This is a genomic window from Polaribacter filamentus (assembly GCF_002943715.1).
In the GTDB taxonomy this organism is placed as follows: domain Bacteria; phylum Bacteroidota; class Bacteroidia; order Flavobacteriales; family Flavobacteriaceae; genus Polaribacter; species Polaribacter filamentus.
Map to the genome: position 1 here is coordinate 230686 of NZ_MQUA01000004.1, position 57671 is coordinate 288356.

39 protein-coding genes and 3 pseudogenes (2 of these 42 only partly in view) are annotated in these 57671 nt (G+C 31.1%); 30 read left to right on the plus strand and 12 right to left on the minus strand.

Annotation, left to right across the window (positions count from 1 at the left end):
• Together BST83_RS01060 and BST83_RS01065 are read right to left on the minus strand one after the other, a co-directional pair.
• Positions 1-3009 carry the 5' portion of a SusC/RagA family TonB-linked outer membrane protein gene (locus tag BST83_RS01060; RefSeq protein ID WP_104808189.1) on the minus strand. 222 nt of this gene lie to the left of the window's left edge, so 3009 of the gene's 3231 nt are visible here — the first part of the coding sequence; it begins with the start codon at positions 3007-3009; the stop codon falls past the left edge of the window.
• A 26-nt stretch (positions 3010-3035) separates the two neighbouring features.
• Entirely contained in the window at positions 3036-4274 is a 1239-nt protein-coding gene (locus tag BST83_RS01065) for an alkaline phosphatase family protein (RefSeq protein WP_104808190.1), read from the minus strand.
• A gap of 386 nt (positions 4275-4660) precedes the next feature.
• Here BST83_RS01065 and BST83_RS01070 point away from each other — a divergent pair, with 386 nt between their 5' ends.
• Positions 4661-5269 carry a TetR family transcriptional regulator gene (locus BST83_RS01070; RefSeq protein ID WP_104808191.1) on the plus strand — a complete coding sequence of 203 codons (609 nt, stop codon included), beginning with the start codon at positions 4661-4663 and terminating at the stop codon, positions 5267-5269.
• Here the strand turns inward: BST83_RS01070 and BST83_RS19530 are convergent.
• A complete protein-coding gene (locus BST83_RS19530; protein ID WP_146092081.1) occupies positions 5230-5499 on the minus strand; it encodes a CBU_0592 family membrane protein in 270 nt (89 codons plus the stop codon). The genes BST83_RS01070 and BST83_RS19530 overlap by 40 nt on opposite strands.
• Positions 5500-6174: 675 nt before the next feature.
• On the opposite strand from BST83_RS19530, the gene BST83_RS01075 reads away from it, so the two are divergent.
• The 11 genes and pseudogenes from BST83_RS01075 (at position 6175) to BST83_RS01125 (ending at position 19757) form a co-directional block, all read left to right on the plus strand.
• Complete coding sequence (locus tag BST83_RS01075; protein ID WP_104808182.1) at positions 6175-7218, plus strand: IS5 family transposase; 1044 nt, start codon at positions 6175-6177, stop codon at positions 7216-7218.
• A 337-nt stretch (positions 7219-7555) separates the two neighbouring features.
• Positions 7556-7810 (plus strand): annotated as a pseudogene (locus BST83_RS01080) (tyrosine-type recombinase/integrase); the annotation flags it as partial.
• A 147-nt stretch (positions 7811-7957) separates the two neighbouring features.
• On the plus strand, positions 7958-8554 hold the full coding sequence (locus BST83_RS01085) for a receptor L domain-containing protein (RefSeq protein ID WP_104808192.1): 597 nt from the start codon (positions 7958-7960) through the stop codon (positions 8552-8554).
• Positions 8551-9789, plus strand: coding sequence for a T9SS type A sorting domain-containing protein (locus BST83_RS01090; RefSeq protein WP_104808193.1), 1239 nt, complete (start codon positions 8551-8553; stop codon positions 9787-9789). Before BST83_RS01085 ends, BST83_RS01090 begins: the two co-directional genes overlap by 4 nt.
• A gap of 397 nt (positions 9790-10186) precedes the next feature.
• A complete protein-coding gene (locus tag BST83_RS01095) occupies positions 10187-10810 on the plus strand; it encodes a sialate O-acetylesterase (protein WP_302849439.1) in 624 nt (207 codons plus the stop codon).
• A 144-nt stretch (positions 10811-10954) separates the two neighbouring features.
• Positions 10955-14053 carry a SusC/RagA family TonB-linked outer membrane protein gene (locus BST83_RS01100; RefSeq protein WP_170062702.1) on the plus strand — a complete coding sequence of 1033 codons (3099 nt, stop codon included), beginning with the start codon at positions 10955-10957 and terminating at the stop codon, positions 14051-14053.
• Positions 14054-14098: 45 nt separating this feature from the next.
• The gene (locus tag BST83_RS01105) at positions 14099-15502 is read left to right on the plus strand and encodes a RagB/SusD family nutrient uptake outer membrane protein (RefSeq protein WP_104808196.1); all 1404 of its coding nucleotides are present in this window, start codon (positions 14099-14101) and stop codon (positions 15500-15502) included.
• A 2-nt stretch (positions 15503-15504) separates the two neighbouring features.
• Positions 15505-16836: a hypothetical protein gene (locus BST83_RS01110; protein ID WP_104808197.1), complete on the plus strand. Its 1332-nt coding sequence runs from the start codon at positions 15505-15507 to the stop codon at positions 16834-16836.
• A 52-nt stretch (positions 16837-16888) separates the two neighbouring features.
• On the plus strand, positions 16889-17779 hold the full coding sequence (locus BST83_RS01115; protein WP_170062703.1) for a glycerophosphodiester phosphodiesterase family protein: 891 nt from the start codon (positions 16889-16891) through the stop codon (positions 17777-17779).
• Positions 17772-18596 carry a PI-PLC domain-containing protein gene (locus BST83_RS01120; protein ID WP_104808199.1) on the plus strand — a complete coding sequence of 275 codons (825 nt, stop codon included), beginning with the start codon at positions 17772-17774 and terminating at the stop codon, positions 18594-18596. Before BST83_RS01115 ends, BST83_RS01120 begins: the two co-directional genes overlap by 8 nt.
• Before the next feature lie 36 nt (positions 18597-18632).
• Positions 18633-19757, plus strand: a complete 1125-nt coding sequence (locus BST83_RS01125) for an alkaline phosphatase (protein WP_104808200.1) — start codon at positions 18633-18635, stop codon at positions 19755-19757.
• 9 nt (positions 19758-19766) lie between these two features.
• Here BST83_RS01125 and BST83_RS01130 read toward each other — a convergent pair.
• Positions 19767-20799, minus strand: a pseudogene (locus tag BST83_RS01130) (GntR family transcriptional regulator).
• 201 nt (positions 20800-21000) lie between these two features.
• Here BST83_RS01130 and BST83_RS01135 point away from each other — a divergent pair.
• The 6 genes from BST83_RS01135 to BST83_RS01160 all read left to right on the plus strand — a co-directional run bounded on the left by BST83_RS01135 (position 21001) and on the right by BST83_RS01160 (position 30587).
• A complete protein-coding gene (locus BST83_RS01135) occupies positions 21001-23106 on the plus strand; it encodes a bifunctional aldolase/short-chain dehydrogenase (RefSeq protein WP_104808201.1) in 2106 nt (701 codons plus the stop codon).
• 85 nt (positions 23107-23191) lie between these two features.
• Positions 23192-24472, plus strand: coding sequence for a sugar isomerase (locus BST83_RS01140; protein ID WP_104808202.1), 1281 nt, complete (start codon positions 23192-23194; stop codon positions 24470-24472).
• Positions 24473-24480: 8 nt separating this feature from the next.
• Entirely contained in the window at positions 24481-25854 is a 1374-nt protein-coding gene (locus BST83_RS01145) for an FGGY-family carbohydrate kinase (protein ID WP_104808203.1), read from the plus strand.
• 6 nt (positions 25855-25860) lie between these two features.
• Complete coding sequence (locus BST83_RS01150) at positions 25861-27006, plus strand: alpha-hydroxy acid oxidase (protein WP_104808204.1); 1146 nt, start codon at positions 25861-25863, stop codon at positions 27004-27006.
• A gap of 22 nt (positions 27007-27028) precedes the next feature.
• Positions 27029-28438 carry a purine-cytosine permease family protein gene (locus BST83_RS01155; protein ID WP_104808205.1) on the plus strand — a complete coding sequence of 470 codons (1410 nt, stop codon included), beginning with the start codon at positions 27029-27031 and terminating at the stop codon, positions 28436-28438.
• Between the two features lie 1225 nt (positions 28439-29663).
• Positions 29664-30587 (plus strand): serine hydrolase domain-containing protein, encoded by a 924-nt coding sequence (locus BST83_RS01160; protein ID WP_240614598.1) that lies wholly within the window; start codon positions 29664-29666, stop codon positions 30585-30587.
• A 103-nt stretch (positions 30588-30690) separates the two neighbouring features.
• On the opposite strand, the gene BST83_RS01165 is transcribed toward BST83_RS01160, so the two are convergent.
• The 3 genes from BST83_RS01165 to BST83_RS01175 form a co-directional block, all read right to left on the minus strand.
• Complete coding sequence (locus BST83_RS01165) at positions 30691-31029, minus strand: hypothetical protein (RefSeq protein ID WP_104808206.1); 339 nt, start codon at positions 31027-31029, stop codon at positions 30691-30693.
• Between the two features lie 135 nt (positions 31030-31164).
• Positions 31165-31596, minus strand: a complete 432-nt coding sequence (locus BST83_RS01170; RefSeq protein ID WP_367889114.1) for a hypothetical protein — start codon at positions 31594-31596, stop codon at positions 31165-31167.
• A gap of 3 nt (positions 31597-31599) precedes the next feature.
• Positions 31600-31965 carry a DUF2237 family protein gene (locus BST83_RS01175; protein WP_104808207.1) on the minus strand — a complete coding sequence of 122 codons (366 nt, stop codon included), beginning with the start codon at positions 31963-31965 and terminating at the stop codon, positions 31600-31602.
• Positions 31966-32153: 188 nt separating this feature from the next.
• On the opposite strand from BST83_RS01175, the gene BST83_RS01180 reads away from it, so the two are divergent.
• From BST83_RS01180 to BST83_RS21260, 3 genes are all read left to right on the plus strand, one after another.
• A complete protein-coding gene (locus BST83_RS01180) occupies positions 32154-32876 on the plus strand; it encodes a hypothetical protein (RefSeq protein WP_104808208.1) in 723 nt (240 codons plus the stop codon).
• 11 nt (positions 32877-32887) lie between these two features.
• Entirely contained in the window at positions 32888-33460 is a 573-nt protein-coding gene (locus BST83_RS01185) for a hypothetical protein (protein ID WP_104808209.1), read from the plus strand.
• A 365-nt stretch (positions 33461-33825) separates the two neighbouring features.
• Positions 33826-34065, plus strand: a complete 240-nt coding sequence (locus tag BST83_RS21260; protein ID WP_367889120.1) for a transposase — start codon at positions 33826-33828, stop codon at positions 34063-34065.
• A 103-nt stretch (positions 34066-34168) separates the two neighbouring features.
• On the opposite strand, the gene BST83_RS01195 is transcribed toward BST83_RS21260, so the two are convergent.
• Positions 34169-34864 carry a helix-turn-helix domain-containing protein gene (locus tag BST83_RS01195; protein ID WP_146092083.1) on the minus strand — a complete coding sequence of 232 codons (696 nt, stop codon included), beginning with the start codon at positions 34862-34864 and terminating at the stop codon, positions 34169-34171.
• A gap of 558 nt (positions 34865-35422) precedes the next feature.
• Here BST83_RS01195 and BST83_RS01200 point away from each other — a divergent pair.
• The 3 genes from BST83_RS01200 to BST83_RS01210 all read left to right on the plus strand — a co-directional run bounded on the left by BST83_RS01200 (position 35423) and on the right by BST83_RS01210 (position 46062).
• Positions 35423-36292: a tail fiber protein gene (locus BST83_RS01200; protein WP_104808212.1), complete on the plus strand. Its 870-nt coding sequence runs from the start codon at positions 35423-35425 to the stop codon at positions 36290-36292.
• A gap of 58 nt (positions 36293-36350) precedes the next feature.
• The gene (locus tag BST83_RS01205; RefSeq protein WP_104808213.1) at positions 36351-44942 is read left to right on the plus strand and encodes a LamG-like jellyroll fold domain-containing protein; all 8592 of its coding nucleotides are present in this window, start codon (positions 36351-36353) and stop codon (positions 44940-44942) included.
• Positions 44943-45009: 67 nt separating this feature from the next.
• Entirely contained in the window at positions 45010-46062 is a 1053-nt protein-coding gene (locus tag BST83_RS01210; protein WP_104808214.1) for an SGBP N-terminal domain-containing protein, read from the plus strand.
• An 826-nt stretch (positions 46063-46888) separates the two neighbouring features.
• On the opposite strand, the gene BST83_RS01215 is transcribed toward BST83_RS01210, so the two are convergent.
• On the minus strand, positions 46889-48475 hold the full coding sequence (locus BST83_RS01215) for a solute:sodium symporter family transporter (RefSeq protein ID WP_104808215.1): 1587 nt from the start codon (positions 48473-48475) through the stop codon (positions 46889-46891).
• Positions 48476-48784: 309 nt separating this feature from the next.
• Here BST83_RS01215 and BST83_RS01220 point away from each other — a divergent pair, with 309 nt between their 5' ends.
• Entirely contained in the window at positions 48785-49765 is a 981-nt protein-coding gene (locus BST83_RS01220; protein WP_104808216.1) for an NADPH:quinone oxidoreductase family protein, read from the plus strand.
• A gap of 58 nt (positions 49766-49823) precedes the next feature.
• Here BST83_RS01220 and BST83_RS01225 read toward each other — a convergent pair whose 3' ends face one another.
• Together BST83_RS01225 and BST83_RS01230 are read right to left on the minus strand one after the other, a co-directional pair.
• Entirely contained in the window at positions 49824-50273 is a 450-nt protein-coding gene (locus tag BST83_RS01225) for an acyl-CoA thioesterase (RefSeq protein ID WP_104808217.1), read from the minus strand.
• 43 nt (positions 50274-50316) lie between these two features.
• Positions 50317-52485 carry a carboxy terminal-processing peptidase gene (locus BST83_RS01230; protein WP_104808218.1) on the minus strand — a complete coding sequence of 723 codons (2169 nt, stop codon included), beginning with the start codon at positions 52483-52485 and terminating at the stop codon, positions 50317-50319.
• A 230-nt stretch (positions 52486-52715) separates the two neighbouring features.
• Between BST83_RS01230 and surE the strand changes: the two genes are divergently transcribed.
• The 5 genes and pseudogenes from surE (at position 52716) to BST83_RS01255 (ending at position 57415) form a co-directional block, all read left to right on the plus strand.
• Entirely contained in the window at positions 52716-53486 is a 771-nt protein-coding gene (gene surE / locus BST83_RS01235; protein ID WP_104808219.1) for a 5'/3'-nucleotidase SurE, read from the plus strand.
• Positions 53474-53761: a hypothetical protein gene (locus BST83_RS01240; RefSeq protein WP_104808220.1), complete on the plus strand. Its 288-nt coding sequence runs from the start codon at positions 53474-53476 to the stop codon at positions 53759-53761. Before surE ends, BST83_RS01240 begins: the two co-directional genes overlap by 13 nt.
• Positions 53762-54873: pseudogene (lpxB, locus tag BST83_RS01245) on the plus strand (lipid-A-disaccharide synthase). It begins immediately after the preceding gene.
• 6 nt (positions 54874-54879) lie between these two features.
• Positions 54880-55359, plus strand: a complete 480-nt coding sequence (locus BST83_RS01250) for a C40 family peptidase (RefSeq protein WP_104808221.1) — start codon at positions 54880-54882, stop codon at positions 55357-55359.
• A gap of 34 nt (positions 55360-55393) precedes the next feature.
• Positions 55394-57415, plus strand: a complete 2022-nt coding sequence (locus tag BST83_RS01255; protein ID WP_104808222.1) for a ComEC/Rec2 family competence protein — start codon at positions 55394-55396, stop codon at positions 57413-57415.
• Positions 57416-57420: 5 nt separating this feature from the next.
• On the opposite strand, the gene BST83_RS01260 is transcribed toward BST83_RS01255, so the two are convergent.
• A protein-coding gene (locus BST83_RS01260; RefSeq protein WP_104808223.1) for a thioredoxin family protein crosses the window boundary here: on the minus strand, positions 57421-57671 show its 3' portion. It continues 295 nt past the right edge of the window; the window shows 251 of its 546 coding nt (coding positions 296-546); the start codon falls outside the window, past its right edge — the gene reads right to left on this strand; its stop codon occupies positions 57421-57423.

The following is a 57671-nucleotide window of genomic DNA, read 5'->3' on the forward strand; positions in this document are numbered from 1 at the left end:
AGGTAAAGTATAACCAAAGGTGATATTCTTTAACCTTAAATAAGCAGCGTTTAATAAGTATTTAGATTGAGGTATTGCTAAACCTTTAGCTTCGTCTATACGCTCTCCTAAATTTCGGTCAGCTAACCAGGCTTGAGCTACAGGGTAATTTGCATTGGTATTTGCATGAGCCAAACCGGCATCTATATAAGCTTGAGAATGTTGTGCCATAAGTTCTGGGGAATCATCTGATGCTCTATAATAGTCGTTTAAGTGTGCATAACCACCAGCATAAGGTTGTTGGTAAAAGCCCCAGTATAAGTAATCTTTTGGGTAATAATCTCTTTTGCCAACACCTTGCAGAAATAGGCCTAGATCAAAATTATTCCAATCTAAATTTAAGTTAAAACCAAAACGAAATCTTGGCATCATATTACCAATTACACTAGCGTCTTTAGGGTCGTCTGCACTAGTACCTAGTTCTATAACACCATTGCCATCTAAATCTTTATATTTTGGCCAACCTTCTACAATTGTTAATGCACCCCAAGGTATTAAAGAGGTTTGATCTAAAGCGTCTATTTCATCTTGAGATTCAAAAAGTCCGTCTGAGGTAAGTCCCCAAATTTCACCAAGTTCCATACCTTCTCTAAATTGCATAAGGCTGTTATTAGGGTTATCAAAACTTGTAATGTAAGAACGGCTATCACTTAAATTAAATCGAGCATTTACCCCCAAAGGTTTTTCAGTTCCATAACTATTTTGATACGCAATGGAAAGTTCCCAACCATTAGTTTTTAAATTTGCTGCATTTTGTAACGGTTCACTAGCACCAATTACGCCAGGTAGCTCTTTACCTAAAGTTAGCATATCTTTCGTGTCTCTTCGATAAATATCAAAAGTGGCTTTAATTTTATTATTTAAAAAACCAAGATCTACACCAAAGTTACGAGTGGTTACTTTCTCCCAAGAATAATTGTCGGAAACGAGTGATGGTGAATTGATCATTAAAGGCAATGCACCGTCTACAATGTAACCACCATTAGTGGCAGACATAAAAGGTATATAATCGAATGGGTTTACATCTTGGTTTCCCAAAGTACCATAAGAGCCTCTCAATTTTAAAAGACTAAGGGTAGGGCTTACCTTATCCATAAAACTTTCTTTGGATATATTCCATGCTGCAGAAACCGATGGAAAGAATCCAAATCGTTTGTCTTTAGGGAATTTAGAAGAACCATCATAACGTCCATTTAATTCTACGATATAGCGATTTTTATATATATAATTGGCTCTGTAAAACAAACCTCTAACAGCCCAACTGTAAATGTTTTGGGAAGCTTCAATATTTCCCGTAGCCAATTGAATAGTTGGTAATGAAGCAGAAATAACACCATCTCTATTTAAATAAGTATATTCATTTCTTAGATCTTCTTGATTATAACCTCCTAAAAGTGTAATATCATGATCATCGTTTAAGGTTTTGGTAAAAGTTCCATAAACGTTTAATACACTATATTTTCTTTCTCCAAATCCTTTCCAAACTTGGTTTATACCTTCTTCTCTAATATCGTCTTCTGCAAATCCAATTTTATACTTGGTATAATTGGCGTCATAATTCTGATTTTCTTGCTCATAAGTATACTCTGTATTAATTTTAAAAATATCTTTTACCAACCAAGCTTGGGCTGTAAAATTAGTTCTAAAAGTACTGGTTACATCTTTTTCTTCTCCACCATTTACTAATTGAGCTGCCATTCTACCTACACCTGTATTTGTCCAGGTACCATCTGGATTTTCATTGTATTCGTAAGTATTAAAATTGTAAATACTAGTAATGTCAAAATAAGATGGGCTTTTGCGAGTACCCATAATAAATGAGGTATTATAACCAAAGCTTAACCAATCGTTTATGTCGGCATTTAATTTTGCTCTCAAACCAGTTCTAGTATAATAATCCTCGGCTAATTGTAATGCTCCATTATCTTTATTGGTAGAAGCTGAAACAAAATAGTTTAGTTTTTCATTTCCTCCGCTAATACTAACATTATGATTGGAAGAAAAGGTAGTATTTGATAAGAAGTATTCAGACCAATCTTTATTACCCATATATTCCCACATTCCAGTTGTGCTATTTGCTCTTACACCTGCAGTTTCGCTAGGATTGTTGCTTCGTTCTTTTGCCCATTGCCATTGGTCGTCTGTAAAAAATTGATTATCCCAAGGGGTGTTGCCAGAAAACGTTTTTTGCAATCGCATGTAAATATAAGGATCGCTAATCTTTTGAGGTAAAACCGTAGGTGTGCCTACAGACATAAAATTATTATAGGTGATTTTAGTCTTACCCTTAGATCCATTTCTCGTGGTTACCAATATAACCCCAAACGCTGCTCTACTTCCATAAATAGCAGAAGAGGCAGCATCTTTAAGTACAGATATATTTTCTATATCTTCTGGTGCAATTTGGTTTAAGTAAGAAACGTCTGATGGGATATTGTCTATAAGAATTAAAGGTTCACCACCATTTATAGAGGTAAAACCACGCACATTTATTTTTGGATTAGATCCAGGAGCTCCATTGGTAAAATCAATATTAAGACCTGGCGAAACTCCTTGCAGACCCTGAGTAATGTTGCTTAAAGGTCTGGTAGACAATTGATCTATAGAAACTGAATTTACAGCTCCTGATAAGTTCATTTTCTTTTGTTTACCAAAACCTACAATAACTATTTCGTCTAAAGATTGTAAATCTTCGTCGAGCATAATATTGATTAAATCTTGATTTCCAACCAAAATAGTTTGGGTAACAAAGCCTAAATAACTAAATTTTAATTCTTGTGTTGCTTTGGCATTAATTTCATATTTACCGTCATAATCGGTAATAACTCCTGTTAATGTACCGAGTATGGTAACAGAAACACCTGGTATGGGTTCATTAGTACTATCAGTAACGCGTCCAGTAATTCGTTGCTGTGCAAATCCGAAGGAGCTAATGATTAAGAATAACAATAATAATTGATGTTTTTTCATAATTAGGTTATAGTTGGTTTAGTAGATTATTTGTTGATCCAATAATTTAAAGTGGTGTTTTCTGTTTCTAGAACCACTTTATAAAAATTTGATTCAATACTTTTAATAACAGTTTGGTAGCTTTCCTTTGTTACCTCTACTTCTCCCAAATAAGTATAGGCATCAGTTCCTTTAGTAGTAGCTAAATTGGTGGGACTGATATAAATTTTGGCTTTCTCTTGGTGGTTTTGTAAGGCTTTCCAAGTAAGAAAAAGGGTATCCTCCTCAATTTTTGCACTAAGATTCATAGCATGTACAGGCTCCATTAGAGAAACACCATCCAATTCTCTTTTTATATTTTTAGGTACGTTTATATCTAAAAAATCTATGATTGTTGGGCAAATATCTACAATAGCAGGAGTTTCATTTTTAAAATAAGAATTAGTGTTATTTTTATTCGTAAGAATCCAAGTACTGCGTTCTCTTGCACTTTGTCCTCCGTGGTCCTTGCCGTCTTTAAGACTTCTACCATGGTCCGTTGTTACAACAAATAGCCAATCTTCATTAGTGTTTTTCTGACGCTGTGTAACTGCATCATAAATTTGTCCAATCAAACCATCCTCAAAAGTAACTGCCGCATTAAAATGAGGACCATCTCCATATTCGTGCCCTATATCATCTGTATATTCAAGGTAAATCCAAGAAATATCTGGCGCTTCTTCTAAAATGGTTTTAGAGGCTTCTTTTGCCACGTGAACATCGATCAATTTCATAAAGTTTCCATACTTATCATGAGGATAATTGATAGTATCGTATTCTAAACCATCATAAGCGTAATCTACTTTTATACGATCTGTTGCTTCAAGACCGTCTCCTACTAATTTAGTTCGATTATCTAACCAAGAAGAAAAAACAGCAATAGTACCTTTTGGGTTGTAATCTTTATACAACCTAAAAATACTCGGATAACTATAATTTGGGTTTTTTATAGAATTGCCATAAACATTATGTTTATTGGCCCAAGTTCCTGTTAGCAAACTATTGTAGCCTACTGCTGAAATTGTAGGTGTTTTTCTATAGTCTTCAGCAGTACCACCAACATAGGCCTCTGTAAGGTTACCTGCCTTACCAATACGATCTATATGTGGTGTAGCAGCGGTTTGTAATTGGTCGTAAGAGATACCATCAACAATAATAAAAACTACCTTTTTAGAGCGGTTTAAATCAGAGTTTTGTCCGCACAAAATAAACGGAAACAGTAAAAAAGTGTAGTACAGTAGTTTCATTATCTATATTTTTGCGGTAAATGTAATGCAGTAAAATATAGATTGACCAACTGTTCAATTAATAAATGTTTAACTAAACTTTAACTGTTTGTTACCAAGTTTTTAGGAGTGTGAATAAACTGTTACTAAGCATAATTTATAAGAGGTAACATCAATAATGAACTAAAAACAAAGGCATTAATTTATAGTTAATAATTAATAAGAGTAGTGGTGTTTTTATGGCAAAATTGAAACCAATAATGATTAAAGAATCAAAAAATAAATTGAACAATTATTAAGTTAAAAAAAAGGCAAGAAAACTTTAAGTATAGGTTAAGTAAATTTTTTAGCTTAAATTCAATAAATAATTCTTTAAGAATAAGTATTTTCGTTGCATAATTGCAAACATGGGAAGAAGTAATTTAACCAATCAAAGACAGAAAGAAATTACAATAGCTTTTTACGAAGTAGCTAAAAAAGTAGGCCTAGAAAATGCATCCATTGCTAAGGTGGCAGATAAAATGGGTATTAGTAAAGGATTAATTATGCATTACTTTGCTACTAAAGAGAGCTTAATATTTGCACTTTATGAGCAGATTTTAGAACGCTATTTAAACTTTGTGGTTGCAGAAAAGTATTTAAATATTGCCAGCAAAAAGGAATTAGTCGTTTACATTAGTTCTTTGTTTTCTAGAGAATGGAATCTCTATATTGATGACGGTGTTTTTTATAGTTTCTATGCCTTAATTTATCAAAATGATCAAGTAAGTGCGCTTTATAGCGAATTTTTAAAAACGTTAAGAAACGGAATTGCAACTATTTTACAGAATTGTAAAGATAAAAACATAATTTATAATTCGGACGTTCTACAAAGTTCAAATATTTTATATGCTATGATCGATGGTGCTTATTTTCAATTAGGAGCACATATAAATAATAAGGAAACTTATAATAAAGAAGCAGAGCTATTTATAAATCACGCTTTAGGTTTGCTAGATTTTGCTGATTTCGATTGATTTATTTTTAATTTAATAGTGGTAAAAAGTGCTATAATTCCCCACGCAGCATTCACCGTCAATGAGGGATAGTCATTTATCCCTAAAGCATTACATACCAAACAAATTGCACCAAAAGCATTTAGCCAATGATAGGTAGTCTTTTTGGCGCATAATACCTCAAGACTCAATAAAAAATAAGCCACAATAAAAATTACAACTCCAAGCCAGCCAACAATTGAGTAAAACATTTTTTTTGCTAAATATAAAGGCTATTTTTTAAATTTACTAATTATTTTAAGAACATAAATAGACGGTTTTCCATTTAAACCCACTGGCGCGGATTTGGAATCCGTGCCCATTCCAATGATGAAATTGCAATCTATTTTATAATCCCTTTTTTAGTGATTCCGTTTGCAGCTTTCCTGTGTCGATACAATATGCTTGACCTGATTGCATCCGCGCAAACGTTGTCTAAAGAACATATCCAAGCGATCGGGTCTTTTGTTTTAAGAGTATTAGGCTACCCAAAATTTAGTTTGTAACAAAAGCAATAAACCACTGTATTTTCTGTTGTTCCGTGCACCTCTGCAAGTTTAGAGTTTTACTATTCTATAGGTATTTGCACTTTACAGCTTGTCTTTTCGCAAACTCAAATACAACTATAAAAAGCAATCTTTGTTATTGTTTTCATAAAACACAAAACTTCCCAAAGCTAAGTTACATAATGCGCGGCTATAGCTACATCCGTTCACTTTCTGTCCTATAACACCGTTAGTCGAAAAGTAAAAGCTTAAAAGGGAGAAAATAATGGCACGCAAATTAAGACCGTTGCAAGGAAGTACCTAATAAAAAGCACAAAAATAACACGTTATTATTTATGTTAAATATATGATTGTAAGTATATTAAGTTGTAAATTTAGTGTATGAAAATACAAAAACAACCAACTTTAGCCGATAGCATTTGTGATTTACGAGCAAGAAAAATTAAAAAGACATTTTTCACCCAAATAAACACCCTTATCGATTGGGATACGATCTCTATCCTAATAAATAATGATTATTTAAAAGGAAAAAGTGCCACTGGCAAGCCTTCTTATGATGGGACATTACTTTTTAAAATGTGTCTTTTACAAAGTTGGTATGGTTTAAGCGATTATGAAGTTGAAGACCGAATAAATGACAGTCTTTCCTTTAGTTATTTTTGTGGGATGACCATTGAACAGGTTGCTCCAGATCATAGTACTTTAAGTAGGTTTAGAACCGCATTAACCAAAACACAAACCTTCGAAAAATTATTTACCTCCATAAACAAACAGCTAGAAGCACATAATATCATTGTAAAAACAGGTTTAATAATAGACGCTAGTGTAATAGATACGCCACTTAGACCAAAAGGAAAAACAAATTTTAAGGTAACCGAAGACCGCTGTGCAGACCAAGTAGAAGTACACAAAGAATATCCAGATAGTGTCGATAAAGAGGGTACTTGGTTAAAGAAAAGAGGAAAGTACCATTTTGGGTTTAAAAAGCATCATGTAACGGATAACGAAGGACTTGTTCTAGGAGTACTAACCACAACTGCCAGCAAAAATGAGATTGCAAATTTGGAGGAAGTTCTAGAAACTGTAAATGTGGTATTACCAAAAGACATCCCTCTAAAGGCAGATAAAGGGTACCAATCAAAGAAAAATGTTGCGATTTTAAAGAAGCGTAATTTAAAGAATCATATCCTTAAAAAGGCGGTAAAAAATAAACCGTTAACAAAATGGGAAACTAGATTCAATAAATTAATAGGAAAAACAAGGTTTAAAGTAGAACGTACTTTTGGAGGAATAAAATTATGGTTTAAAGGTGGAATTGCAAGATACAGAGGGATGAAAAAAATGCATACACAAAATTTGATGGAGGCAATGTGCTACAATTTATATCGAAGTCCAGGGATATTTGCGTCTAATTGTAAAAATTAAGGAAAAATGAAGCCTAAAAAAGGCATTTACTCACTTAAAATAGAAAAAAAATAGCATAATCGATGTTTTAGCTAAAAAAAAGGGAACTCTAAAAAGTAAAATTAATTAAGTTCGCTTTTTGCAACGGTCTTAAATTTAATACCGCAAATTTAATGTACCCTCTTTTTTAAGCTTTGGAATAGATTGAAATTATATAGGTAGTAAAGGGAGTAGCCCAAATTATTTCATTACTGGCTCTTTTTCTTTAGATTGATGAAATAACCCAAAGGCATTGAAAATAAAGATTACATCACCTTTTCACCCAAAAATTTTCAATCAATTTTCAATTAATATTTAAAAAAAAGTAGCAGATGTTTGTTCAATAAAAAAGAAACTAACTTTTCATTTGGCACGGCATACATTTGGAACAACTGTAACTTTAACTAATGGTGTACCTATTGAAACAGTATCTGAATTATTAGGACATTCACGTATTTCAACAACTCAAATTTATGCTAAAGTTATTGAAAGAAAAGTGAGTGAAGATATGGCTCTTTTAAGAAAAATAATAATCGAAGGACAATTAAAAAAGACTAAAGTAGATATTAGTTAGTTTTTTTGATAACATTAAGAGTTTCTTTTAAATACTTTAAATTAATAATTGATCAGCATAGTACAGGATACATTCATAGTGAAATGAGTATAATTTTGAGTAAAACAAATAGGTTGTTTTATTTTATTTAACATTTAACATTCAATTATGAAAAAACTTTACTTATTATTATTAATTTTCATTTATCAATTAAGCTATTCGCAAGATGTGCTTATTGAAAATCAGGCTGATTTAGATGGCCTAACACCACCTACTACTATAACTGGAAATTTAAGTATTATCTCGGATGGTAGTGATGATATTTTTGACCTTTCTAATTTAGGAAGCTTGGTTACTATAACAGGAACACTAATTATTCAAAACAATCCAATCTTATCTAATTTAGATGATTTGAGTTCTCTAACGACCATATCTGGAGGCACAATAACCATACAAAACAATCAAAATCTTTATAGTTTTTGTGGTTTAAGTAGTGTTACTCCTGCTCCTACTGCAGAAACCATTAGTGGTAATAGTTTCAATCCAACCTATGCAGATATTGTTGGAGCTAATTGTAAAGCTGCAGATGTAATATATAATGATACAGCCAATGATAGATTTAATACACAAGCAGAAATAGACGCTTTACCAAATGATATTACACATATTACTGACGAGCTGATTATTGGCTTAGATGCAGCTACCAATGACATAACAGATTTATCTAAATTTTCTAAATTAAGAGATATAGGGGGCGTTTATTGATTCAAAAGAGTCCTTTATTAACAGATTTATCAGGGTTCAGTGCTTTGGAAATTGTAGGTAGTGCTTCTGCTCAAGAATTTGTTGTTCGAGAAAATGATCTACTTACAACATTAAATGGTTTACAAGCATTAAGAACGGTATCAAAGCGAATCGGAGTTTGGAGTAATCCAAAACTAGAGACCTTGGAGGGTTTAAATAATTTGAAATTAATAAAAGATAATGTTACTTCTGAATTAATTCGAATAGGTACATCAGGATCTGCTGGTAATCCATTATTAACAGACTTTTGTGCATTATCAGGAATTATTGATATCATAGGGGCAGCTGTCTTAGATGCAGACCCATTATCATTTATAAATAACGAAACTACATTTAATCCAACTTTCACCGATATTTCTAATGGAACCTGTACATCAGTTTTTACAGGTAATTTAACAGTAACAACTCAAGCTGAGGTTGATGCACTTCCTATTCAATATACCCATATTACGGGAAGACTTGATATCTTAGGTGGTGGTGGAGATATCAGTAATTTATCTAAATTTTCTGATTTAAAAGATCTTGGCCGTCGTTTATTGATACAAGACTGTCCTTTGGTGACTGATATGACAGGTTTCAGTTCATTAGAAGCAATAGGAAGTTTAGATGCAAATGAAGAATTAGTGATACGTAGGATGGATGGGCTTACTACCCTCAATGGCTTACAATCCTTAACATCTGTAGGAAGAAGGGTTGGTGTAAGACAAAACCCTGTTTTAACCACTTTGGAGGGGCTTAATAATTTACAGACAATTGGAGAGAATAAAATTAATATTGGTGATGCTGCTTGTGGTGATGATACTTCTCTAGGAAATGCTACCTTGGTTGATTATTGTGCATTGCAAACTCTTATAACTACTATTGGGTTAAGTACACTGGAAGCAGGAGGTTCTTGTATCTCTGGTAATGCTGCCTACAACCCAACATTTACTAATATTTCTGGAGGTACTTGTACGTTATCTGTTAACACATTTGCAGAAGAAAGTTTTAGTATATATCCAAACCCTGTTTCTACTATTTTAACTATTGAGAGTTTTGAAACATTAGATTCAATTAAAATAATAAACGCTCTAGGAATGGAAGTGCTTAAAACCACAAACACAGCATTAAATATTTCCCATTTACCAACAGGTTTATATTTTGTTAAAATTAGTGCTGGAAATAAATCTGCTGTAAAGAAAATTATTAAAAATTAACACGTAAGTATCGGTGTAATTAGTTAAAACTGTATCTCCTTGAGATACAGTTTTCTTTAAAAAACACAAAGTTAATTCTATCAAGAGCAGCTATTTGTGTCAATATTTATTTTTGTATACTATGAAGAAATTATTAATCTTAGTTTTGGGATTATTTCCAGTATTGATATTTTGTCAATCCAAAAAAGTAGATTCCGTTAGAGTTTTCTACTTAGGTGGTCAATCAAATATGGATGGTCATGGTTTTAAGAAAGACTTGCCAAAATCATTAAAAAAAACATTTAACAATAGTTAAATTTTTCATGGAAATCCTGCCAAAGACGGAATTGAAAACGGAGGTATTGGCAAATGGGGGGAACTAAAACCAGGACATGGAAAAGGTTTTTCATCAGATGGTATACAAAATAAGCTTTCTAATCGATTTGGAGTTGAACTATCTTTTGTAAAAAAAATTCAAGAATTGTATCCTAATCAAAAAATAGCCATTATTAAATACTCCATGGGAGGTACCTCTATAGATAGTTTGGCAGCAAGAGACATAGGTTCTTGGGATACAGATTTTAGTGGTTTAAATCAATATGATAATTTTCTAAAAACTGTGCAATTAGCTTTAGAAACATCAGACATTGATAAAAATGGAATAGAAGATAAATTAATCCCAAGCGGTATTATTTGGATGCAAGGAGAAAGTGATGCTTTATTTGAAAAATCTGCAACAAATTATTTTTATAATTTAAAAAAGTTACTGAACTTAATAAGAAGCGCTTTTAGAAACAAGAATTTACCAATAGTAGTAGGTAAGATATCAGATTCAGGTTCTAATAATAAAACCTTAAAATATGCTAATTTAGTTCAATCTGCACAGGAAAAATTTAGCGCTTATGATCAATATACTTCAATAGTCAGAAAAACGAATAGTTATAAATATATAGACAAATATCATTATACTAGTCCAAGTTACATAGATCTAGGAGTTCAATTTGCGATTGAAATCTATAAGTTAAATCAAGAAATAGAATAAAAAAAGACATTACAGTATAGTACAGGACACAGTTATATTTTATCTGGGGTAATATTGCTAAACAAGTTGAAATTAAATCAAATTTTATTAATTATGAAAATCAATTCTTATAAAATGATAGTAAGAAAAATACTTCTCTTCCTTATGGTACTCTGCTTTACTGGTGTATTTGCCCAACAAAAAATAGTAAAAGGAATTGTAGTCTCTTCTGATGGCTCTCCATTACCAAGTGCTAGTGTAATAGAAAGAGGTACAAGCAATGGAACAGAGACAGATTTTGACGGTAATTTCAGTATAACAGTTACCAATGAGTCTAGCATACTAAAAGTAGCTTATTTAGGATATACTACAAAAGAAATTCCAGTTCAAAATAAAACATATCTAAAAATAACTTTATCAGAAGACGCTAATACTTTAAATGAAATTGTAGTTATTGGTTATGGTTCTATTAATCAGAAAAATGTAACAGGTGCTGTTGGTAAAGTAAATTCAACTTTGCTTAGAGATTTGCCGGATGTTAGTTTTCAAAACAAATTAGCAGGTAAATTAGCTGGAGTTTCTATATCTCAAACTACTGGTGCACCTGGTGGTAATTCATCTATACGAATAAGAGGTACTGGTTCTATTTCTGGTGGTAATGATCCTTTAATAGTCATTGATGGTTTTATTGTTTCTAACGATAATAATTCCTCATCAACTCAAGGTTCTAGGCAAGGAAGTACAAACGTAAGTGAAAATTCTCAAAACCCTTTAAGTAACTTAAACCCAAATGACATAGAAGATGTGCAGGTTTTAAAAGACGCAGCTGCAGCAGCTATTTACGGTTCTAGAGGTGCTAATGGTGTTATTATAATAACGACTAAAAGAGGTAAAGAAGGAAAACCAGTTTTTAGTTTAAATATTTCTTCGGGTATTCAAACGGTTTCAAAAACATACGATATGATGGATGCTTATGAATATGCAGAACAAAACTATATTGCTAGAAGGAATGCTGGGACACTAGCCAATTATCCAAGTGCATTAATACCCTATTTAAATGATGAGCCTGGCCTAACCAATACAGATTGGCAAGCTGCGCTGTTTAGACCTGCTGCGATGGATATTTATGACTTTTCTTTAAAAGGAGGTAGTAAAAAAACAAAATACTATATATCTGCAAATTATACGAATCAAGATGGTATTATTGTTGGTTCTGGATATAAAAGGTATTCATTAAGGGTAAATCTAGATACAGAAATAAATGATAGATTAAAGATTGGGGTAAATATAAATCCTTCTTTAGCAGTTAGTGATTTAGTACCTTCAGAGGGTCCTTATTTTGTTGACGGCGTGGTTAATTTAGCGTTATTATCAATACCAACAGAGCCAATTTATAATCCAGATGGATCCTTTAATTTTAATCAAAATACAGCTTCAGGTTCTGGCCCATTTGTGAACCCAATTGCAATTGCAAACTTATATGATGATGAGTTGAAACAAACTAGAATATTAGTTGGTTCTAACTTGGATTATGATTTTACAAAGAACTTTAAATTTAAAACGCAAATTGGTTTAGATTTTGGTAGTTGGAATAGAGATATTTACAGACCTTCAACTATAGAATATAGAGGTGTTGCTGGCCCTTCTAATCCTACTGCTAGAAATTTTAGTACTCAAAAATACAATTGGTTATGGGAAAATACTTTAACCTATAGTAATACATTTAGTGAGAATCATAATGTTAATGCTCTTTTTGGTTATTCTGTTCAAAAAGATCTAAGAGAGAGAAGTGGTTTAATAGCAACGGATTTTCAAAATGATTTGGTACAAACCATTAACACAAACAATAATACAATTCAATCGGCTTTTTCTGCAAAAGATGAATGGTCTATTATATCGTATTTTTCAAGACTTATGTATGATTATAAGGGTAAATATTTGTTAAGTGCGTCTTTTAGACGTGATGGATCATCTCGTTTTGGTGCAAACTCTAAATGGGGCGATTTTTCATCAGTTTCTTTAGGATGGAGAATAAGCGATGAAGCATTTTTTAAGAATGATCTTGTTAATGATTTTAAACTACGAGCAAGTTACGGAGAAAGAGGAAACAACCAAATTGGTAACTATTCTGGTATCGCTAGACTAGGATCCTCTAATTATGTTTTTGATGATAACATAGTAAATGGTTTAGCCCCTATAAACTCTAGTAATGCAGGTTTGACTTGGGAAAAAAATTCTGAATTTAACTACGGTCTTGATTTGGCTTTTTTAAATAATAAAATTGTTATAAATGCAGATTATTTTATAAGTACAACAAAAGATTTATTATTTAATATTCCCGTTCCTGGTTCTTCTGGCACTCCAGGGGGCAATTCTCTGCAAAATATTGGAAGTATAGAAAACAGAGGATTTGAACTCGGTATAACGAATAATGCAAGAATTGGTGACTTTAAAATAACGACTAATGCAAATATTTCATCAATAAAAAATAAAATCTTATCCTTTGGTTTAAATAATGATCCAATTATTTTAAATGGGAGTAGAGCAGAAACTTCTATAGCTCAAATTGGCCAGCCTATTGGTTCCTTTTATGGTTATAATGTAAAAGGGGTTTTCACAACTCAAGAACAATTAAATAATAGTGCCCAGTGGGTTGGTGGTGGTTCTTTTATTGGTGATTTTATGTTTGAAGATGTAAATAATGATGGGGTAATAAATGCCGATGATAGAAAAATAATAGGGAATTATATACCTGACTATACTTTTGGTATTACAACTAGAATGGAATACAAAAATATTGATTTTAGTTTGGCAATTCAAGGGAAACAAAACTTTGAAGTATTGCATACCTCTCAAAGATATTTAGGGAATATGGAAACTTTTAGTAATTACAGGTCAGATAGTTTTAATAATGCATATATTTCTTCGGATAACCCAGGTAACGGACAAGTGTATAGACCAAATGCTAGCCCAACAGGTGGTAATGCAAATATTTCTTCATATCACGTGGAAGATGGTTCTTATGTTCGGATTCAAAATATAACTCTAGGGTATTCATTTGATAGTAAAATTCTTGGAAGTTTAGGAAATCTTCAATCTTTTAGAGTCTACGCAACTGCTGTGAATCCATTTACATTTACCAACTATCCAGGATATAACCCAGATGTAAATTCAAGACCAAATAATGCTTTAACACAAGGTGAAGATTATGGAACCTATCCACTAGCCAAAAATTTTCTCGTTGGATTAAACTTATCATTCTAAATTTAAATATATTAAGATGAAAAAATAAAAAATACAATAACATTAATGCTTTTATTTATCCTTATTAATGGCTGTTCAGAAGAATTTATTGATTTGGCGCCTTTATCAGAAGTAACAGCAGGAAACTTTTATAAAAATGAAAGTGATATGGAGCAAGCTGTAATAGCAGCTTATGGAGCTCTTCAGTCCAGTAACATGTATAAAGAAAATTTCTTATATTTTATGGAAGGTAGATCTGACAATACCTATTTTGAAGACATAACTCAAACTGAAAAATCTGATTTTGATTTTTTTAGAGAAGCTACTACGAATAGCCTTTTAGACGATACATGGAAAACTTGTTATATTACTATTCAAAGATGCAATATTGTGCTTAATAGAATAGATGCCATAGAAATGAGTGAAGATTTAAAAGGTATTAGAAAAGCAGAAGTTAAATTTATTCGTGCTTTAACTTATTTTAATATGGTAAGAATGTGGGGGGCGATACCGGTAGTTTTAAAAGAAGTTGATGATCCTTTTAGTTCATATGCAGATGTTAGGCAACCAGTTAGTGATGTTTATGCAGCTATTATTAACGATTTAAAAGATGCTTCTACTATTTTACCAAATAAACAAATCCAAATAGGTAGAGTTACAAAAGGAGCAGCATTAACACTTTTAGGTAAAGTATATTTAACGCAACAAGAATGGAATCTAGCAACGACAACTCTTAAACAAGTTGAGTCATTAGGATATCAACTTTTGTCAAACTATGCAGATGTCTTTGATGCAGATAATCAAAATAATAGAGAATCTATTTTCGAGATTCAATTTAAAGCAGACGTGAACGGTGAAGGTAGTGTTTATAGAAGAATGCATATACCTTTGGGTGTGACCTCATTACTTAATAATGTTTCTGCTGGTGCTGGCTTTAATTTGCCATCTCAAGATCTATTGAATGCTTATTCAAACAATGATTTAAGAAAGGACGTTACAGTATTAGAGGTTCCAAATGATGGTAGGTTATATACAAATAAGTATACAGCAATTTCTACCATACCGAATGATGAAGGTAATAATTTTATGGTACTCAGATATGCAGACGTACTTTTAATGCAAGCAGAAGCATTAAATGAAATAGGCTACGTTGCAGATGGTGAAGCCTTTAATTATTTAAATTTAGTTAGCCAAAGAGCGGGTTTATCCAACTATGATTCTAATACTTTGAAAACTCAAGAAGAATTTAGAGAAGCATTGTTATTGGAAAGACGTTTAGAGTTAGCATTAGAAAACCACAGATGGTTTGATCTAATTAGATCAAACAAAGCTGTTGAAGTAATGACGAACTATAATGAAACGAGAGCACCTCTAATTATAAGTAGCCATCACGTTTTGTATCCAATACCTCAAGCTCAAATAAATTTAATAAATAACAGCCAAACTTTTGGTCAAAATCCAGGATATTAATTATGAAAAACTTTATTAAAATTTATAAGTATGCATTATTTTTAAGTATAATACTATTAGGGTGTAATGATGACGAAATTGTATTAGAAAAAAAAGATGCTTTAAAAAACCTAACAGCGATATCAAAAATTGAAGCAGTCACATTACAATGGGATTTACCATTAGATGGTGTAAATAATTACATTATAACGTACACCCCTGGAGATGAAAGTCTATTAGTTAATGATGGTACTATGAACGAAATAACCATAGAAAATCTTGAGTCAGATGTAGAATATACTTTTACAATTTCATGGCTAGATAACCAATTAATGGCCTCAAAAACAGTGTCAGTTTCAGAAACCCCAAAAATTAGACCCCCAGGTACATATTCTGGTGATTTGATTATTGGTAATCAGTCAGATTTAGATATTATTGAACTGGCAAATCAAGCAGCTTTAGAAGTAATTGATGGTAACTTAAAAATCATATCTGATGGCTCTGACAATACTTTTGATTTATCAAAATTAAAAGACTTAAAAAGAGTAATAGGAACTATTGAGATTATGAATAACCCAATCTTATCGAATTTAAGCAATTTATCAGAATTAACAATAATTGAAGGTGGCAAGATTACGATTGAAAATAATAGAAACCTTGTTAACTTTTGTGGGTTATCAAATGTACCATCGTCGATAAATTCGACCATTTCAGGAAATGGTTTTAATCCAACATTTACAGATATAAAATCAGGTAATTGTAAAACAGATGATTTAATTTATATAGATTTCCCAAGATTTAACACGCAAGCAGAAGTAGATGCATTGCCAGATGGTATAACACATTTTCCAGGAGAATTAATAATTGGTCTTGATGCCTCTACAAATGATATAACAGATCTTTCTAAATTTTCAAAATTAAGACGTATAGAAGGTAGGTTAATTATACAAAGATCACCTTTGTTAACAGATTTAACTGGTTTTCATTCTTTGGAGTTTATAGGTGCTACTCCATCAGATGAACTTGTGATAAGACAAATGGATGGTTTAGTAACATTAGATGGTCTTCAGGCTTTAATTCATGTTGGTAGAAGAATAGGTATTAGAGAAAATCCTGTTTTACAAACCTTAGAGGGTATTAATAGTATAAGGAGTATTGGTGAAAATAAAATTAATATTGGTGCGTGTGGTAGTGCAAATAGCGGTAATCCTCAATTAACAGATTATTGTGCCCTTACTGGTATTATCGAAAGATTTACAATACCTGTTTTAGAGCTAGGAGGTTCTTGTATAGATAGTTACTCTTCTTTTAACCCTAGCTTTCAAGATATATTAGATGGTAATTGTAAGAATTAAAAAGAGGATGAATTTAAAGTTAAGAGTTTTTATTTTATTTAATTTTATTTTTTTGAGTTGTAGTTCTGAAGAAGCTCCTCAAATTGATTCAGATCCAGATCCAGATCCTGTTGCTACAGTAAAGCCATCTTTTAATAAGGTTAAAAGTATATTGAGAAATAATCCAACTTCTGAATATGTAATGGTTTTGGCTCATAGAGGAGGGTTTGTAAGTACTCCAGAGAATAGTATTTCGGCAATCCAAAATAGTACTGATATAGAAGTAGATATTGTAGAAATGGATGTACAACTTACAAAGGACAATAAATTAGTTGTGATGCATGATACTTCTATAAATAGAACAACAAATGGTTCTGGTCTAGTAAGTGATTATACTTTGGCAGAATTACAACAGTTTCGATTGTTAAATCCAAATGGTAGTTTGTCAGAAGAAAATGTACCTTCTCTTAAAGAAGCTCTTACTTTTAGTAAGGATAAAATGCATTTATTTTTAGATAAAGGCCATGATTATTTAGACTTAATTTATCAAGATTTAGTAGCCACAAATACGGCTAATCAAACTTTAATAGGAGGTACTTTAACGTGGTTTCAATTTAACAATCAATTTTCGAATTTAATTGGTAAAATAAATTACATTCCTAGAGCAGGTTCTGGGCAAACGTTAGAGTATATAAATAGTTTTGAAAGCAGTATAAATCCAATAGCGTACTTTCCAAGTTGCGATCTTATTTCTTCAAATAACGATGTGTTTGATAAAATTAAAGAGAATAATAAATGGATATTTAGTACAACACTTATTGGTTCTAATTGTTCTGAAGTAGTCCTTGGCAGCGAAGCTATTTGGAATTGGGAAATTACACAAGGAATAGATGGCATATTTACTGATAAATCTCAAGAGTTGGTAACGTTTTTAACCGAAAAAGGACTACATAATAATGAATAAAATATTTAAAATTTTATCTTTTTTCTTTCTGATCTTAATCAGTTGTTCAAAAAATGATACTCACATTATAATTCAAGGCCATGCACATAATGATTATGAACATAAACGTTCTCTATTTGATGCATTAGAAAATGGATTTATTTCTGTAGAAGCTGATGTTCATTTGATAAACAATCAGCTATATGTATCTCACTTTAAGCCTTCTGTTATAGATAGTACAAAAACACTTGAAAATTTATACCTAAAACCCCTTAGTAATATTGTTTCTAAAAATAATGGTAGCGTCTATAAAAATTATGATGGTTTTTTTTACTTGATGATTGATGTGAAAACCGAAGCAGATTCTTCTTATGTAATACTAAAAAATATTTTAAATAAATATGAAGAAATTATTTCTAAAGTTAATAATGAGCAAAAAGAAACAAATAAGCCTATTAAGATAGTTATCACTGGTCATAAAGGGAGACCTTATAATCAAATTCTTGAAGAAAAATCAACTTTAATGTCTATCGATGGCAGGTTTAAAGAATTAGATAAAAATATTTCTTATGAATTAATGCCTTACATAAGTGAAAATTATAAACATTATTTTTCTTACAAAGGAGATGGAGAACCTTCGTCAAAAGATATAAAAACAGTGTCTGAAATGGTAAGTAAAACGCATCAAGAAGGCAAAAAGTTGAGGTTTTGGGCATCACCAGACAAAGAGAAAGTATGGCGTTTTTTACTCGATAATAAAGTAGATTTAGTTAATGTAGATAGTCTTCAAAAATTCAATAAATATATAACCAAAAGAAAAAATGATAATTTAAAGTAATTAAAACTTTCATTTTTTTAATCAATTTATTTACAAATGCATACAAAAGCCAAATTCCTAATTTGTTTAATTTTCTGCATATTATTTTTTAATGGTTGTAAACCAAAAGCTAAAGAAAATGCACAAAAAAAATCTCATGTTAAAAATGTAATACTTTTAATAGGCGATGGCATGGGAGTATCACAAATATCTACAGCTTTTTATTTCAATGATGGCATTTCAAATTTTAAAAGATTTAATAATATTGGTTTTATTAGAACTTCGTCAGCGTCCCATTTAATTACAGATTCTGCTGCCGGTGCTACCGCTTTTTCAACGGGTAAAAAAACATATAATGGTGCTATAGGAATGAACATAGATTCTCTTCCTCAAAAAAATATAGTTGAAGTGCTATCTAAAAAAAATCTAAATACAGGTCTAATCGCAACTTCTTCAATTACACATGCTACACCAGCTTCTTTTTTTGCACACGTAAAATCTAGAGAATTACCAGAAGATATTGCAACTTGGTTACCAATTTCAGATATAGATTATTTTGCCGCTGGTGGTTTGAAATATTTTAATAAAAGAAAAGATAGTATAGATTATTTGAAAAGAATGAGAGACAATGGTTTTATTATTTCACTTGACTCCAAAGACCTCAAAGAAAATTTACAAGATAAGAAAAAATATGGTTTTTTATTAGCTGAAGATGGTATGCCCAAAATGTCTGAGGGTAGAGGTGATTTTTTAATCTCAGCAACAGATCAAGCACTTTCTTTACTATCTAATAAAAATAAAGGTTTTTTTCTAATGATTGAAGGTTCTCAGATTGATTGGGGTGGTCATAATAATGATGCAGATTATATTATTAATGAAGTAAAAGATTTTGATAATACCATTGGCAAAGTTTTAGATTTTGCTGAAAAAGATGGTAATACGCTAGTGGTTATTGTTGCGGACCATGAAACAGGTGGTTTTACCTTAGCATCGTCACAAAAAAAAGACGAAAACAATAAATTAATTAATGATTACAATAATATCAAACCATCTTTTTCTACAAAAGGTCATTCTGCCACTTTAATACCTGTATTTGCGTTTGGTCCAAAATCAGATAACTTTAGAGGTGTCTATGAAAATTCAGAAATTTATGAAAAGATATTAAATTCCTTAAATAATTAGATTTAATAATTACATTGACTTTCTATCAATAAAATTAAAAGGTACTTTAAACTTTCCCTTTTCTTTTTTTACAATCAGTTTAGCAGCCATAACTCCCATTTTTTTAAAATTTGTTGAGATAACAGCTATTTCAAGTAACTCTTTTAAAGGTGTATCATTATATGATATAACCCCAATTTCTTTTCCTAAAGCATATTTTTTTTCCGTATTTGTTTTATCAAATTTATTAAATCTGATTCTTCAATAGTAATAAATAAATCACCTTTTTTAATATTATATCCTTATAAATCTCATTTAAAATTTCAAAGTCTAAATTGTTTTCTACACAAAACTTCCGAAAACCATTTAGAATTCTTTTAGGATAGGGGTATTGTAATTTTTCTGGATACACTAGAAATATTTTTTTATATTTTTTATTTTACTTTGTGCTTCAATTAATGCAAAATAAATATCATTTTCAAAATCTTGATATATTTCATTGTGTTCATCATTAATATTTAATAAATTATCAAGAATAATTAATTTTTTAAATGGTATTTTATTTATAACTTCATTTATCGCTTTAGTTGAACTTGCATGAATTAAATCGTTAGTTTTAAAATGAGGCATAATTACATAATAATCATACCCCCCAAATTTTTTTTAAAATATTTAAAAAAATAGACTCTTCACAATGATAAATATGTAGATCTACATGATAATTTAAACCTAATTTTTTAATGAATGAGTCGTAAATTTTCATTTTATAGGAACTCATTTTATTTACTAAAAAAATAATATTTACCTTAGAAATTAATTCTGTCCTACAAATATAATTACCCTTTCCTCTAATAGAAACAATAACTTTCTTCTTCTTCAGTATATTATATGCCTTTTCAACAGTATCTCTTGATAAATAATATTCTTCACTTAAAGAGTTAATGGAAGGGATTTTATCATTAATATTAAAATTTCCATTTGAAATGTTATCTATAATTGAGTCAACTATTTGTTGGTACTTCGGTATTCGAGAATTTTCATCTACTGTAATAAAATTAAACATAAATTTTTATTAATCTTTAGATTAAAATAAAGTAACTTAAGGGCAAATTATGAAAATTTAACGAAAAAACAAGGATTATTACATTACAAATTCTGAAAATTATAATATAATTTATAATTCCACAGTACAGTGCAGTACAGTACAGGACAGGAATACTTTTGTGTTCATATAAATTAGCTGTATAATACATTAATATACCATATGGACACTAAAATTAAGAAATTTAAATACGTAGATTATTTGTGGGACAAAAAAAGAGCAGATGCTTTAGGAGATGATCAAGTAGCTTTATTTTTATATCGTTCTAATATTTTAGGAGCAGATTTAAGAATTACCAATTATGGTGGTGGAAACACAAGCTGTAAAACCATAGAGAAAGACCCTTTAACAAATGAAGAAGTTGAGGTTATGTGGGTAAAAGGTTCTGGAGGAGATATTGGAACATTAGATAGATCAGGTATTGCAGGTTTATATACAAGTAGATTACGTGATTTAAAGAAAGTGTATAAAGGTTTACATGATGAAGATAGGATGGTTGGTTTGTTCAATCATTGTATTTACGATTTAGATAGTAAAGCACCATCAATAGATACTCCTTTGCATGGTTTATTACCATTTGCTCATATAGATCATTTACATCCAGATGCATTAATTGCAGTTGCTGCTGCAAAAGACAGTGAAAAAGTTACCAAAGAAATTTGGGGAGATACCATGGGTTGGGTTCCTTGGCAAAAACCAGGATTCGACTTAGGATTGCAATTAGAAAAGTGTCTAGAAGATAATCCAGGAATTAGAGGAATCGTTTTAGGTTCTCATGGTTTATTTACTTGGGGAGATACTTCATATGAATGTTATATGAACAGTTTAGAAGTTATTGAAATGGCCTCTAATTATATCGAAGAAAAAATAAAGGAAAAAGATGTAGTTTTTGGAGGACAAAGATTAAAGAGTATACCAAAAGCAGCACGCTTAGACAAAGCAGCACAATTAATGCCTTTATTAAGAGGACTGTGTTCTTCTGAAAATAGAATGATTGGCCATTTTACAGACGATCCTATAGTTATGGAATACATTAATAGTTATGATCTAGAAAGATTGGCTCCAATGGGTACATCTTGTCCAGATCATTTCTTGAGAACAAAGATTCAGCCGTTAGTATTAACTTTAGAGAAGAACGAAGATCTAAATGATGCCGATGCTATCTTAAAAAAAATAGAGCCTGCTTTTGAAGCCTATAGAGCCGAATATGCAGATTACTACAATACTTGTAAAAAAGATAATAGTCCTGCAATGCGTGATGCAAACCCTGTAATAATTATTTATCCAGGAGTCGGTATGTTTAGTTTTGCAAAAAACAAACAAACGACAAGAGTTGCTAGCGAGTTTTATATCAATGCAATTAATGTGATGAGAGGTGCTGAAGCAATAACCTCTTACACTTCCTTACCAAGGCAAGAAGCTTTTGATATAGAATACTGGTTATTAGAAGAGGCTAAATTATTACGTATGCCAAAAGAACAACCGTTATCAAGAAAGGTAGCTTTTATTACCGGTGCTGGCGGTGGTATTGGAAAAGCAATTGCTGATAAATTAGCGGCAGAAGGAGCAAATGTCGTATTGACAGATATTAATGAGCAAAGTTTAATCGCAGCAAATGCAACATACAAAAGAGATGTATCTACCTATGCAATTTGCGATGTTACAGATACAGAATCTATAGCAAATGCTTATAAAAAAGCGTGCACTGAATTTGGTGGTGTAGATATTGTGGTTCACAGTGCTGGTTTAGCAATATCAAAGCCGTTGGAAGACACTACTGATAAAGATTGGAATATCTTACAAGATATTTTGGTAAAAGGTCAATTTGACCTCATAAAACAAGCCGTTGCTATTATGCGCAAACAAGGATTAGGAGGCGATTTTGTTCCAATTGCAAGTAAAAACGGATTGGTAGCCGGGCCAAATAATGTAGCCTATGGAACTGCAAAAGCAGCTCAACAACACATGTCGAGATTATTAGCAGCAGAATTAGGAAAGGACAAAATAAGAGTGAATGTTGTAAATCCAGACGGTGTTATTGTTGGTAGTAAAATTTGGGAAGGAGCTTGGGCCGAAGGCAGAGCAAAGGCGAACGGAATAACAGTAGAAGAATTGCCAGCATTTTATGCAAAAAGAAATTTATTAAATGAAATTATTACACCAGATGATATTGCAAATGGAGTATTTTCGTTAGTAGGAATTTTAAATAAGTCTACAGGAAATATTATAAATGTTGATGGCGGAATGGCAAATGCATTCGTTAGATAACTAAAAAACAGTAAATTATAAATAGAGTAAAAGCTTTTATAAATTTAGTATTTATAAAAGCTTTTTTTGATAAGAAGCAGAAAGTATGAAAATACAAAAAGAACAAATCTTAGATTACAATACTAAAGGTTTGCAGAATCACAATGAAAACTTTGATTTTTTAACTAATAAATTGTCTAAAAACGGTCATAAAGTTGAAGAAATTATATCAAAATTATCAGAGTTTCAAGTAGCAATTCCAAGTTGGGCATTAGGTGCTGGTGGAACTCGTTTTGGACGTTTTTCTTTTTATGGCGAACCTTCAAGGCTAGAACAAAAATTAGAAGATGTTGGCGTTCTACACGCATTAACAAAAACTGCAGGAGCTGTTTCTTTACACATTCCTTGGGATATTCCTCAAGATTATGCAGCCGTAAAACAACAAGCTGATGCTTTAAACATAAAGTTTGATTCAGTAAATTCAAACACGTTTCAAGATCAAAAAAACGCAAAAGAAAGTTACAAATATGGTTCTTTAAGCAATACAAGTCAAGCAGTTCGGGAGCAAGCAATTGCTCATAATTTAGACGTAATTAACATTGGAAATAAATTAGGTTCTAAAAGTTTAACGGTTTGGTTGGCTGATGGATCTTGTTTTCCTGGACAAAATAATTTTCAAACTGCTTTTCAAAATACCCAGGATAGTTTAAAAGACATCTATAAAGGATTACCAGATGATTGGAAAATGTTAATTGAATACAAACCGTATGAGCCAAATTTTTACAGCACAGTTATCCAAGATTGGGGTGCTTCTTTAATGTTGGCAAACGGTTGTGGAGAAAAAGCTTTTACTTTGGTTGATTTAGGACATCATTTACCAAATTCTAATATAGAACAAATTGTTTCTATTCTACAATTAAAAGGGAAACTAGGTGGTTTTCACTTTAATGATAGTAAATATGGAGATGATGATTTAACGGTTGGAAGCATTAAACCGTATGCATTATTCTTAATTTTTAACGAATTGGTATATGGAATGGAAAACAACCCGCAAAACCCAGATTTAGCTTGGATGATAGATGCTAGTCATAATGTAAAAGATCCTTTAGAAGATTTAATTCAATCTTTAGAAGCCATTCAAGAAGCATTTGCAAAAGCATTATTAATTGATCAAGACGAATTAAAAGCAGCGCAATTAGACAATGATGTTGTAAAATGTCAAGAGATTTTGCAAGGTGCTTACAGAACAGATGTGCGTCCTTTAATAGAAAGAGCTCGTTTAAATTCTGGTGGCGTTATTAGTCCAATAAACGCATACAGATCTTTAGATGTTAGAAATCAATTGATAAAAGAAAGAGGTAGAAACACCGTAGCAACAGGTTTATAATATTTAGAATGAAACAAAAAGTTACCGCAGTTTTTGATATCGGAAAAACCAATAAAAAGTTTTTTTTGTTTAATGAAGATTTTAAACAAGTTCATAAAGAATACATAGAATTTGATGAAATTGTAGATGAAGATGGTTTTCCTACAGAAAATTTGCCAGCATTACAAAAATGGTTAAAAGAAGTTTTTAGTCTGATTTTAAAGGCCGAAAAATTTGATATAGAAGCAATTAATTTTTCAACGTATGGAGCTAGTTTTGTTCATATTGATGAAAATGGGGATCCTTTAACACCGTTATACAATTATATTAAACCGATAGATCAGAAATTAATAGACGATTTCTTTGCAAAATATGGTCCAAAAGAAGAATTTTTGAAGCAAACAGGATGCTCAGATTTAAGCATGCTAAATTCAGGAATTCAATTGTATTGGTTAAAATATAGAAAGCCAGAAATCTTTAAAAAAATTAAATACTCTTTACATCTTCCGCAATATTTAAGTTATGTTTTTACAGGCATTCCTTTAAGTGAATATACGAGTATTGGTTGCCATACAGCTTTGTGGAATTATGATAAAAAAGATTATCATGACTGGGTTTATGCAGAGAATTTACATAAAATTTTGCCTCCAATTGTTTCTACGGAAACCAGTATAAACATGAATTATAATGGCAAACGCATTAAAATAGGAGTAGGAATTCATGATAGTTCTGCCGCACTTTTGCCGTATGTAAGAAGTATCAATAAAAATTTTGCATTAGTTTCTACAGGTACTTGGAGCATTGTTTTTAATCCGTTTACTAAAAAACCAATTGCTGAGAATACGGAAGATGTAAACACTATTAATTACATGCGTATTAATGGTAAACCAGTAAAAGCAACCCGTTTATTTTTAGGAAATGAATACAAAATTCAGGTTAAAAAATTAGACGAACATTTTGGGGTTTCAGGCGATTTTCATAGAAATGTGTCTTTTGATTATGATGTATTTTTCGAAATTATGAAAGATTTTCAACCATGTTTTAAATGGGAAAGTATCAAGGTATCTAACATGCCTAAAAAGACAAAAATTACCTATAATAAGTTTGAGCATGCGTATCATCAATTAATGATAGAACTAGTAACATTACAACTAGAAAGCATTAAAAAATGTATTGGTACAGATGCCATAAAAAGATTATATATTGATGGTGGTTTTAGTAATAATGATTTATATATTAAATTATTATCACACTATTTTAGAGGTATGAAATTACGAACTACGGATGCCTCTTTAGGGTCTGCACTTGGCGCTGCAATTTCAATTTCTGATAAAAAATTAAATTCAAAATTCTTAAAAGAAAATTATTCACTTAAAAAACATGTTCCTTTTATAATAAAATAATTAGCTATGACTTTAACATTTGACTCCCGATATCCGTCAATAGACGACTTAAGAACTAGAGCGCAGCAAAAGATCCCAAAATTTGCTTTTGAATATTTAGATGGCGGCTGTAATGAAGATGTAAATTTACTTAGAAATACATCAGAATTAAGAGAAGTACAATTAAAGCCTAATTATTTAAGAAATCATGGAGGCTCGTCAACTAAAACAAAATTATTTGGCATAGAATACGACGCTCCCTTTGGTATTTCCCCAATTGGTCTGCAAGGATTAGTTTGGCCAAATTCGCCAGAAATCTTAGCAAAAGCTGCTTTTAATCATAACATCCCGTTTATTTTAAGCACAGTGACTACCACAAGTATAGAAAGAGCATCAGAATTAACAGAAGGGAAATCTTGGTTTCAATTATATCATCCCACAGAAGATAGATTAAGAGACGATATTATTAGTAGGGCAGAAGCTGCACATTGCCCGGTTTTAGTTATTTTATGTGATGTGCCAAGTTTTGGTTTTAGGCCAAGAGATATTAGAAATGGTTTGGCAATGCCGCCTAAAATGAATTTAAATAATATTTTACAAGCTTTTGGAAGACCACATTGGAGCTTACAAACCTTAAAACACGGCATACCTGGTTTTGCAAATTTAGTACCATACATGCCAAAAGGTCTAGATTTAAATCAATTGGGTAAATTTATGAATGATACTTTTTCTGGACGCTTAAACGAAGAGAAAATTAAGCCAATTCGTGATATGTGGAAAGGCAAGTTGGTGTTAAAAGGAGTAGCTTCTCATTATGATGCAGAACAAGCAATACGTTTAGGTATAGACGGTATTATAGTTTCTAATCATGGTGGAAGACAGTTAGATGCAGGAGAATCATCTATAAAACCATTAAAAACGATTGCAGAAAAATATGGCGATCAAATAGAAGTAATGATGGATAGTGGCATTCGTTCTGGTCCAGACGTGGCAAGAGCTTTAGCATCTGGCGCAAAATTTACTTTTATGGGACGTTCTTTTATGTACGGAGTTTCTGCACTCGGCAATAAAGGAGGAGATCATACAATTTCATTATTAAAAACAGAACTACAACAAGTAATGGAACAAATTTGTTGCGAACGAGTAGAAGATTTTCCAAATCACTTAATATAATCAACCAAACGAACACAAATAGATGAGTCAAGTTAGCATAGAGTCAGATCAAATTGAAGAAATTGCTGGAGGAGAATTTGAAAGAGAGCCAGTGCCAAAATCAAAATTAAAAGGTTGGAAAAGCTTTTTGGGTATGTACGCAGGCGAACACGCTGCAGGTACAGAGTTTATGATTGGTCCGTTGTTTTTAACGGCCGGTGTAAGTGCGTTCGATTTAATTATTGGTTTGTTATTAGGAAATCTTTTAGCGGTTTTAAGCTGGCGTTTTTTAACGGCAGAAATTGCTGTTAAAAATAGGCTGACTTTATATTTTCAACTAGAAAAAATTTGTGGTAAAAAATTAGTGACCGGTTATAATTTAGCAAACGGAATTTTATTTTGCTTTTTAGCAGGTTCTATGATTACCGTATCGGCAACGGCTGTTGGCATTCCTTTTGATATGCCAATGCCAAAATTGTCAGATACGTTACCAAATGGGCTTACTTGGGTAATTATTGTTGTATTAATTGGTGCAGTTATATCAATAATTGCAGCACGTGGTTATGATACTGTTACAAAAGCAGCTAACTGGATGTCTCCAATTATTGTTGTTGCGTTTATAGCTTGTGGTATTCTAGCTCTTAATCAATTAGGTGTAAGTAGTTTTTCTGATTTTTGGAATATTTGGGGAGAAGGTTCAGAACCTTTTCCAGGACAATTAAAATTCACTTTTTGGCATGTTGTAATATGGTCTTGGTTTGCAAATGGTGCGATGCATATTGGTATGTCGGACTTATCTGTATTTAGGTTTGCTAAAGAAGCAAAAGCAGGATGGACAACGGCTGCGGGAATGTATGTTGGTCATTACATGGCTTGGATAGCTGCGGCCTTATTGTATGCAGTATATTTAAAATCTCCGGAAGCATTAGCATTCTTAAATAATGGGGAAGCACCGCCAGTTGCTCCAGGTCCCTTAGCACACAATGCTATTGGTGTTTTCGGAATTATCGCTGTGGTTTTAGCTGGATGGACCACTGCAAACCCAACAATTTATAGAGCAGGTTTAGCTTTTCAAGCAATTTTACCAAAATTATCAACAGCAAAAGTTACTATTCTAGCAGGTGCTTTGGCAACGGTTGCAGGTTTATTTCCTGCATTTGCAATGAAACTCTTAGGTTTTGTGGCTCTTTACGGATTTATTTTAGCCCCTTTTGGAGCCGTTATTGTATTTGAACATTTCTTTGCAGAAAAGATTGGTATTACTAAAAATTACGCAGAAGTTGCCGGTATTACTTTCAATAAGTCCGTGTTTTATGCATGGTTGATTAGTTTTGGGGTATTCTATTTTATTTCGATTCAATTTGATGTGTTCTTATCTTTTGTAACGCTTCCTGCCTGGTTGCTGTGCGGTGTTCTATTTTTAGTGTTTAGTAAACGTTTTCAAAGGAAGTAATAAATAATAACCTTTAATATAAAAATAAAAAGATGTAGCAAAAGCTATGTCTTTTTTTTGCTAAATAAATAAGAGTAATGAAAATATAAAACAACTAAAATAATTGCAAAAAAAATGAAAAAGAATATCCCTTTAGTTGACCAATATTATGTTCAACAAAAAGAACACGCCTTAAAAAAATAACCAAAACTGAAAAATTAAAAAGTCATATAAAACAAGCAAAAGAAGTTTTTCACGCGTTAAGTTTATCCAAAAGACATCCAATGCATCAACGTTAGAAGTGAGGGCTTTGGTAGAAAACTAATCAACCAGATGAAAGAGCATTTTGGTAAGCAACCTCATCAATTTATTACAGTGCAAGAATTCTCAGAATACAGTGGTATTGATCAGGAAACAGTAAATTAATACCTTTTGAAAGTTTCTTAATTTAAGGTGTCATGTTTTTTTACGTAGGATTTTTTTGCCGTTTTTTATCAAGCATTTCAATATATTTTAATTAATTTTATACAGTTTTAGTCCTTTAAATTTTGTATTTTTATAACAAGATTGAATATCAAGTTACATCAAATTATTATAATTGAAAGGTCAACAATTCGGTCAACAAAATTTATAAAGTTAATTAAAAGCACTGTGTTTATAGTGGTTTCGGAAATAAGTTCGAGTCCCGTCCAGACCGCGAAAAGGTTCATCGAAAGATGAGCCTTTTTTCTTTTTCTTAATGTTTTCCTAGGTTTAAAGACGGTTTTAGAGTTAAGGTGAATTATACGGAATTAAGCTAAATAAATAAAAAACATCCGCTACGTGCCTACTTATATTTTTTTTGGGATCAAGACCAGAAGTTGTGGAATTTAAGAAGTAGTTATGAATGTTTAAGAGTCTAAATATAATATTTACGTTAAGCGCATTGAATATAAAGAAATGATTGTTAACTTGCACTTTAAAGAATTTTATTTGGATTTAAAAAAAAATATTAAAAAAATATCGTTAGTATCTATATTTTTTTGTGTGTTTTCTTGTTAGTGGCTTCTAATTTTGTATCTAAGAGTTCAGTTTTATTAGGTAAAACAACTATTAGTAAACAATTAAAAGAGGAGCTTCCTTTTTTAATAGAGCGACATCCTGAAAAGGCAACGAACGATGTGCGACAAAAATTGGATTCATTATTAAAGCGTATTAATAAAAGAAATGATTTTAACGGGGCGATATTAGTAGCAAAGGATGAAAAATCTTATATAGTAGTCAGGTAGGATTCGCAGATTTCAAAAAGAAAGTTCCCCTACATAAAGAATCTGTATTTCAATTAGCTTCCGTAAGTAAGCAGTTTACAGCGGCTGCGATTATGCTATTGAAAGAGCGAAATAAAATTAAACTTACAGATACTGTAAACGCTTATTTTCCGGATTTTCCTTTTAAGAATGTAACCATCAAGAATCTTTTAAATCATACTTCCGGATTGCCGAAATATTTTTGGGTAGCAGAGCATGAATGGAAACAAAAAAAAGCGCCAACAAATAATGAGATGATGGAATTTTTAGAATCAAGTAATGCGAAGCGGTACTTTAAACCAGGACGTAATTTTGATTATTCCAACACAGGTTATTTTGTGTTGGCTTCAATTGTAGAAAAAGTTTCTGGTACTTCTTTTAGTTCCTTTTTAAAAAGCAATATTTTTGAACCGTTGCAAATGACACATTCGTATGTATACAGTTTTGAAAACGATAGTATTAAAGAAAATCAATTAGATGGGTACCGATTGTATAAAGGTTGGAGACATTTAAAAATTCGCAGCACTATAAATGATGCTATTGTTGGTGATAAAAATGTATATACGACTGCCGAGGATTTGTTTAAATGGACTCAAGGATTAAACACAGGAAAACTGCTTACAAGAACATCACTAGACCTTATGTATTGTAAAGGGGAAACTTCTGATGGAAAAAAAGTGCCTTATGGTTTTGGGTTTAGAATTGATACAAATGAAGAAAAAAGTATTTATCATCATGGAAGATGGAACGGATTTAGTACAGCACTTACAAAATATCTGAAAGAGGATTTAGTAGTTATCGTTTTAGAGCATACTAGTTACAAGGATATGCATTCACTCAATAAAAAAATAAGGCAAATTATTGTTGAAAATTTCGGTACTTAACTTTCTAAGAATAATTATATAGTCATTATCCTTCCTTATAACTTGTTGTGAATTTAGTTTAAAGGTGGGGTATTTTAAAATTAGGCATAAATATGGGATCAACTTAATCCGTATTACACTCTTCAAAATAAAACTTTTTAGCAGATAATTTCTTGTTATTTTTTTTGGTTTTAAGAATACGAAAACTACCTATTAAGCAATATTTTAAAGGTAATTTTAAACTTATAAACTCACATTTCATAGCAACCTTCGGTAGATTTTTTTTTGTGAATTTATATTTTATATACAAAGGGGAAGTTGAAATTTCTTCGATGTTGCTATTTGCTTCAAATAAATGATACAAATCTTCTTTTGTAACCATTTTTTTAGCCAAAACCTCTTTCGCTGCTATTTTCATAACTTTTCTAAAATAACGACTTATCCGCAGTTTTTCTTCTTCCATATTTTATTATATAGTTGTGAAAATCTAATTTACATAAATTTATATTGATGTTAGTTCAAAAGATATAATTCTATAAGAAAATGCTTTACTGTTTTATTGATCACAATTGCAAATTCCTTCTTGTATCGAATTGTATCAAACAGAAATGTATATTATTATATGGAATACCAATAAAAGCGACCAAAAAAAAGTGCGAATCCAATTTCTTTGTATCAGCAATTTTAAAAGCTTTTGATTCGTGTTTCCTTCGGATATTTTAAAATGTAGTGGAGCAAAACTTAGAAAAGTAAATATCCACAGAAATAGTACGATTAATAAAGTAAGAATAGTTGTAAAGTTTTGTTTTAAAAATACCGCAACTATTGCTAAAGTCAGTTGTGAAAGCATTAAAGGAACAACAACAATTGCAATACTATTTGTATATTTTTGATGCCATTTAATTAAGTTTTCTGATTTGTAATAGGTAAAACTTGGATAAATAATAAGTTGAACCATCCAAATAAGTACAACCAATCCGGCATCGACTAAAAGTGAAATTTGTAAGATAATTTGCGAATAGTCCAGCATCAGTTATTTTTTAATGAAGGCATATTTTTGAAGTACTTCTAGACTTGTATATTGTAATGATTTTATATGTGTAGCTTCTAAAATAATAGAGGGAGCCTTTCCTACTTTTTCAGCATCTAGCCATCTAGAAATGCACAAACACCATTTATCCCCCGGCTTTAATCCCGGGAAATTCCATTGTGGAATTGGCGTCTTTAAATCATTTCCTTTAGATGCAGAATAGTCTAAAAAATCTTGAGTAACCACAGCGCAAACAGTATGTGTGCCAACATCATGAGAAATGGTTCTACAAAAACCATCTCTAAAATAACCAGTTGCTGGCTCTGTACAACAGCTTTCTAAAGGTTCATTAAATACGTTTAATTCCAAAGTGAATCGCTTTAAAGTTTAATTTTATAAAGATACAAAAATGAATTTTCTAAAACTCTTTAACGCATATTTCCATTTAGTAAATTCCGTTTATTTTTATTGATGTTAATGTCTATTTGTTGTTTTTTAGGCAAGAATAACTAATTTATATACTTTGTATTCGTATAAATGAATCAGCTTTATAAGCTGTGAGTAATTTTTTATATCTTTATTACACCAAAAAGCGTACTTTTAGAAAAAATTTATACCTCAACATAAGAAAATTTATTACAATCATTGCATTTTTATGTTTATGTCTGACTTCTAAGGCACAAACATCGCGGACTTTTTACAACACCGGTAATTCTAGCACAACCAAAAAATATGTTGGAGCATCTTGGCTTCAAGGCACCATTGTTTTAGCTGACGGAAGTGAACTTAATGGTGAAGTCCGTGGATTTTCCTATAAAGGAAATGATATTAATTCTTTTAGCTATCGATTGAAAAAAGGCGAGAAAGCCAGAACCATTAAAGCAGATGCTTGTAAGCTAATATCTTATGATGGATTAATTGTGCTTTCTTTACCCAAAAATTTTAAGAAAAAAGAAGGGAAACACCAATTTTATGTAGCTCTTTACTATGGAGAACACCTAACTATATTTCAAAACCCAAAAGCAGAAGTTTCAAAAAGTGGTTATGCATCTGCTTCAGGAAATAATGCCGTAGTATTTAACGAAGGTCAAATGTTGAGTTTCTTGGCCTTAAAAAATGATGAGATTTCAAAGCTTTCAGCTTTAAATTTCAGAAAACAAATGAAAAAAATAACTTCTGACAATAAAAAATTCATAGAAAGGACCAGTGATAAAGGATGGTTTGAATATGATAATATTTATAAAATAGCACATTATTACAATCAAACTAAAAATCAATAAATATACTTTTCATGAAACCAATTTTATTTTTTATTAGCCTATTTTTAGTCACTACATTGCAAGCACAAGAGAAAAACTTAGTATTCAAATATGTTAAAACGGATGAAAAGAAAGCAATTGTTGGCATCAAATCTGTAATGAATTCATCGGCATTTGTTTTAAATAATAAAACGGCCGTTGAAAATTACGAATTAGTGTATGACTTTATTGCTGAAAAGCATGAATATCCACAGGATATTATACTTTCTGCAACGTCATCAGAAGAAATTGTTATTCAAGAGCTAGCACAAGGCTTGTACGAGATGAAATCTTTAGGCTTTACGAATAGCTTTGACATACGCTATAAAATGACTTTTTTAATGCGTGATGGTAGTATAGAATGTATTATAGGTGAAATGCAACTAGGCAATACTGCAGCAATGAAAAAAAACATGGAAACCGAATGGAACACCTTAGAGGGCCTTTATTTGCACCACAAAAACGGAAAACCCAAAAAGACTATGAAAGGTATTACAGATTTAAAAATTGAAAATTATTTCAATTCTATTTTAGCCTTGTTGAGATCAAAAAAGCAGCAAAATTAAAAAAGCAAGCTTCTTTATAATCTACGAAACAGGATTGGCTTTCCCTCTTCCAAAAAGCTCCGTTTTTAAAATATCAATGAAATACTTGAATCTATTAAAGCATTTAACAAACAGGTACATGGATGCTCTTTAATAACCTATGGATGTCTTTTAAGACCCTATCGTGTGATTAGAAAACCTACTTGGGGTGACTTTTTCTGAAGACCTTTAATTGTATTCATTTATAAGGCAATAGAAACAAATGAGGTAGAAGTTCTAGAAACTGTAAATGTAGCATTGCCAAAAGGCATCTCCCTAAAGGTAGATGAAGGGTGTTAACCAAAGAAAAATACTGAAATTTTATAGAACGTAATTTAAAAAATCATATCCTTAAAAAGGCAGTAAAAAAGAAACTATTAACAAAATGGGAAACTAGATTAAATAAACTAATAGGAAAGACCCGCTTTAAAGTTGAACGTACTTTTGGAGGAATAAAATTATGGTTTAAAGCCGGAATTGCGAGATACAGGGGGATTAAAAAAATGCATACACAAAATTTGATGGAAGCAATGTACTACAATTTATACCGAAGTCCAGGGATATTTGCGTCTAATTGTAAAAATTAAGGAAAATGAGCTCTAAAAAAGGCATTTATTCAATTAAATCAGAAAAAAAATAGCATAATCGATGTTTTAGCTGAAAAAAGGGAATCCTAAAAAGTAAAATTAATTAAGTTCGCTCTTGCAACGGTCTTTCATTAACTACTTTACCAATAACGGTATAGGTATATTCACTAACGGAAGTCCCTACAAATTTCTTAAAATTTTGCGAAAACGTGAAACGCGACTTAAACAAGCATTTTTCACCTAAAGCCTCAACAGTATATTCATTAAGATACCCGTCATTTATAAGGGTTAAGGCATAATTAATTTTAATAAAGTTGGTGTAATCATTTACAGAATAATTGCAGTAATATTTAAAAATTAAATCAATATGTCTTTTGGGTATGTTTAATTCTTCAGCGATGATTTTAGCGTTCAATGTTTTTTCTGAAATTATAAGAACCGATTTCTCTAAGTTTTGAATACCTATAATAATACTATTAATTCTATTAAAAAGAATATTATAGAGTTTTTTGTCAATATCTGCTAAGTTTTTTAAAGGTTTTGCATTCCAAATTAAATGGTCTTGAGGCTTAATTTTTTTTAATTTTTTCAATAAATATTCTTCACCAAAAATGATATTAGGGTTTGAAAAAAGATAATAAAGAGGAATAAACCATAATAATGATGAATATTTTAAATAGTTTGTAATAATAATTCGATTATGAATGTCGCTAAATAATATAATATTAGAATATAACCCACTTGAAACAGTTATAAAAAGCATTAGCACTAGCCAAGTTTTTATAACATTCTTATTCATTTTTCCAAGTATTGATTTGTCTTTTGTAAAAAAAAACATTTTCACCTTCACGAGCAGCATGATAAGGTAAGCAATACTATAAAAAGCATACACTAAAGCAAAAGTTTTAAAATTGATATAACAAAAATTTATTAATAATAATAACGTCGGGAAAATAAAATGCAACAGCTCTTTTTTAAGCATAAAATCTTTCACCATTATTCTCTGAAAAAACAAGAAGTACACAGGAACTATATAAAAAGTTAACACGGGTTTGATAATTATTAAGGTATAGTTAACTTGTGTTAAGTTTAAAAAATTAAGGCCATTAGAAAAGCGAAGAATCCCAGAAATAAATAAAATTACTATAAAATATATATTTCTTTCGTTCCTTTTAATTGGATTGATACAAATCAATAAAATTATAAACAGGGATAAAAAGCCAACAAAAAGAGATATGATATTTAAAAGCATGTGTGAAAAATGAAATATTTGTAACAAAAATAGCATTAATTCTCTAACTGTTTTTGTTTTTTGGTAAAAATTTGTTCTTTTGCTTAAGAACAAAACACAATAAAAATGAGAAATAAAATAGCCATTATTAGTATTATCATATTAACTTTTTTTAACCTAGGGCTAAAAGCCCAAACATCTGTCACAGCATCTGGCATATCCATTCAAGGTATTGCCCGTGATTTAGATGACAGGGCTTTAGCCAATTTTGATCAGCTAAACCTTGTTTTTAGTTTGTACTATTTAAATAGTTCAAATAGCGAACAAATTATTCTTAATAAAACTGCAAATGTAACTACCGATAATTTTGGAGTCTTTTCGTATGTATTGGTTATTGATCAACAGCAGTATAACCTTATTAGTACAAAAGAAGCTTACTTAAAAGTAGTACAAGGCAGTGTGGTTTTTTCTAATGAAAAATTACAGTCAGTACCTTATGCTATACATGCACAAAATGGAGTGCCTACAGGATCTATTATGCCGTTTATTGGCACGGTAGCGCCAAACGGCTGGCTATTGTGTGATGGTAGCTCTTTTACCGATAATGCCTACACTGCTAATTTAAAAGCCTTGTTGGGTAGTAACACTACCCCAAAATTAAACGGCCTCTTTTTAAGGGGTACAGGTGCTGCAGCAACCGGCGAAACAGGGCCAGCTTTAAAAGCTATTCAGCAAGATGATGTTATTGCTCATGCGCATAATGTTAATATAAATACAAGTGATAATGGAACCCACAATCATGGTATTGATCATGCGAGTGAAAGTTTAAGTGGCGGTAACAAGAATGATTTCTGGAGAGGTGGTTCGGGTTCTTTGGCTGCTACAAGGAATGCTGGAAATCATACTCATAATGTATCTGGAAATACAGCCAATAATGGTTCAGCTATAGAAACTCGCCCTATCAATTATGGCGTTAATTATATTATAAAAATATAATTAACTACCATTTATCTAGATTTTCATTGCCTCTTTATTTTTTAAAAAAAACATCTATATGAAATATCATTCTATATTGTTGTGTTCTCTACTAAGCTTTGGTGGCCTAATGGCTCAAGAAAAATTGGGTGTAAAAACCGTGATTAGTGCTGGAGCTACAGCCAAAGATAGTTTAAACCATACCATAACAACACCAGTTAATGGTGTAAATAAATCGGTTACTATTAATACCGTGCAAATGCAAATAGGGTTGCCGTATATGGGGGTTATAGATGCACCTTTTGCCAATAACCCATCAGAGCAAAATTATATTAAAGATTTAGGCTTCCCTTGGGGTATTCGTTATCGTAGTTTTACATTCTCTGATGATTATTTTTCTGTTTCTAAAGGCTATTATAGCGATAAAATTGAAATTAATTGGACTATAAAGGCGAACCAAGACAAAATAACAAGTTTTGAAATTTACAGAACTGAAGATGTAGAGAGCATAGCGCCAAATTGGGGAACATATTTAAAAAATTTAGGAAAAGAGGAAAAATCTTTTGAAGATAAAAATATAGAAGGAGGTAAACTGTACCGTTATAAATTAGTAGCAATAGGTGTGGAAGCAACAGGTGTGGAAATAGAATATACCACATTTATTGCGGGTATAGGTTATAGAAATCCAACTGGTATTGTTGCTGGTACAATATCTTTTTCAGGCGGAACTCCTGTAGCGAATGCTTTAGTTACTGCAAATCCTGCTGGCGGTAATGTAAACTTTGGAAGCTCTTTAAGAGTGCCAGGTAACAGTAATTTATTAATTTCTAAATTACGTAATAGTTTAACAAATTCAATTACTCTTCAAGCATGGGTTAAGCCAGAGACCAATATTGTTGGTGATTCTTTGGAGATATATAAAATATATAGCAGCTTAAATGAAAATCTTTCCTTCAATATTGAAATGGAGGACACAAATGGTGTAAATAAGTTATATGCAAATATTGGTAACTTCCAACTAACATTAACTGATTTTATACCAAGTGGTAGTATAGATAATAAAGGGTTAGATATTCTAATACCAATCACCGATTTGAACACTTCATTTACTCACTTTAGTGCGGTTTTAAAGGATGGTGAAATACCTAAATTTTATATCAATGGTCGTCTAATAACTGCAGAATATGCAGTTACAATGAACACTCTTTTAAGCGAAAATAATAGTACTCTAGATCGATCGGTTGAGTTTTCAACAAATAATAATACTGTTACATTAAGCACTTCATCAACAGGGCTTTCACAAAAATGGAATTACATTTCTGCTGGAGGCGGAAAAACGGCATATATTGATGAGCTTAGAGTATGGGAGACAGCCTTAAGCGAAAATCAAATAAAAACAGATTATAGAAGATATATTCGAGGAAATGAAACCTTTTTAAATACCTATATCCGTGCAAATGAAGGAAAAGGAAATTACGCATATGATTTAGCACATACAGGTTACGTTTTTCATGGTAATAACGCTAAATTAAGTAATGTTGTACCAGTAACTTGGGCTAATGACGCAGAAAATAGGCCAACTAATCAACAACTAGGAATTTTAGGGATTACTGACGAATTTGGAAATTATGTTATTTCATCAATACCATACGGTGGTAACGGAGAAACCTTTACAATTGTCCCTTCGCTTGGAGTGCATGACTTTAGTCCTTCTCAACAACTCGCTTTTATAGGAGCGAATTCTATGGTGATTAACAAAGTCGATTTTATAGATACATCATCGTTTTCTTTTAAGGGAAATGTTGTGTATGATAGTAGAGGAGTATTCCCTGCAATTGCAGAAGCACCAATAAAAGGAGATATTAAAGAGGATGAGGCATACAACGCCTATACCATTGGGAATTTAAAATACCAAAAAGGTGAGTATTGGGCAGAAAAAGATGCAACAGGTAAAATTACTGAATTGCGTCGTTATGCAAAAATACCCGTCCAAAATGCTCAAATATTTATAGATAAAATACAAGCTATTGATAGTAATAATAATCAAATACTAACCGGTGCTGATGGTCAGTTTACTATTGAAGTACCTATTGGAAAACATGCTATTTCTATTGGTAAAGCATTGCATACTTTTGATTTTGATGGAAGATATCCAGCCAATCAAACAGACACCATTAATGGAGAAATTTCTGTTACCAATACTTATGTTGACTTTTTTGAAGACAGAAATGAACCGATTACCTTTATTAACAATACTAAAATAATTGCTGTGGGTAGGGTCGTTGGAGGACAAATTGAAACAGCTAAACCAATAGGTTTTGGTTTTGATGGAACAAAGACTTACAATTATACCGACGATGAAGGAATAGATAGATCTATTGAATATACCTCTAAAAACAATATGGGTGTTGCTAATATAACATTAGGCTATATGCCTACGGGAAGTGCAAGCATTACACCCGAGTATGAAACCACTTTTACAACCAATGGTGAGACTGGAGAATTTAGAGTAAGTTTACTGCCTTTAAGTTATACGCTTGAAAAGAGTAATTTAACTTTTAAGAGTGGTAATCCAGATAGCAAAATAGAACTTTTAGATGAAAACAAGACTATTAATTTTACAACTATTAATCCATTAATATACCCTTCTTTTAGGCTAAAAGAAGTTACAATAAAAGGCGATGATCCTTATCAAGAAGTTTTAAGTTTTACACATATGGCAACGCCTAATCATGAGGTAATTAACCAAACTAGTGAAACCTCTGTTGAAGTAAATGGAAATAACTATCAGATAGCAGTTGATCAAGATCCTTTAATATATTTACAATTTCAAAACTATTCTATTAAAATTAAAAGTACAGAAATATATGAAAATTATGATTCTGGTAACCCAGTAATTGATGAAGTTCCTGTAACTGATGCTCAATTGATTGTTACTAATAATATGGCGCTTGAGGATAGTGAGGCCGTTGAGCAATCAGCAGATGAGGCTGGTGTCATAGTTTATACATTTAGAGGAGGGTCCGTCAATACAAGCTCCAATGACAATTATACGAGTTCCCTCGATTTAAAAATTAATGATTCTCCAATATCAGGTTATATACCAAGAGGTATTGTACTTGGAGGGGTATCTGACGGCTCTCAAACTTTTGTTACAGCAGGTCCTGAAAAGGCTGATATTATTTTAAGAGATCCTCCAGGATCTAATAGTTCTGCCACTATTGAAAAAGGCTCTAGTTTTAGTTTTACAGTTACTGCCGATGTAGGGGTTAGTCTAGGTAATGAAAGTACTATGAATTTACAATTAGGTAATACTTTCGAAGTTGGTGGCGGGCTTGCGGGACCGGTGTCTGAAGTTGAAACTACAAGTACTCTTACAAGTAGTCTATCAACCTCTGTAAGTTCTAATCTAGGCGTTGAACTTAGTACCAACTATACTTTTAATCAAGCTATCTCAACCAGTGATGATCCAAATTGGGTGGGTAGTTCTGCTGATTTATATATAGGATCTTCTACGAATCAATATTATGGGACATACAATGATTTATCGCTTAATGTCACATCAGCAGGTAATCCCTTTTTTATCAACGCAATAAACATTGATAATGATAGTATAAAGTTATACCCTGAGGTTAAGAAGGCAATGTATTTCAGTGAGTCACCAGAAAAAACATTCTTTATTTATTCTCAATATCAAATTATCAGTGAGATTATACCAAAATATGAAAGCATTATCGAACAAATTCATAATGGTGATTTAGTTGAAAATGTAGATGGAATTAAAACCGTATCTTTCTACAATTCTTCTATTAATCTTTGGCGTCAGGTAATATTAAATAATGAAAAGGAAAAATATCAAGCATTAAATGATAAAGATGCTCTCAAAAACGGATTAACTGAGATAATTAATGCTTTACCAGGAACATCATTGGAAGGCATTACAGATTTATTAAATGCATCTTTTTATGAAAATATTTCTTTTGATGCTGGGTCAGGAGGTTTAACAAAATCATATGAATCTGTAGTACTAAATAAAGCTAGTTTGTCTGTAGCATATGAAATAGAGTCAAGTGTTGCATACGAATTAGGATTGACATGGAATGATACGGGTGCAACTGCATCGACTAAGGCTACAACATCAATTAATTACTCAGCCTCTGTTGAAGCTAGTTCAGAAAACACTTCAAATATAAGCTACACCTTACGAGATAACGATAGTTATAATCTTTTTTCTATTGATGTCATCAATGCTTTTGATGGGAATGGCCCTATATTTTCAACTATAGGAGGCGAAACCTCTTGCCCCTATGAGTCCGCAGAACAATCTTTCTTTTACAACCCAGATCACGCGAATGTTACGGACAAAACAACCGATATTATTGAACTTCCTGATACTGATCGAGTTACTTTATCAAATGCTACAGTGCCATTAGAAGTTCCAGAAGTAACAGTAGAGGTAAAATCTGTAACGAATATCCCCGAGGGTAGAAACGCAGAATTTGTTTTGAAATTAAGTAATAATAGTCCACTGGACCACGACGCCCTTTTTAATCTTAAAATTGATCAATCTACGAATCCTAATGGTGCAAAATTTAATCTTCCAGCTAATGGGCAAGATATTCTTATACCAAGTGGCGAATCGGTTAATTTTTTATTAACTCTATCAAAAGTTAAAGAAGATCAATTTATTTATACTGATATTCGAATAACTTTAGAATCTGCTTGTAATGGAGATATAAATGCATCTGCATTAAGAGCAACAGGTGATATTGCATTAGGACATGTTCTTGTATCAGCAACATTTGTTCCAGCCTGTTCTCCAATTGCTATAAAAGCGCCACAAAACAATTGGCTATTTAATAAAAATGAAGCCTTTAGTGAAGATAATACAACAATTCCACTTTCAATTACAATAAGTGAATACAACCTAGACTTTGGGGGCCTTAAAAAAATCAATCTACAATACCGATTAAAAGGAACCCCCAATTGGACAGGTTTAAAAACCTATTATAAAGATTCTACCGATGCCGAATACATAGCTGCAACTGCTAATAATGACACAAATGTAGAACTAATTAATACCAGAAGCGAAATTAATTATTCGTGGGATATTGCATATCTTAAAATGTCTAATGGTATTTATGAATTAAGGGCATTGACCGTTTGTAGTAACGGCACAGGATATGTGTCTGATATCATTGAAGGAACTGTAGATTTAACTTCTCCTGAACTATTTGGCACTCCTACCCCAACAAATGGTATTTTAAATCTAGGAGATGATATCAGCTTACGTTTTAATGAATCCATAAAAACGAATGGAAATGTATCTAAATTTCTTTTTCAAGTACAGGATAATCAATTATTAGTTAATCATGATGTATCTTTGGCTTTTAATGGTGCAAGCAATGCCGGTACCATTAATAAACCAGCCATATCAGATGGAAATTTTAGTATCGAATTTTGGCTAAAAAATTCAAATACTTCTGGAGCATCAACCTTATTGTATCAAGAAAATGGTATAAGTATAGGGTTAAAAAATAATATAATGGAATACACCATAGGTGGTGAAACTATTTCTGCAGTAATATCAACTTTAGGAGAATTTAACCACTATGCCTTGTCTTATGATGATGAAAATAAGACATTAACGATTATTGAAAATGACGCACTTCTAAAAAATAAAACAACCAATGCCAACCTAGTATTTACTAACAGTAAATCTATTGTAATTGGTGGGAACACTTTTACCGGAAACATACATGATTTGCGCTTTTGGAAGCGCTATATAACTGCGAGTGATGCCACTGCTAATATGAATTCAACGCTAAATGGTAATGAAACTAACCTTTTGGGGTATTGGCCCATGAATGAAGGTAGAGGTTTATTAGCTAAAGATATAGTGCGAATGAAACATCTTTCTTTTAGCAATGCAAATTGGGATATTAAACCTAAGGGCAATTCATATGTTTTTGATGGTACTAATTATTTAGATTTTAAGAAGGTTTCTTCGGTTGTTATTTCTAAAGAAATGGATGCTACATTATCATTTTGGATGAAAACAGCACAAACAACTTCATCAACACTTTTATCGAATGGAAGAGGAGATGGAACCGATATACCAGGTAGTAGTGGCAATAGAGATAATTGGGCTATAAACCTTAACGGAAATCATTTAGAGTTTCTTTCGGAAGGGAATACATACACATTTGGAGATATTACTGTAAATGATGATAGCTGGCATTATATTACTTTAATTATCAAAAGAAATGCTACCGCACGAATGTTTGTAGATGGAAATGAAGTGGGATCTTATGAAAGTTCAAATATTGGAGGTTTTTCGGCTGCCAATCTTTATTTAGGTGCTAGAGGATATCTCCAAAATGATAGTACTACTGCAATAGACAATTACTACAGTGGTTTTATTGACGAATTGTGTATTTGGAATGCAGCACGAACAGCAGACCAAATTAGAGCTGATCAGTATTTTGAAATGGATTTTGAAAGTGTCGGTTTGTTACTCTATTCAACATTTAATTTGCCCGAACAAGCAAATTCTAATGGTCCTAAGTACTTTTATCCTGAAAACGCTTTTAACAAGGTAAGTGATTATGCGAGTTCTAATAAAGCTTACACATTTTCAGAGATAACACCGGCTATTAAACCATTTAGAACCACGAAAACAATTCCTTTAAAACCTGTGATAAGCGGTCAAGAAATTATTTTAGAACCACAGATATCAAATTGGGCAAGTATAGAAGGTAAAGTGGCAAATATCACCGTTTCTCATTTAAATGATATGTCAGATAACGCACAAGTATCTCCAGTAACTTGGAGTGTACTTATCCAGAGAAACCCAGTAAAATGGTTTGTTGCGGGCGAAAATGATAATATTTTGAATTTAATTAAAAGAACTAATGAAAGTAAAACCTTTGAGATTAGTATAGTTAATAGAGGAGTAGAAAATGAAACCTATAAAATTGACATGCCTGATTGGTTAAACATAACAGAATCTTCAGGAACCTTGTCTCCAAATTCGACGGTTACTTTACAAGCAAAAGTTATAGATGAGATTGAAGTAGGTGATTACCATGCAGTTTTATCATTAACTACCAGTTATGACTTTAATGAGCAAATTCATCTAGATTTAAGAGTTTTAGTGGATGAACAAGAGTTCACAATTGACCCTGCTATGTTCTCGGAATCTATGACCGTTATAGGTAAATTAAAATTTGATGGAGTGTTGTCTGAGGACCCATATGATAGGGTAGTCGCTTTTATAGATTCAGAAATTCGTGGTATTGCACCTCTTGTACTCGATACCGATTTTGATGAGTATTTTGTATTTTTATCAGTGTATAGTAATAGTAATCAGGAAGCAGTTAATGAACAAGTTATATTCTATATCTGGGATGCTTCAGTTGGAAAGTTAAAGTTAGCAACCATAGATAATTTAGCTTATCGAGATTTTTCATCAGATGAAATAATTGGTAGCTATACAAACCCTGTTATTTTTAACGGCACCATTATAACAGGACAACAAATACCATTAAACCGAGGATGGACTTGGCTTTCATTTAATGTAGATGACGTTAGATTTAGTAATTTAAATGAACTTACAAAAGCGCTTATTCCAAGTAACGGTGATATGATAAAATCTAATGCTCCTTCTTTATATGATATATACACTTTAGACAATAACGATCCTTCACATAATGGCTGGTTCGGAAGTATCACAAACAATGGTGGCGTTATGTCTAATAAAATGTATAAGATTAAACAGTCGGTGTCACAAAATTTAAATATCCAAGGAGTTCCTGTTGATCTAGATACCTGGTCTTTTAATTTGTCGGAAAATTGGAACTGGTTACCTTATGTGGTGGCTAGAAACACAAAAATTGATGAAGCTTTAGCCAATTTAGATGCTAAAGAAGGTGATTTTATTAAATCACAATCTGAGTTTGCTATGTACAACCCTTCAATTGGTTGGAAAGGATCCTTAACCTATTTAGAAGCTGGAAATGGTTATATGTTAAAAACAAGCACATCTCAAAATTTTACATATCCTGCATATTTAAATCAAGTTGGAAGTAAGTCAAGTACAAAAATAAAAGGGAATCAAAGTAGTCTGGATCCTAATAATTTACCATATCAATATGCTCAATTTGCTAACACAATGAGTGCCATCGTTAAATTACCTGATGGATTTGAAAATCTTTATTTATATAACGGTGACGGTGAACTAAGGGGATTTGCAACGACTCAAAATGTGAACGATATACCTTTAGCATTTATAACTATTTATGGAAATGAGCCGGGAAAACTCACAGCATTTATTGGTTCAGAAAATGATAAGAAAATCACAACAACATCGTTCAACTTTGCTTCCGATGCTATTTTGGGAAGTATTTCTAAACCTATTGTAATTAATCTTTTAGAAGATAGTATAAATGTTTCTCCAAATCCGTTTCGCAGCAATTTTGAAATAACTATTAATACTGAAGATAAAGATCAAGCTAATTTAATTATTACCAATATGCTAGGTCAAATAGTGTATACACGTGGTTTTCAAATGCAACCAGGTAATAATGTTTTAACTATAAATCCAGACATAGCTCATGGTACTTATATTCTTAAAATTACAATGACCAATAAAGTGGTTTCTAAAAAATAATTAAATATTAAAATTAAAATTCAGAAAAGCTCCTGTATAGAAGCTTTTCTGAATAACATATACATGTATGAAAAAAACAGTTATAATTTTTGTTATATTTCATTTCTATTTCAATGTACTCCTAGCACAATCACCTTCTTGGAGTGTAAATGAGAGTGACTATCAATATACAATGACGTTTTTAACAAAACTTAATCTAAATGGAAAACAGTTGATTGGGGCCAATGACAAAGTAGGTGCATTTGTAGGAAATACTTGCAGAGGGACGTCTAGTTTAACATATGTAAAAAGCAAAGACACATATTATGCCTATCTCACCGTATTTTCAAATACAAATAATGAATCTATTTATTTTAAATTATATGATGGTTCGAGTGACAATATAACAACCGTAAGTAAACAAGTGTTATTTAAAAAGGAAGAGCACTACGGCACATTATTTCAATCGTATAGTATCGCTGAGCCAACATTAAATGATAAAGCAGAACTAGTAAGTTTTAATTTTCTGGATGTGACAAGTGTGTCTTCGAATATAAATAATAGTAATGTAAACATTGTAATATATGATTCATCTGATTTAACTAGCCTCAGTCCTATATTTACAATAAGTGAAGGTGGTAAACTTTTAAAAAAAAGAATAGAACAGGTGTCAGGAGAAACAATTGATGATTTTTCATCTGAAATAACTTACGAAGTCTTATCTCAAGACGAATCAACATTAACCGAATATGTAGTTAGTGTAAATCAAATAGAAACACCAACTAAATTTTACAAGAAAGATGCTGTTTGCACTATTGGTGGCGCTATAAAAGTAGTCTCTAATCAAGAAGGTAGTGCTGTGACAATAACTAGTAATGGTGAAAAAGTTTTAGAAAAAAAAATATTAAATGGCGAAGTGATTTTTACAAATTTGGACACTGGTTCTTACTCTGTTTCTATAGGAAATGAATTAAAAATTATAAATATAATTTTAAAACAAAATAAATATGAAAAAAAATTAAAATATAGTTTAAGAATACTTGCAATACTCGCTTTTATGTTTTTGATTTATGAGTGTAGTAAAGAAGATAGTATTTCTTGTGAATATGTTGAACAAGGCGATTTTGTGTTGGTAGAATAAGTGGTATGGAAATCCTAATTTAACTTGAAGTTCGTTAAAAACAGAATATGCTATGAAAAATTTATATAAGTTATTTATTAGAAAAAGTGAAGATTTTTAAATAAATAAAATTACAGTTAGTTATATATGCGATAGCTAAAAAAATATAAAAATTAATTACCAAAATATTTCAAATGAAATTTAAAAGTACTTATTCTTTATATTTCTGCACTTATATTCTAAAAAGTTATCATATTAACACACGCTTTTTTATGACATGTATACGTTAATTTTAGTTTAACTTTAAAGTGATAGTAATAAGGTTTCTTAAATAAGTTTTCCCCTAATTTTTGTTCTACCCAATTGATATCTTATGAAATTAGTAATTAAATTTTATAGGGTTTTGGGTGAAAATAATTTTATAAATTTGTTGTATCGATAATCTCATAGAATCGCGAATGCAAAACAGGTTCTATTCCCGTAATTATATTATCCAAGGTTATTTCACTTAAAATTTTGACTTGAAATATCTACTCACTTCTTGTTCGCCAGTTATTTATCTGTGTGCCTATTTTAGCACTAGTTATAAATTTTAATAATTTTTATGCTGTTTTATAAAATATTATTGTTGCCGTATAAAAGATTCAAGATTGCTTTGCTTTTAGAACCTCAACTTAATCTTAACTATTTTACAAACAGCGATAACTTAAAATAAAATTGGCTACTTTATCGTAATAAAATTATTTTAAAAAAAGCAAGGTGTCATTTAAAAAATTCATCGAATGGCACATTTTAAAAGGGTTTATCAAACTGAAAATATTTTTAATCGGACACTAATGATAAAATATTATTGAGCAAAATAAATATAAATACCAATAACAATTACACAAATAGCAATACCTGTAACTTTTAGGTATTTCCAAGGTGTAATATCTACTTGTTTTGTGTACACTTGTTCATATCCAATAGACCTTGGTCTTAATTTACCGATGATTAACATGATGATAATATTTAAGACAAATAATATTGCCATTACATGTAAAAAATGCGGATAATTTTCTGCACCAACCGCTGGTTTTATGACAAACTGACTAATGATGTACAAAACAGAACCAGAAATGATTCCAACCTTAGCGGCAATCGCAGGTACAAATTTTGTTAAATACCCTACAACAATAATGGTTAAAATAGGAATACTATAAATTCCGTTAGCTTCTTGTAGATACCCAAATAAACCATCCGAAGCATACATTAATAAAGGTGCAATAAACATCGAAACGATTGCTAAAACAATTCCAAATTTTTTACCCGCCCAAACAACTTGTTTTTCTGAAGCTTCTTTGTTGATATATGATTGATAAATGTCAATTCCGAATAAAGTTACAGAACTGTTTAAAGCGGAATTAAATGAACTTAAAATTGCCCCAAATAATACGGCTGCAAAGAAACCAACTAGGTAATTAGGCAATACTTCTGTTACTAACATTGGGTAAGCTTCATCCGGATTTGCTAATGTATTACCAAACATATGAAACGCTATAATACCAGGAAGTACTACAATTAATGGGCCTAATATTTTTATAAAGGATGCTAATAATAATCCTTTTTGACCTTCTTTTAAGTTTTTTGCTCCTAAAGCTCTTTGAATAATTGCTTGATTTGTTCCCCAATAAAAAAGTTGAACTAACATCATTCCTGTAAAAATAGTTGCAAAAGGAATCGAAGAATCAGCACCTCCAATAGAATTAAATTTTTCTGGATTTGTTTCTATTAAAGTTGATATTCCATCAGAAATACTACCATCTCCAATTGCCATCAATCCAAAAAACGGAATCATTAAACCTCCAATTAACAAACCAATAGCGTTAATTAAATCAGAAACAGCGACTGCTTTTAATCCGCCAAAAATAGCATAAATAGAACCAATTATTCCGATACCCCAAACGGTAATCCAAAGTGCAGCATTTTTAGAAACACCAAGCATTTCTGGCACACTAAACATCGAGTTTATAGCTAAAGCTCCAGAATATAATACAATAGGTAATAAAATAATTGCATATCCAGATAAGAACAAACCAGAAGTAATTGTTTTGGTCATTTTATCGTACCTGCTCTCTAAAAATTGTGGAACAGTTGTAATTCCGCCTTTTAAATATCTAGGTAGTAAAAAAACAGCAGTAACTACCATTGCTATTGCAGCTAAGGTTTCCCAAGCCATTACTAGAATTCCTTCTTTAAAAGCAGCACCATTTAAACCGACTATTTGTTCTGTCGATAAATTTGTAAGCAATAAAGAACCCGCAATAACAACGCCGGTTAAACTCCGTCCTCCAAGAAAATATCCATCCGAAGAATCTTCATCTGTGTTTCTTGTTTTTAAATAAGCGATGACTGCTACTAGAATTGTAAAACCTAAAAATGTAATGATTTGCATGTTGTTTTTGGTTGAGTTGATTATAAATTGAGTACTAAAACACAAACATAACTAATAATTGACTACAATAAGAGTATTTATTGGTCAAATATAGGGGTCTAAGTGACTCATCAAAAAGAACTATATTTTTAATTGGTTAATGCGTTTAAATAACTGCACTCATTGGTCAATCTTGCAAAACGATACCCCAAAAATAAGATTCAAAAGTTCTGTATTTAAATATAAACTGACAAGTAGAATCTATTGAGTAGTATTAAATTATTTTTTAATTTATTGATAAAAACGTATCTTCCTCAAAAAATATTAAGAATGAAGGCAATTGTATGCAATAAGTTTGGCGCACCTGATATATTACAATATCAAGAGATAGATGTGCCATCTCCAAAAGAAGGACAGCTTTTAATCACCGTAAAAGCCTGTAGTGTTAATTTTCCAGATACCTTAATTATTCAAGGAAAATATCAATTTAGGCCAGAATTCCCTTTTTCGCCCGGAAGTGATGTTGCCGGCATTGTAGCAGAAGTTGGCGAAAATGTTACACATTTTAAAGTAGGAGACGAAGTTGTTGGTTTTATTCCTTTTGGCGGTTTTGCAGAGAAAGCGATTGTAAATGCCAAAGATTGTTTCCCAAAACCAAACGGAATGTCTATGGTAAATGCATCTGCCTTTTTATTGGCTTATGGTACTTCATACCATGCGTTAAAAGACAGAGCAGATTTGCAAGAAGGAGAAACTATTTTAATTTTAGGTGCTTCGGGCGGTGTTGGTTTAACAGCTTTAGAATTGGCTAAATTGATGGGAGCAAAAGTAATTGCAGCTGCTTCTTCCGCAGAAAAATTAGAATTATGCAAACAGTTTGGTGCAGACGAAGTGATTAATTATGTTGAAGAAAGTTTAAAAGATAGGATAAAAGAAATTACAAACGGAAAAGGAGTTGATGTTATTTTCGACCCTGTTGGAGGGCATTTTTCTGAGTTAGCTTTAAGGGCAATTGCTTGGAAAGGACGACATTTAGTCATTGGTTTTGCGAATGGAGAAATTCCTAAAATTCCTATTAATTTAACGCTTTTAAAAGGTGCTAGTATTGTTGGTGTTTTTTGGGGAGCTTTTGCACAAAAAGAACCTAAAAAGAGTTTAGAAAACATTCAGCAATTATTAAAATGGTTTGCAAAAGGTGCTATAAAACCACATATTGATAAAATATATGCACTAAAAAACGGACCAATAGCCTTAGAAGATATGATGCAAAGAAAAACAAAAGGTAAAATTGTTATTGATATGGAGTTGTAATATTCTATAACGTCAACTAAAAAATAAAACTATTATGTCTTGTAATAGTTTTATTTTTTTATGCTTTATTTTTTAAAATTATTTCCTCAAAATCATCCGTTTTAACGGCGTTTAAGAATAAATCTTCAGCTTCTTTTGGTGGTGCAATTAATTTTCTTTTTGTTAAATCGATCCAAGCACCAAATACTTTTATAACTGCGGATAATTTGCCTGCTTCATTAAAAACTTCATGAACAATTTTCCAGCGTTCATTATTTGCAGAAAGTCCAGAGACTTTAATGGTTACAGAAATGTTTTCACCAATATGAATTTCTTTTCTAAAGGATGTTTCTTCTGTAAATAATATAGGTCCCAAGTTGTATTTGGTAAATTCTTTAATAGAAAAATTTTGTTCAGCAAAATAACGAACTCTTACTTCTGCAGCATATTCATTATATGCCGTGTGTCGCATGTGTCTATTTGGATCAAAATCAGACCATTTTGTGGCAAATGTTACTTGATAACTCATAAGGTGAAATTTAAAAAAAAACCTGATACTTTTTTGAAATGTATCAGGTTTTTAATTGTTGAAATTTTATATCATTAATTTTTATAATAGTAGATTTATCTCTTAATTTTAATTCACTAATAACATTTAAAGCCTCAGAAATATACATGTCTTTTGATAAATTTTTATGCCAAGAAACTCTTTTATCAGCCAAACTATTATCTGCTTTTAATAAAAGTTGCTCATATTTTGGTGATAAAAAAGTTAAATTAGATTTGTAATCAAAAACAGATTTAAACTTTTTGGCTTCTAGTTCTTTTATTTCACTGTCTTCAAAAAACTTTTTGTAGTTTAAAGAATACGAAGTTTCATCTTGGTTTTTCTTCAACCATTTAGCATACTCATTTATTAGTTGAAAGTTAGAACTCGAAGAAATTCTTTGTTTGCTATTGTAAATTACATCAGTAAAATTTGAATACGAATTTGTTTGTGTATATTTTGCTTGTGGTACTTTGTCCCAAGACAAAGCGCCGTCCAAATCGCGCTCACCAAACTTCATGTAGCTAAACCTACTTGGCATAGCAATATCTGAATAAACACCCTCTATTTGGGTGGAACCGCCATTAACTCTATAGAATTTTTGAATCGTCATTTTTAAGTATCCTAAATCAGTTTCATACTTTGGATAAAACTGATTAATTGGCAAAATATTTTGCACTGTTCCTTTTCCGTAAGTCTGATTTCCACCTAAAATAATAGCTCTTTTATAATCTTGCATTGCTGCAGCAAAAATTTCTGAAGCGGATGCAGAAAATTCATTTACTAAAATAACCACAGAACCTTCCCATTGAATTTTTGGATCTATATCATTTTTTACAACCGGATTTTCATCTCGATATTTTACTTGTACAATAGGACCTTGATCTATAAATAATCCTGATATTTCAATAGCAGTTTTTAAAGAACCACCACCATTATTTCTTAGGTCTACAATTAGGCCAACAACATTTTCTGCTTTTAATCTTTCAATTTCCTGTTCCATGTCTTTCGCAGAATCTCTAGAGTTTTTATCTTCAAAATCGATATAAAAACTTGGCAAGTCTATAATTGCATATTTTTTACCGTTTTTTTCTACAATACTAGATTTTACATACGTTTCGTCTAGTTCAACTACATCTCTAATAATGGAAATTACTTTAATAGAACCGTCTAATTTTTTCTTTACTGTTAATTTAACTTCTGTTCCTTTTTTACCTTTAATAAATTTTATGGCATCATCTAAACGCATCCCAACAATATCTAAAGGCTCTTTATCTCCTTGGGCAACTTTTAAGATAATATCTTCTGGTTCAAGGTCTCCTTGTTTTGATGCAGGACCGCCAGCAACCAATTCAAAAACATGCGTGTAAATTCCTTTTTTTTGTAAACGAGCTCCAATTCCCTCTAATTTACCCGATATATCTTGATCAAATTTATCCTTAATGTTTGGAGACATATAGGTTGTATGCGGGTCAAATGCACCAACAACCGAGTTTAAAAAAGTAGTAAACCAATCATCGCTTTCTAACTCTTCGATTCGGATGTACAATTCATCCATATTTTTTAGAACCTCTGCTCTCGCTTCTTTTTCTAAAGTTGTAAAAGACTTTACTTTAAAATTTTTATCTTTTTTTACTTTTTCTTTTTGAAGTTCCGTCTGTTCTTGAATTCTCCCTAAAGTTTGTAACTTTAATTGTTTTCTCCAATAATCGATTAATTGATTGTTGTTTTTTGCAAATGAAACTTTTTCATAATCAATGTCTATAGTTTCGTCTTTTGAAAAATCAAAAGGTTGCTTTAATAAAGATCCATAATACGATTTTGCTTTCTTTATTTCAGCTAAAAATCGATTATAAACTAAGTTGTAAAAACTTAAATCATCCTTTAATAGTTGATTGTCAATTTGATATTTGTATTTAGAAAAGTCCTTTAAATCTTCTTGTGTAAAGTACCTTTTACTTGGGTCTAAACCATCAATAAAAGATTTGTATACTATTTCAGAAAAATCATCATTCAATTCTTTTGCAACAAAATGGCCGCGTGTTAAAATATTTTTTAACACATAAATTAAAACTTTATCTTTCTCTGGATCAGAATTTAAAAAGCTATTTTTTTGTGATGCATTTATTGCAAAACTATTTATTAATAAGGTAATGGCTAAAAATATAGTACTAAACTTAAATCTCGTTTTCATAAATCTACGATCGTTTTTAATTATTTATTAATTTCAGACTACTAAAATAGTACCGAAAATTTTAATTTTATAATTTTACATAAAAATAGACATTTTTATTCTTTACAAAATGTTAAAAAGAATATTGTTTAAAATAAATTACATTTGCTTAAAAGAATAAAAATCTAGTATTTCAAGTTTAGTTTTATGATATAAACAATCATAAACTTTGAATCTTAAACCTATAAATTATGCAAGAAAGACCTTTAATTTTAATAACAAATGATGACGGAATTACAGCTCCAGGTATTAGAGCACTCATCAAAATAATGAATAAAATTGGAGAGGTTGTTGTGGTCGCTCCGGATAGTCCGCAAAGCGGTATGGGACATGCAATTACGGTTGATAATGTTTTAACGTGCAACCCAATTACCATTGATGATGGTCCGCAATTGGAATATACGTGCTCTGGAACTCCTGCCGATTGTGTAAAAATGGCAATTAGTGAGATTTTAAATAAAAAACCAGATTTGTGTGTTTCTGGGATAAATCATGGTTCAAATTCTTCTATAAATGTTATTTATTCAGGAACGATGAGTGCTGCAATTGAAGCCGGTATAGAAGGTGTTCCTGCAATTGGTTTTTCGTTATTAGATTTTAAATGGCACGCAGATTTTAAGCCAGCAGAAGAATTTATTAAAAGGATCACTTTAAATACGTTGTTAAATGGCCTGCCTGAAGGAATTGTTTTAAATGTAAATATTCCTAATTTAAAAGCGGATGAAATAAATGGCATAAAAATTTGTAGACAAGCAAATGGTGTTTGGAAAGAGATTTTTGACAAACGTAAAAGTCCTTTCGGAAAAGAATATTATTGGCTTTCAGGCGAATTTATCAATAAAGATAAGGGGCAAGATACAGATGTATATGCTTTAGAAAACGGTTATATTTCAATTGTACCTGTTCAGTTTGATTTAACGGCACATCACATGATTCAAAAATTAAACTCTTGGGAACTATAAAAAAAGACATTCTTATTGGTGCATTAATTTCACTTTTTGCAACTGCAGCAGGAATTTTCTTGTACCTAGAATATTTTTCAAAGAACAATCTTAATGAAACGTTTAGGATGATTCAAGAGGGTGGTTTATTAGGAAAAATTTTGTCATTAGCGGCAATTCCTAATTTATTTGTCTTCTTTATTTTTATCAGAAAGAAACAAGATAATAGAGCAAAAGGCGTTTTATTTATTACAATTTTAATCGCTTTAACAACATTAATTTTAAAGTTTTTCTAAATGAAATATTACATTATTGCGGGAGAAGCTTCTGGAGATTTACATGGTGCTAATTTAATGAAAGAATTGTACAAAGAAGATGTACAAGCAGATATTCGCTTTTGGGGCGGAGATTTAATGCAAAATGTTGGCGGAACTTTAGTAAGTCACTATAAAGAAAGAGCCTTTATGGGCTTTTTTGAAGTGTTAAAAAACCTCTCAAAAGTGTTGGGTTTTATGAAATTTTGTAAAAAAGATATTGCGCAATTTAAACCAGATATACTTATTTTTATAGATAATTCTGGTTTTAATTTACGTATTGCAAAATGGGCAAAACAGCAAGGTTTTAGAACGAATTATTATATTTCTCCGCAAGTTTGGGCAAGCAGAGCAAGTAGGGTTCAAGATATTAAAAGAGATGTCGATAAAATGTTTGTGATTCTTCCTTTTGAAAAAGAATTTTATAAAAAATACGATTATGAAGTTTCGTTTGTGGGTCATCCTTTAATTGACGCTATTGCTGATAGAAATCAAGTTGATATTCATAAATTTAGAATAGAACACAATTTAGGAACCAAACCAATAATAGCACTATTACCAGGAAGTAGAAAACAGGAAATTACAAAAATGCTTGCGGTAATGTTGTCTTTGGTTGGTGACTTTTCTGAATATGAATTTGTAATTGCAGGTGCACCAAGCCAGGATTTTTCTTTTTATCAGCAAATAATTGGTGATAGAAAAGTGTGTTTTATCAACAATAAAACCTACGATTTATTAAGTATTTCATTTGCGGCTTTAGTAGCTTCAGGAACTGCAACTTTAGAAACAGCCTTGTTTAAAGTGCCGCAAGTAGTTTGTTATAAAGGTGGTACAATTTCGTATCAAATTGCTAAAAGAATTATCACTTTAAAATTTATTTCTTTGGTAAATTTAATCATGGATAAAGAAGTTGTGACAGAATTAATACAAAATAATTTTAAAAAAGAAAATTAGTAGTAGCATTGCGAAAAATTTTAGATTCTAAGAATCGAGAAAAATTATTTTTAGAATATTTTGAATTAGAGAAAATTTTAGGAGGTAAAGGAGCATCAAAAAAAGTAGCAAAATCTATATACGAACGCATTAAAAATTAAATTTAAATGAAAAAAATAAGCTTTACCTGTTGGGTATTCTTGTTGATACTGAGTTCTTGCGGAACTGTAAGTTCGTTAATTATAGATCCAAGTAAAGAAATTTCAGTAAAGGATAAAGTTGTTTACAATGCCTTGCAATTTGAAGGTGTAAAATATAGAAGAGGGGGCGTTACTACGGATGGTTTTGATTGTTCAGGTCTTGTTTATAGGTCTTTTAGTATAGAAAATGTTCTATTGCCAAGACAGTCAATGTATATGGCAAATAAAGGGGTTGCAATTGCATTAGACCAAGTTAAAAAAGGCGATTTATTATTTTTTATTACGGGTAGAAAAAGTAAAAACATTAATCATGTTGGCCTAATAGTTTCTGTAGAAGCGAATGAAATAAATTTTATACACTCCACAAATGGCAGAGGAGTTGTTATTTCTAGTTTGTCAGAAAAATACTGGAAAAACGCTTTTTTAAAAGCTACAAAAGTTTTATAGTATTTTAAAAATATTTTTGTAACTTTAGTTCGCTATGAAAAGGTTACTTAATTATTTACCCTTACACTTTGTTGGATTTCTTATTTTAGGAATTTACACGCAATTTTTTCACCAATTTTGGCAATTTGGTTTCCTAAAATTATTCTTTTTAATTGCTTCGATTTCTTTATTTTTGCGGATTGTGAGGCATAAGAAAATAGTAACATTGCTGTCCTTTATTTTGTTCTTTTTTATTGGTGTCTCTGCTACTTATTTTGACAATGATTCAAATTATAGCAGCTATTATCAGAATCATTTAAAAGAAACTTCTGCTCTAATTTTAAAGATTGATAAAGTTTTAAAATCGGGTTATTATCATGATAAATATGAGGTTAAAATCATACAAATTGATGCCGTAAAAACTATAGGAAAAGTATTATTAAATGTGGCAAAAGACAGCTCAACAACAGCCTTAAAAGTTGATGAGTTATTCGTCGTGAATTCAAGTTTTCAAACGTTAAATCCGTCGTTAAATCCGCATCAATTTAACTACAAAAACTATCTAGAAAGACAAGGGATTTATCAACAGTTATTTTTGGAAAATCAGCAATTTAAAAGAATAGGTTTTCAAGGTTTTTCTTTGTTGGGGATTTCAGAAAAATTTAGGGATAGAATCCAAGAGTCACTTGAAAAATTTAATTTTAAAGCGGATGAATTAGCAGTTATAAATGCATTGCTGTTAGGACAAAGACAAGATATTTCTAAAGAACTAATTGCAGATTACACAAGAGCAGGAGCCATACATATTTTAGCAGTTTCGGGTTTGCATGTGGGTATCATTTTGCTCATTTTATCATGGATTTTTAAACCTTTAGAAAGACTAAAAAAAGGAAAATTTATCAAAACAATTTTAGTGGTTTTATTTCTTTGGATGTTTGCCTTTATAGCGGGACTTTCTGCATCTGTGGTTCGAGCAGTAACAATGTTTACTTTTTTGGCAGTTGGTTTGGCTTTTCAAAGAAAAAATGTGATTGAGTTTTCATTGATTTCTTCCATGTTTTTCTTGTTAGTTTTAAAGCCTATGTTTTTGTTTGATGTTGGTTTTCAACTAAGTTATTTAGCTGTTTTTGGTATTATTTGGATACAACCAAGATTGTATAAAGGTTACAAACCAAGGTTTAAAATAGTTGATAAATTTTGGCAATTAATTACGGTTTCTTTTGCCGCTCAAGTTGGTGTTTTACCGCTTAGTTTATTTTATTTTCATCAGTTTCCAAGTTTGTTTTGGTTGTCTAATTTGATAATCATTCCTTTTTTAGGAGCGATTTTAATTGGTGGAATTTTAATTATTTTCTTTTCGTTAATTGGTTTTTTACCTCAGTTTTTAGGAACGTTTTACGGATTTGTAATTTCATTAATGAACAACTTTGTAGGATGGATTTCTAAACAAGAACAGTTTTTATGGAAAGAGATTTCTATGTCTTTCTTTTTGATGGTTTCGTGCTATATTTTTGTGATTTTTGCTGCGCGTTTTTTAATTGATAAATCGGCTAGAAAGTTGATCTATTTTTTAATTTCAATACTAATTATACAAAGCGTTCTAGTGTTTGAAACACATCAAAAGAAAATAAAGAAGGAGTTTATTGTTTTTCATAAAAGTAGAAATTCTGTAATCGGAATTAGAACAGGACAAAAGCTATTAGTGCATCATGATTTAGATAGTTTGGGTATTCAAAAATCAAACTTTATAACTTCCTATAGAATTGGAGAAAATGTAGATCAAGCTTTTAATATGAATATCCCCTCCTTTTTTGAATTTGAAAAACAGCAAATTTTAGTCATTGATAGCATAGGAATTTATCAACTTAAAGGCTTGAAAAACCCAATTGTTATTTTGCAATATTCACCTAAAATAAATTTAGAAAGATTGATTAAAATAATCAATCCTAAACAAATTATTGCAGACGGTAATAATTATAAAACTTTTGTAAATAGGTGGAAAGTTATCTGTGAAAATGAAAAAACTCCATTTTATTACACAGGTATAAATGGAGCATTTGTATATGACAAAGAATAAAAATATTAACTTTTAAATTTGGGTATAAAAGCTTTTTTATATTCATTAAATTTTTCTTGACTTGTAAACTGGATGTGTTTGTCGTCTAAGAGCATTTTAAGATAAAACTCAAGTTGCTGTGGTTTATAAAAACCTTTTAGAGGAAGTACAAAATTGCCTTGTTCATCTAAAAAGGCAATTGTAGGATAGGCATTTATTCCCATAAAGTTCGCAAATTCATGAGAACTATTTCTTTTGTTTGCCTTCGTTTCATCGT

Coding starts and splice junctions, on each gene's coding strand:
- BST83_RS01065 (WP_104808190.1), bottom strand. CDS start 4,274: ATGAAACTACTGTACTACACTTTTTTACTGTTTCCGTTTATTTTGTGC.
- BST83_RS01070 (WP_104808191.1), top strand. CDS start 4,661: ATGGGAAGAAGTAATTTAACCAATCAAAGACAGAAAGAAATTACAATA.
- BST83_RS19530 (WP_146092081.1), bottom strand. CDS start 5,499: ATGTTTTACTCAATTGTTGGCTGGCTTGGAGTTGTAATTTTTATTGTG.
- BST83_RS01075 (WP_104808182.1), top strand. CDS start 6,175: ATGAAAATACAAAAACAACCAACTTTAGCCGATAGCATTTGTGATTTA.
- BST83_RS01085 (WP_104808192.1), top strand. CDS start 7,958: ATGAAAAAACTTTACTTATTATTATTAATTTTCATTTATCAATTAAGC.
- BST83_RS01100 (WP_170062702.1), top strand. CDS start 10,955: ATGGTACTCTGCTTTACTGGTGTATTTGCCCAACAAAAAATAGTAAAA.
- BST83_RS01105 (WP_104808196.1), top strand. CDS start 14,099: ATGCTTTTATTTATCCTTATTAATGGCTGTTCAGAAGAATTTATTGAT.
- BST83_RS01110 (WP_104808197.1), top strand. CDS start 15,505: ATGAAAAACTTTATTAAAATTTATAAGTATGCATTATTTTTAAGTATA.
- BST83_RS01120 (WP_104808199.1), top strand. CDS start 17,772: ATGAATAAAATATTTAAAATTTTATCTTTTTTCTTTCTGATCTTAATC.
- BST83_RS01125 (WP_104808200.1), top strand. CDS start 18,633: ATGCATACAAAAGCCAAATTCCTAATTTGTTTAATTTTCTGCATATTA.
- BST83_RS01135 (WP_104808201.1), top strand. CDS start 21,001: ATGGACACTAAAATTAAGAAATTTAAATACGTAGATTATTTGTGGGAC.
- BST83_RS01140 (WP_104808202.1), top strand. CDS start 23,192: ATGAAAATACAAAAAGAACAAATCTTAGATTACAATACTAAAGGTTTG.
- BST83_RS01145 (WP_104808203.1), top strand. CDS start 24,481: ATGAAACAAAAAGTTACCGCAGTTTTTGATATCGGAAAAACCAATAAA.
- BST83_RS01150 (WP_104808204.1), top strand. CDS start 25,861: ATGACTTTAACATTTGACTCCCGATATCCGTCAATAGACGACTTAAGA.
- BST83_RS01155 (WP_104808205.1), top strand. CDS start 27,029: ATGAGTCAAGTTAGCATAGAGTCAGATCAAATTGAAGAAATTGCTGGA.
- BST83_RS01165 (WP_104808206.1), bottom strand. CDS start 31,029: ATGGAAGAAGAAAAACTGCGGATAAGTCGTTATTTTAGAAAAGTTATG.
- BST83_RS01170 (WP_367889114.1), bottom strand. CDS start 31,596: ATGCTGGACTATTCGCAAATTATCTTACAAATTTCACTTTTAGTCGAT.
- BST83_RS01185 (WP_104808209.1), top strand. CDS start 32,888: ATGAAACCAATTTTATTTTTTATTAGCCTATTTTTAGTCACTACATTG.
- BST83_RS01195 (WP_146092083.1), bottom strand. CDS start 34,864: ATGAATAAGAATGTTATAAAAACTTGGCTAGTGCTAATGCTTTTTATA.
- BST83_RS01200 (WP_104808212.1), top strand. CDS start 35,423: ATGAGAAATAAAATAGCCATTATTAGTATTATCATATTAACTTTTTTT.
- BST83_RS01205 (WP_104808213.1), top strand. CDS start 36,351: ATGAAATATCATTCTATATTGTTGTGTTCTCTACTAAGCTTTGGTGGC.
- BST83_RS01210 (WP_104808214.1), top strand. CDS start 45,010: ATGAAAAAAACAGTTATAATTTTTGTTATATTTCATTTCTATTTCAAT.
- BST83_RS01215 (WP_104808215.1), bottom strand. CDS start 48,475: ATGCAAATCATTACATTTTTAGGTTTTACAATTCTAGTAGCAGTCATC.
- BST83_RS01220 (WP_104808216.1), top strand. CDS start 48,785: ATGAAGGCAATTGTATGCAATAAGTTTGGCGCACCTGATATATTACAA.
- BST83_RS01225 (WP_104808217.1), bottom strand. CDS start 50,273: ATGAGTTATCAAGTAACATTTGCCACAAAATGGTCTGATTTTGATCCA.
- BST83_RS01230 (WP_104808218.1), bottom strand. CDS start 52,485: ATGAAAACGAGATTTAAGTTTAGTACTATATTTTTAGCCATTACCTTA.
- surE (WP_104808219.1), top strand. CDS start 52,716: ATGCAAGAAAGACCTTTAATTTTAATAACAAATGATGACGGAATTACA.
- BST83_RS01250 (WP_104808221.1), top strand. CDS start 54,880: ATGAAAAAAATAAGCTTTACCTGTTGGGTATTCTTGTTGATACTGAGT.
- BST83_RS01255 (WP_104808222.1), top strand. CDS start 55,394: ATGAAAAGGTTACTTAATTATTTACCCTTACACTTTGTTGGATTTCTT.